Below are 57671 nucleotides of genomic sequence, written 5' to 3'. Positions count from 1 at the left end.
TGTTTGATGGCTAAGGAAAAATAACAATTGACATAAAGCCGTAAAAAAAGATATAATCAGGATTTGTTAAAACTTAGACCATAAGCAGCTTTACGCGCTGTAACTCATGCCAACAATACAGCAGCTAATACGAAATGAGCGCGAACAAGCGCGTCAGAAAACCAAGTCCCCTGCTCTGAAACAATGCCCCCAACGTCGGGGAGTTTGTACCAGAGTATACACGACCACACCAAAAAAGCCTAACTCAGCCCTACGCAAAGTAGCAAGAGTCAGACTTACTTCTGGATTTGAAGTCACAGCTTACATTCCAGGCATTGGTCACAACTTACAAGAACACTCAGTTGTGATGATTCGTGGCGGTCGGGTTAAGGATCTACCAGGCGTGAGATACCACATTATCCGTGGCACCCTAGATACAGCCGGAGTCAAAGACCGCAAGCAAGGCCGTTCCAAATATGGAACCAAGCGTCCTAAAGAAGCGAAAAAATAGGATTAGACGATTAATCGCATCCAATACGATTAATCGTCTACCTTAAAAACATTGAAGGGCAAAAGAAGAGCGGCATCTTTGTTCTAACAGTAGTTATGAAGGCTGCTAAAGTCTGTTTCAAAAAATCAAGCAAGCTACATCTACACTAAGCGAGCAAGTGTAGAAGTTCTGAGGAGAAAGCTGTAACTGACAGCGAGTCTCTCATCTGAACATTAAATTTTATAATCTTGTCGCCTTGAGTATTTAGTTGCAGGTAGCAAGTCAAACAATTTTAGATTTTAGACTTCGGCTCCTTTCGACTTCGCTCAAGGCAAGTTGCTCAGTCGAACGATTTGCGATTTTGGATTGGTCAAACCCACAAGGGAATTAGGCTTACAGACTTTTGATTTGTTCAGATCCTTGCGATCGGAATATATACCGAAAACTTTTAATCCAAAATCCAAAATCCAAAATTGGCAGTAAATAAGTCAGCCTTGCTGCAACGGTCGAAAAAAATAGAGGAAGTCTGAGGGTTGGGTTCTACCGCTTTTAGTTTCCAGTGTCTGATAGCATATAATTTCGTTGCCAATTCCGAATTAAAGGTGAAGTATGTCTCGTCGTGGTGTTATTCAAAGGCGCCCAGTTCCGTCTGACTCCGTATATAACAGTCGCCTTGTGAGCATGATTATCAGACGGATCATGCGTCATGGCAAAAAATCACTTGCCGCACGCATTGTTTATGATGCATTAAAAACTATTGAAGAACGCACTGGTGCTGGTGCCTTAGAAACCTTTGAAAGAGCAGTGCGAAATGCCACGCCTTTAGTAGAAGTAAAGGCTCGGCGAGTTGGTGGAGCAACCTACCAAGTACCAATGGAAGTGCGTACAGAACGGGGCACTACTTTAGCACTGCGTTGGTTAGTGCAATATTCTCGGTCTAGACCAGGCCGGACAATGGCCAGCAAACTGGCAAATGAGTTAATGGATGCTGCCAACGAAACTGGCAATGCCATTCGCAAACGCGAAGAAACGCACCGGATGGCGGAAGCTAACAAAGCATTCGCACACTATCGTTACTAAGTAAAAAAGCGATATATCGCCCTCCAGAAGCGGTATATCGTATGATTTACAAAAAGAAGACGGTTTTCCCTAAAAGTATAGAATCTTAACAAAGAGTAATATACAAGATATCATGAGGCAAAAACTATAGGAGGTAGCTGTGGCACGCACGATCCCGCTAGAGAAAGTACGCAACATTGGTATTGCGGCGCATATAGATGCGGGCAAAACAACAACAACAGAGAGAATATTATTTTACTCTGGGATAATTCATAAAATTGGCGAAGTTCACGAAGGAACTGCTGTCACAGACTGGATGGAGCAGGAGCGGGAGCGGGGAATTACCATTACTGCTGCTGCGATCAGTACCAGTTGGAAAGATCATCAAATTAACATTATCGATACTCCGGGTCACGTAGACTTCACAATTGAAGTTGAGCGTTCGATGCGCGTGTTGGATGGTGTAATCGCAGTATTTTGTTCTGTGGGTGGCGTGCAACCGCAGTCTGAGACAGTGTGGCGTCAAGCAGAACGCTACAAAGTTCCTCGGATAGCCTTTATTAACAAGATGGATCGCACCGGAGCGAACTTTTATAAAGTTCACGAGCAAATCCGCGATCGCCTGCGGGCGAATGCGATCGCCATTCAACTACCAATTGGTAGTGAAAACGACTTCCGAGGGATCGTTGACCTAGTACGGCAACGTGCGTATATTTACGCTAATGACCAAGGAACTGATATTCAGGAAACTGATATCCCAGAAGAACTACAAGCGCAGGTAGACGAATTCCGTACCAAGCTCATAGAAGCTGCGGCAGAAACCGATGATGCTCTGATGGCTAAGTACTTCGAGGGCGAAGAACTTACAGAACAGGAAGTTCGGACTGCCCTACGTAAAGGCACAATTGCGGGGACAATTGTACCAGTACTTTGTGGTTCGGCATTCAAAAACAAAGGCGTGCAATTGATGCTGGATGCCGTTGTTGATTACCTCCCAGCGCCAAGTGAAGTACCGCCAATTCAAGGCTTACTGCCCAATGGCGATACTGTTGAGCGGCGGGCTGATGACAACGAACCCCTAGCAGCTCTGGCATTCAAGATTATGGCTGACCCTTACGGTCGGCTGACATTTGTTCGCGTTTATTCTGGTGTCCTGAAGAAGGGCAGCTACGTTCTCAACGCTAGTAAGAATAAAAAAGAACGGATTTCTCGCTTAGTTCTCATGAAGGCAGACGATCGGCAAGATGTCGATGAACTGCGAGCGGGTGATTTGGGAGCAGCTCTGGGATTGAAAGACACCTTGACAGGTGACACGCTCTGTGATGATGGATCGCCAGTAATTCTGGAATCACTATTCATTCCCGAGCCTGTGATCTCGGTAGCGGTTGAACCCAAAACCAAAAACGACATGGACAAGCTGTCCAAGGCTCTGCAATCTCTCTCAGAAGAAGACCCCACCTTCCGTGTCCGCGTCGATCCGGAAACAAACCAAACCGTGATCGCGGGGATGGGAGAGCTACACCTAGAAATTCTAGTAGACCGGATGTTACGAGAATTCAAGGTGGAAGCGAATGTAGGTGCCCCACAAGTAGCTTACCGAGAAACAATTCGGAAAGCTGTAAATAAAGTTGAGGGCAAATTCATCCGCCAAAGTGGTGGTAAAGGTCAATACGGTCACGTTGTGATCAATTTGGAGCCTGGAGAACCCGGTAGTGGCTTTGAATTCGTTTCCAAAATTGCTGGTGGTACAGTACCTAAAGAGTACGTTGGCCCCGCAGAACAAGGAATGAAAGAAAGCTGCGAATCCGGTGTTCTAGCTGGATATCCGTTGATTGACGTTAAAGCGACGCTAATTGATGGGTCATACCACGATGTAGACTCTTCAGAAATGGCTTTCAAAATCGCTGGCTCAATGGCGATGAAAGAGGCTGTACTGAAAGCTTCACCTGTCATCTTAGAGCCTATGATGAAAGTTGAAGTTGAAGTTCCTGAAGACTATATGGGAAACGTCATTGGCGACCTCAACACCCGTCGAGGGCAGATTGAAAGCCAAAGCACCGAAAAGGGACTCGCTAAGGTAACATCCAAAGTTCCACTAGCGAGCATGTTTGGCTACGCCACTGATATCCGGTCAAAAACGCAAGGTCGGGGTACCTTCACGATGGAATTCAGCCACTACGAAGAGGTGCCTCGCAGCGTAGCTGAAACTATCATTGCAAAAAGCAAAGGGAACGCTTAGTTAAAATAAGGAAATGAGCATTCATGGCACGCGCAAAGTTTGAAAGGAATAAACCCCACATTAATATCGGTACAGTTGGCCACGTTGACCACGGTAAAACTACCTTGACAGCAGCCATCACCATGACCTTGGCAGCTATGGGTCAAGCTGTAGCTAAAGGCTACGACCAAATTGATAATGCCCCAGAAGAAAAGGCACGGGGTATTACCATCAATACCGCTCACGTAGAGTATGAAACTGCAAATAGACATTATGCTCACGTAGACTGTCCAGGACACGCTGACTATGTGAAGAACATGATCACCGGTGCTGCACAGATGGACGGAGGTATCCTCGTAGTTGCTGCTACCGATGGTCCTATGCCCCAAACCCGCGAACACATTCTGTTGGCAAAACAGGTTGGTGTTCCTAGTCTGGTTGTCTTCTTGAACAAAGAGGACTTGATGGATGACCCAGAACTCCTGGAACTAGTGGAACTAGAACTGAGAGAACTGTTAAGCAGCTATGATTTCCCTGGTGATGATATCCCTATTATCAAAGGCTCTGGTCTGCAAGCTCTGGAAGCAATGACCAAGAATCCCAAGACCCAACGCGGTGAAAATCCTTGGGTAGACAAAATCTATGAACTGATGGATGCTGTAGATTCTTACATCCCCACTCCTGAGCGGGATGTTGATAAACCTTTCCTGATGGCTGTAGAAGACGTGTTCTCAATCACAGGTCGTGGTACTGTCGCCACTGGTCGGATTGAACGGGGTGTAGTAAAAGTTGGCGATAACGTTGAACTAGTGGGTATCAGAGATACTCGCGCTACTACCGTAACTGGGATTGAAATGTTCAAGAAGAGTCTTGAGCAAGGTATGGCTGGAGATAACGCTGGCGTACTACTCCGGGGTATCCAGAAGGCTGATATTGAACGGGGTATGGTAATTGCCAAACCAGGTTCAATTAAACCTCATAATGAATTTGAAGGTGAAGTGTACGTCCTCACAGAAAAAGAAGGTGGTCGTAAGACTCCATTTTTCGCTGGCTATCGTCCCCAGTTCTACGTGCGGACAACCGATGTAACTGGTACTATCAAAGCCTACACTTCCGATGAAGGCAAAGAAGTAGAAATGGTCATGCCAGGCGATCGCATCAAGATGACAGTAGAATTGATCAACGCGATCGCGATTGAACAAGGAATGCGCTTCGCTATCCGCGAAGGTGGTCGCACCATCGGTGCTGGTGTCGTTTCCAAAATTATCAAGTAGCACCTTTTTGCTCATAACAAAGGAGCAGAGATGGTATTTATTTTGCCTCTCTGCTCCTTTCTCTTCCCTCTATAAATAAGGCAATAGGTTACAGGGGACAGGTAATAGTTTTCTGTAACCGATAACTTGCAACCTTTAACCTGTAAATACTCCCCTAATTACGCAGAACCTGGAAAATTAAAGATGGCAACTCTACAGCAGCAGAAGATTAGAATTCGCTTACAAGCCTTTGACAGGCGCTTATTAGATACATCTTGCGAGAAGATTGTAGACACAGCTAACCGCACCAACGCTACAGCTATAGGCCCAATTCCCTTACCAACAAAACGTCGGATCTATTGTGTGCTGCGATCGCCTCACGTAGATAAAGATTCACGGGAACACTTTGAAACCCGTACTCATCGCCGGATTATTGACATTTACCAGCCCTCTTCTAAGACTATTGATGCCCTGATGAAATTGGATCTACCATCGGGTGTAGATATTGAAGTCAAACTTTAATTTAGTCATTAGTCACTTGTACTGAGCGTAGTCGTTGGCGTAGCCTCTCGTAGAGAAGTATTGGTCATTTGTCATTAGCAAAGGACAAAGGACAAAAGACATTAGTATGAATATTTACACAGCCCTGAAGAAATATATCTCAGGGCTTTTATTTAGCTAGGAAACAAATGATAGAATGTAGATAAAGTACGGGAAAAGCAGAGAAAAAGAAAGAAATTTTAAAGATTAAGTTTATACCAAAGTAACAATGACATCATCTTCTAAAATTGCAGTTCGCGAACTACCTCTGTTCCCGTTACCCGAAGTAGTTCTGTTTCCTACTAGGCCATTACCCCTGCACATCTTTGAATTTCGCTACCGAATCATGATGAATACGATTTTGGAGAGCGATCGCAGGTTCGGTGTTTTGATGTTTGATCCAGTCAAAGGTACAATTGCAAACACTGGTTGCTGTGCCGAAATCATTCATCACCAACGACTGCCAGATGATCGGATCAAAATGATGACTTTAGGGCAGCAAAGATTTCGTGTATTAGAGTATGTTCGTGAAAAGCCATACCGCGTTGGCTTAGTTGAGTGGATTGAAGACCAACCACCGACTAAAGATTTGCGACCTTTATCAACTGAAGTAGAACAACTACTACGAGATGTTGTGCGTCTGTCAGCCAAATTAACCGAACAAAATATCGAATTGCCAGAAGATTTGCCTGATCTACCTACAGAATTATCTTATTGGGTAGCCAGTAACCTTTATGGTGTCGCCGCAGAGCAGCAATTATTATTAGAAATGCAAGATACTGTCACTCGTCTAGAGCGAGAAGCAGAAATTTTAACTTCTACTCGGAATCACTTGGCAGCTCGCGCTGTTCTCAAAGATACATTTAGTGAAAAGTGAGGAGTTAAGAGTTAGGAGTTAGAAGTTAGGAAGAAAAAACAAAAATAAAAGATCGACAACTTATAATTTATATTTCCTGGCTGATAATTTGTAAATCCTAAATGAGAACTCTTAACTGGTAACTCCTAACTTCTTAAGTAACGGTGCCGATCGGTAAAACATTGTAAGCGCCAAGAATTTTCAAAATTTCTGTGTGCATAGTTAATTCTGCTAAAGCAGATTGCATTTGTGCTTCCTTGGCATCCGCTTCTAAATCCATGAAAAACAAGTATTCGCCTAGTGATCGCTTCGTAGGACGAGATTCAATCCGGCTGAGGTTAATCCCTAGTTGAGCAAATATTTGCAAAGGTTTGACTAATGCTCCGGGTGTGTTGGCAGGCATACTAAAAGCCAGCGATGTGTGACTAGCAGGCGCTTTTGTTGCTTGGTATCCAGCGTCCACCTCACCCTGACTTACTACCCAAAAACGAGTAAAGTTTTCTGGATTGTCGTTGATACCACTAGCAAGTATCGGCAGGTTGTAGAGTTGAGCAGCTCTACTAGAAGCGATCGCTGCTGTTGTTGTCTCTTGCTCCAATCGCTGTAGTGCTTCGGTTGTGGAATTGCTGGGAATAATCTGTACAGTTGGGAGAAACCGCTCTAACCATCCCTGACATTGTGCCAAGGCTTGCGGGTGAGAATAAACAGTTTTAATTTTATCTAAATTAGATGCGCAAGAAATTAATGTATGGGCAATGGGTAATACCAAAGCCAACTGAATTCGCAAATTGTCCAACTGCCATAGTGTATCCATTGTTGTAGTCACACTTCCTTCAATAGAATTTTCTACTGGCACAACAGCCAAGTTAGCTTGACCATCAGCAACGGCGTGCAGTGATTGGGGGATGGTGGGATAGGGACATAACCTAGCTTCAACTCCCGTACTTCTAGTTAGCCAGTTGACATAAAAAACAGCTGCTTGCTCTGTGTAAGTGCCGGGAGGTCCTAAATGTGCGATCGATAAAGTCATGCTTTTATATCAAGTTGCGAGTTTAATGCAGAAACAGAGATTATGATATTTTGGTTTGGAAAATATATTCAATACCTACTCTACTAAACACTGTTATTTTTATAATTTATGCACTAAACGGATAGAACGAAATATGTATCCAAGAAAATAAGTGATGGAAAGGAGTCTTTTAGTAGATAGATTTTCTAGCAGTTTTTTGCTAAATCCCTATGAAGATTTAAGAGCAATTATATTGGTTTCTATCCCGGCAAATAAGCATATCATTGATTTTGTGTCAAGACTTAAATCCTAATCTATATTTCCTGAACTAAAGATAGAATGAGCGTACCAACTTTTTGCTAATGATGTATAGCTGATAAGCAATACATCATTTTTATAGTCAATAAATTTTGTACTTTTCTAATAATCAGAACTAAGTTGTTAAAAAATATTAAAATTAAGAAACAGATATTTTTATTAGCTCATGGCTACCCGGTTTACTGCCTCCCAATCGGTTGAAATCGCTGTTCCAGAGCAGCCTATTCCCATTCAGCACTACTTGCGTCAGCCTCAACGCCTAGTTAAGGCTTTGGTTGACAATAGTCGGATTCAGCAGCTTTCTGAAGAAGTATTTCGCTTGAAAATGCGTCCGCTGACTTTTATGTCACTGAGTATTCAACCTACTGTAGACATGAGAGTCTGGGCAGAATCAAATGGAATAATTTATTTGCGATCACTAAACTGTGAAATTTTAGGTTTCGAGTATATTAACCAGCGCTTTGCTCTCAATTTAAAAGGCTATTTGTCTCCCAAAGAGTTTAGCACTGGCACTCGCCTGCAAGGAAAAGCTGATTTAGAAGTGGTGGTGGATTTCCCACCGCCATTTTCCTTTACTCCTAAGCCGATTTTAGAAGCTACTGGCAATGGTTTGCTTAAAAGCGTACTGTTGTCAGTCAAGCAACGGTTATTGAATCAACTTTTGACGGATTATCGTTACTGGGTGATATCACAAACCAAAGACAGAGGACTTGACAGGGATACCACTGAATTCCCAATCCTGAATGCTGAGTAATTATTTTAACAAACAGAATTCAGGAGCCAGAATACCCTTTCAGGGAAGCAAGCTACAGAATTGAATTCTGTAATTAGTGGCACGACTGAATCCCCACTAATTCATTCTGAATTCTGTATTCTTCTTCAATCACTCAACATTCAGACTTTTGATTTGGCAAGGACGAAAAGACTGACGATGCAGAGGCGACGGCCCATATTGTTGCAAAGCCAGCAAATGTCGCTGGCTACCATAACCCTTGTTACACTCCAGGTTGTACATAGGGTATTTTAATGCTAGACGCATTATCAGATTGTCACGCCAAACCTTAGCAACAATACTAGCAGAGGCAATAGTGAGCGATCGCTCGTCTCCTTTAACTATTGTTTGTTGCGGCAATAACAAATCTTTGATTGACTGATTGCCGTCAATCAAGCAAAGTGCAGGCTGTACCTTTAACTTCAGTACAGCCCGCTTCATTGCTAACAGCGTCGCTTGCAAAATATTTATCTTGTCAATTTCGGCAGTAGAAGCAAACCCAATTTTCCAGTCTATAGCCAGCGCACAAATTTGCTGCGCTAGCTCGGTTCTCCGAGAACTAGACAACTTTTTACTGTCTTTGATTTTAGCTGCCATCAGTATAGGCAAAGCGCGATCTGGTAAGATCACTGCTGCCGCCACGACAGGACCAAATAGAGCACCTCGCCCTACTTCATCAACACCTGCAACTAACCCTGGAATCTCTGACAACAAGGTAGAAAACTCCAGCCAAGCGGATTGTTCCAAAGGCGTTGGCGATGTTTCTACCATAAAGCAAATTAATTATCCTCGATCGCTGAGGAACGGCGGCGGCGGCGGCGGCTGGCAGTGGCGCTGCTATTAGCTTCACTTTCATCTGCAATCTCGTTCGCGGCGGCGGCTTTCGCAGACAAGCGTCCCGAAGGATTCACAGTCAACTCCGATGGTTCAGTTGTTTCTTCAATCAAAGATTTTTGTTCTGGCTCAATAACTTTTGGTGTCGGTATTTTGCTGGCAGTTATTTCAGGCGTTGCCTTTTGGGCAATAGTGATTATTTCAGGTGTTGCTTTTTGGACAATAGTTGATTCTGAGGTTGATTCAATTGGGGTCGTTGGCTGTTGACCGGGCTGAATCACATTAATAATTACAGACTTGGTATTTTTCACCTCTTGCTCTAACTTCACCAACGGAGATATTCCCATTAAGGCAAATATATCCTGTTCTTGGAGGCTCATTTCTACAGTTCTAATCTCCGGTGGTTCTACCACTGGTTTAACTGGTTCTGCCTTGATAATTTTAGTGCGCTCTACTCTTTCACTCCAACCTGGTTTACCAAGGGTGGGTGAGGGAATTTCTGGTGCAACTCCTAGTTCTGGTTCTATATCCAGGTCTAAATCTGGCTCGTTAACAAAAGCCAGGGGATTAGGAACAATCCGAGCTTCATCTTTCCCGTTTAACCCATTGACACCAATTCGACTGCGGCGAGTGCGGGTACGGCGCTTATCATTCAGTTCTTGATAACTAGGATGATTGATCAAATTTAAGTTGCTCAATTCCGAGTCGCCGTCAAATGCTTCCCCAAATCCATCGTATGTTTCTCGTGGTTCAGGGGTGCGGGCAGATGGCTGACGTGGTTCTCGGTGAGGTAAGGATACAAAACGTTCGCGCTCTGGTGTCTCTGCCGGTATTGGCAATCGGTTTTCGATTTCTCCAGGCAGACGCACAGTATGTCCTAAACCGCCACAGGTGGGGCAAGTTTCACCAAACAATTCGTAAATATTTTGACCCTGACGTTTGCGGGTCAGTTCTACTAAACCCAGTTCGGTAAGTTGAGCAATCTGGGGACGAGCTTTGTCTGCTTTGAGTGCTTTATTAAAGTGTTCGAGAACTTGTAGCTGGTCACGTCTCGATTCCATATCGATAAAATCAACGACGATCACCCCGGCGATATTTCGCAGACGCAACTGACGAGCAATTTCTGTTGCGGCTTCGCAGTTTGTCCACAAAACTGTTTCTCTAGCTGTTGCCGATCGCGTGAAGGAACCTGAGTTAACATCGATTACGGTTAGTGCTTCCGTCGGCTCGATGATAATATAACCGCCAGAAGGTAGGTCTACCCTTGGTTTCAGGGCTTCTCTAATCGCAGCAGTGATGCGGAAGTATTCTAAAATTGGGGAGCGATCGCGATGATGATCAATCAACAATCCCTGCGGTGTTTGACCGCCACTCCAATTCTGCAAGTACTGTTTGACGCGCTTCAAACCAGTACTGGAATCCACAACAATCCGATTTACATCCGCGCCGTACATATCCCGCAATACGCGCTGAATGAAATCATCATCTCGGTTGAGCAGTGCTGGGGCACGGGTGGAATGCGCTTCCTGCTGGATCGCCTCCCATTGCTTTTGCAGCAATTCCAAATCTTCCATAATCGCTTCTTCGGGTTTGCCTTCTGCTTCTGTACGCACAAGCAAACCCATTCCCGCCGGCTTGACCAAAATCGCCAGCGCTCGCAAGCGGTTGCGCTCACTTTCACTTTTAATCCGTCGGGATAAATTTACGCCCCGACCGTAGGGCATCAGTACTACGTAGCGTCCTGGTAAGGTAATGTTACCCGTGAGCCTGGGACCTTTTGTCCCCGTTGGCTCTTTCATTACTTGCACCAAAACTTTCTGTTGTGGTGCTAGTAGCTCTGTAATTGCCGCTGCGGTACGCTTGAGCTTCAATGGCCCCAAGTCGGTAACGTGAATAAAACCGTTGCGCTCTGGGTCGCCAATATTGACAAAAGCTGCATCTATCCCAGGCAATACGTTTTCTACTACTCCTAAGTAGATATCACCTATTTGATGGTGCCCCGTAGCAACAACGAGTTCCTGTATTTGATCTTCAGAAAAAACCGCAGCAATTTGGTGCTGCTCCGCGATGATAATTTGTTTCGGCATTCAATTTCCTCAAAAATTGGCAGCACTTACAGGTTTGAGGTTTGTTGTATCAAGTCCGGTTAATTACTTAATAATTCAAAACTACTTGCGTCTCCGCGTCAGTTTTAATTACCAGTGTTTTCTCGGTTTGATATTATACTTTTGCTGCCCTCGCAACCCTCAAAAGGCGCTACTGATAATAAAAATCGCAAATTTGAGCTTCTAAGTTAAATAGCTATTGACGCTCTTAAGAGCGTTTCTACGGCTGATTATTCCAGAACTGCTGTATATCGTTTAAGCAATTAAATCAACCGTCCGTGGTTGATTTGTGATGCAATACCCTCAAATCTTGAGAGTTCTGATTTGAAAGTTCTAAATCCTGAGTGAGCATTTTAACTCAGGATGCTTTATTTGAGAGTAACCTACTGAATTCGTTAAGAAAAAGAAACTATTTCTATTTTCCATTCCCCGGATTTATCTTAGGGTTATACTCAGCTGCGCCAGTTGCTAACCTGCCTTGAGCCGCTCTAGCCTAAGACAAACAGTGCTTTACGCGTCTCATGAACGTCTACAACAAGTCGGCATAACCGACAGTAGTGCTTTAACTCTAAAAAAGTAATGCACTAGCTCTTGGGCACTACCTGAATTAGACATTCAGCAGTTGTTTAAAAGCATGGATTTAGAGAAGCTAACCGAGCCTGCTGTTAGTTACTGATTCACAAGGTAGCTATAGAGAGAGTGTGCATTCTTTAATCTGCCTTTTGTTTTTCTAGGATAAAATCCTAGAAGTTGCACTCTAATATCTTTGCTTTCGCCCCCTGAATACGAGGGTAGTGAACCAGCTAATTCAATGCAGCGCCAGAAAATTTCTCTTCACCCTATTCTAACGCAACCTTGCTAAAAATCAATTCCTGTGAGCTGCCATCTTAGGACAACTACTAGCAAGTTGTCCTACAAGGATTATACCCCTAAAATTAGCCGATTGCGGTGGATGTGTAGGAGTTGGAATTCTACACCAGCCACTGTCTCTAGCATAAACAGGATTTGTTCGGGACGCAACAGCAAACCGTCCTGACGATAGCTACCTAGATAACGGATTACAGATGACATAGATTCTGCAACGCAATTGTAGTTTTCTACTAATTCCAGTTCAAATAAGCGATCGCGCAGATTTATTAACTGGCTCTTGCCTGATTTAGTTATTTGCTCGTACCAAAGTTCCTCTTTTGCTTTGATTGTATCAATCCAGTTTTGCCATTGTATGGGTGTTGTTTCTGCAAGTGCTGCTACAGTAATTAAATACTCTGCGGTCTCTAGCAGTTGGGTAGCGGCACTAGCTTTTAAATCTATCTGCTCCACATTATATACAGGTATATCTGTGGGCATTTCACGAGCCAACTTTCTGAAGAAAGTATCAACTTCCACTGGCACAGTTAACTCAAAATCTGCAATTTCACCGCTGCTAGTAGCCCCTAAAGCCAAAGCAGTTGCTAAAGAAATGCGTGGCATTGGATGAAACCCACCAGTAAAGGCAATTGGTAAGCCTGCTCGTCGCACAACTCGGTCAAACAGACGAATTAAATCAAGATGGCTCATTAGAGCCATATTACCTTGTTTCCCAAACCAAACTCGCAGTCTTTGCGCCTTAGTTGTATTGGGGACAAATTCGCCAGCAAATTTTGGGATAGCAGGTGATTCAATCACCACGTTATGCCCAAAATCGGTGCCACAGACGCCACAATGAGAACAACCTTCAAAAGAGCAATCTGGTACAATTGCAGCTTTTAGAGCGCGTTGCAAGTCTTCTTGGAGCCACTTTTTGTCAATCCCTGTATCAATATGATCCCAAGGTAGGGGAATATCGAGGGAGTGGGGAGTACTGAGTGGGCTATTCTCCTCTGCTTCTTTGCCCTTTTGCGCCTCTACGTGAAACAAATTCCATTCGCCATTTTCTACTTGGCGGTATTTCCAATCTAAATCAGCTTGGGCGATCGCAGATCCCCAAGCGCTAAAAGCTCGATCTAAATTTTCATACCAGGAATCCATACCTGCACCCAATTCCCAGGCACGGCGGACTACTTTGCTCAAATTGCGATCGCCTCGTCCCACAAAATCTTCCATTGCCGAAATGCGGACATCGGTAAAATTTACCTTCACTGCCTTGATTCGGCGGAATTCTTGCCGTAACAGGTTTTGTTTTCGCTTAAATTCAGCGGTAGAAACTGAGTGCCACTGGAATGGTGTATGGGGCTTAGGCGTAAAGTTAGAAATCGTCAGGTTAAAGTTTAGGGGTTTTCTACCCTTACCTCGACATTCTCGCTGTAACCACCTTACCGTTTCGGCAATGCCCACAACATCAGCATCCGTCTCACCCGGCAAGCCAATCATAAAATACAACTTTATTTTATCCCAGCCTTGCTCCCAAGCGGTTTTTACTCCCCGCAACAATTCTTCATTCGTCAAACCCTTATTTACGATGTCTCGCATCCGCTGAGTACCAGCTTCTGGAGCAAATGTTAGTCCACCTTGGCGCGTACCTCCAAGGATGTTGGCAATATTCTCATCAAATCTGTCTACCCGTTGGCTTGGTAGAGTCAGAGAAATATTTTCATTTTTTAAGCGATTTTTGATTTCCATCCCCACTGCTGGTAGGGACAAATAATCAGAACAACTCAGAGATAGTAGAGAAAACTCATTGTAACCAGTTGCCCGCATTCCCTGTTCAATTGCTTCTACAACCTTATCGGGTTCTACATCCCGTGCTGGTCGAGTCAGCATTCCTGGTTGACAGAAGCGACAGCCACGAGTGCAACCACGTCGAATCTCAATGGTTAAACGGTCATGCACCGTTTCTACATAAGGAACTAAACCAATGGAATATGCTGGTATGGGAGTTGCCACCCTTCGCAGAATTCGCTTCGGCACATCTTGGCGACAAGGATGAACTGAGCCATCCTTTGCCATGTCGTAAAACTGAGGCACATATACGCCTGGTATCTGTGCCAAATCAAGTAACAGATGTTCTCGACTTAATCCTGCTTGTTTGCCTTCTTCCAATACCAAACCAATTTCTGGCAGTAGTTCCTCTCCATCTCCAAGGGCGATAAAGTCGAAAAAGTCAGCATAAGGCTCAGGATTTGATGTCGCTGTTTGCCCACCAGCGAAAATCAACGGAAAGGATGACTGGGTATCGGTAGATTCACTACCCCCCTGCCCCTCGGTCACTGAGCGTAGCCGAAGTGCTGCTTCTCTGCTCCCCTGCCTCTCTCGCCACGTCAAAGGAATTCCAGCCAAATCCAACATTTCGAGGATATTAGTTGCACCCAGTTCGTAACTGAGGCTAAAGCCTAAAATGTCAAATTCTGTGAGCGATCGCTTTGACTCTACTGCAAACAATGGCGTATTAGTCTCGCGTAGTTTGGCTGCCAGGTCTTTTCCTGGGAGGTAGGCGCGATCGCACAATTGACGCGGTTGAGCATTCAAGACGTTATAAAGGATGATGTGCCCTAAATTAGATGCACCTACTTCATATACTTCTGGGTAGGTTAAAACCCAGCGTATTGCTGCCGTATCCCAAGGTTTGTGTACCGCTAACAGTTCGTTACCCAGGTAACGTGCTGGTTTTAAAATATCCGACGTTATTAATTTTTCAACTGCAACAACCACTGTGCTATCTTCTAGCTACCTTAATTACAGCTACCTAAACCCAACATTAGCATTGAATTAGGTCTTCTAACAGATTTTATCGTTGCAACTTACAACTCCTTTACATAAAGTCCACTTATTATTGCCCGAACCTTTGTGTTTTTACATAAAGTTATATTTGGGTCAATTTGGCTTCAGCGTCTAATATTTCAAATACCCGATCGAGTTGCGTCAGTTCAAAAATCATTCTAATTTGTGGGGCAACAGCGCTAAGTTGGCAACTTCTTCCTAAAGTAAGAGCCAGCTTGTGTGTAGATAACAATGCCATCAACCCCGCGCTGTCTAACGATTCTACTGCTGCGAGGTCTACTACCAAGGTGGAAATACCATTTTGCGCCAACGCTGTAGCCATATCTCGTTCAAATTCCAAGGCGTTTGCAGCATTTAAGCACCCTTGAGGGCGAATAACTGCAATTTTGGGATAGTTAAGCACTGCCTGCATAGTTACATCCTATTAAGAATTTTGAAGCGTCAAGCTAAGGATTATTTGAACATAAACTCTATTTTGTTGCATCGACCATACGTCTGAGCTCTCTTTGCTGAATCTTTATTGCTTTAGCATGTCTGTTTAAAGATTGTTATAATTCCAGGTTAAAATGTGTTTATATATACTTTTTTTTTATGTCACTTCAAAAACAATCAATTATAGACGGCCATAGAGCAGACAAATTATCAGTAACTATGCTGAAAAACCTTGCTTAGTCTATAACTAAAGCTAATTTAGCCAAGTCTTAACGTTAGGTTAAATCTCCCACTTTAGCGTTGCTGATGGCATACGGCAAAGTCATAGTGAATTATCTATCTAACTAATTAAATTGTGATATATATCACTACTAAGTTAGTATTTGGATCACTCTTTATACTGAGGCTGATCTGGGATGATTAGTGTCATATTACTGTTGGGTTATTACTTATGAGAACTCAGTACGCTATTCGTAAATTGGTAGAAAAAGCTCTTGACATTAAAAAACTAACTCCTGAGATAGAGAATGAAATCAACTCAGAACTGACGGAACTAGGTTACATTTCTGATGTTGATTACGAAGCCCTAGAATTATTAATGGCAGAGATGGATGCTGGACGAATCCAGTTGGTTCCTAGCCTAGGATTTTAAAATAATTCATAATGACCCTTTCTACGAACGCGAACAGCGTGTCGCAGACAGAAGTTGTGTGTAGCTTGCTTCTCTGTAAGGTTACAATGACTCCCTAACGTAATTCGTAATTAAATTTAGGAGGGGGATACAAGAGCGATATGATTGCTAGTCTTTTTCTATGAGGTTGATTATTTAAATACTTAAGGTGGCGTAAACTGTGCTGGTGAAGCTCTACATTATGCATTCATCGAAAATCGCCATACAGTTCGCTAAACGCCTAAAAAAAATTCCTCCCAATCTGTTTGCTGAAATTGCCCACAAGCGGAATGAACTCGTTGCTAAGGGAGTTGATATCATCAATATGGCTACTGGCGATCCAGATAAACTTACTTCTAGTCATATCCTTCAGGTGATGCATAAGGCGATTGACGACGCTGCTAACCAAAATTATCCACCTTACTAAGGGACAAAAAATTTCTGGTGTGAAGGATGTAGCAATCGAATTTCACAGTCTTCAACGTATGAAAAATTTTGGGAATTAGGGACTGGGGACTGGGAAGACAAAGGGGACAAGGAAGACAAGGAAGAATTATTCAAGAAGTCTCTATGTTGTCTATTTCCAATGCCCCATCCTAATCCCCAATCTCCAACCCCTCTTGATATGCTTGCCAAAGTTGGTGAATAAACTGATTCAGTTGCTGCTTTGCGACTGAATCAGGTTCAGTTTTTGGTTCTTTCGCTAAAAGTTGACTCAAGAAGGTAATTACTTCTGTGTCTAATGCTGGGCGAAATAAATTTGCAGGCCAAAGTAAGTCAGATGCATCTCGCAAATCAGTAATTAGGGGTGATTCTTCTACGAAAGTAACCATTAATAAAGGACGCACCCAGCATAACTGGCGGGAAACTACAAATTGAATGACTTCTGCATACAGGTTCCTGTCACCATACTCTAGAGACACAATTTGTCCCGTTTGAAGAAAATCTAGGCTCATGTCCATCTTGGGCAAGGGCAAGGATTATTTTGCTTGCAACTTCTTTAATCTTAAAAGTGAAAATGCGCTACGTTAAGGAAAGCTTCTGTAAGATTAGGGTAGCACTCTTATGGCAGCCATGTCTTAGACATCTGTCTCACAAGTGGCTACGCAAAATTAATACAACCAATCCCTGGCAGCAAAGAGTTTTCCTAGCATAGTATCTGAGCAGAAATACTATAGAATAGGTAAACGACTGTTAAGCGATCGCAAAACAGAGACTTTGTTGTAGTGAAGTAACGAGAAAAGAGCAAAGAGCCGTGTCAGTTGAAACCATTCAAAAGCCTTCCACAACCCGCAAGCTCGCGCCTCGGTATCGCGTTTTGCTCCATAACGACGACTACAACTCGATGGAGCATGTTGTGCAGTCACTAATCGCTACTGTACCAAGCCTTACCCAACCCCAAGCTGTTAGCATCATGATGGAAGCCCATACTAACGGGCTAGCTTTAGTCATTACTTGCGCCCTGGAACACGCTGAGTTTTATTGCGAAACATTGATAAGTCACGGTTTAAGTAGCACGATTGAACCTGATGAATAGTCAAATAATTCGTAATTCGTAATACTTCGGCTACGCTCAGTACAAGTTCGTAATTCGTAAGTAACAAGGGTATAGCAGCCCACACTGAATTAAAAATTTAGTGGAAAGTTCAGAGCTAAAACTGATTGTAATTACGGATTATTTTGACTTGTTTAGTATGAACAAAAACTTTGTCCGTTTAGCTGAACGCCCTGCCCCTATTAGGCTGGGTGCTTTTATTTTGACCTTACTGTTGCTATGGTTGCCATTTGCTACACCAATATACTTACTAGTGCATGATTCAAACTTAGAAAGTATATTGACATTGGTATTGTTATATGCAATATTTATTTTTCTCCTGAGACTATGGGGTAAATATGTCTACCAGCAACCCCAAATTCTGCGGCATTATGGTTTAGAATTCACGCGGCACAATGGTGTAGATTTACTGCGTGGCTTGGCTCTGGGGATAATTAATATTCTGACACTTTTTGGGGTAGAAAGTTTGTTGGGTTGGTTGGTGTGGCAACAACCGAAAGTTTTTTTGCTGAAAGTTATTTTAGAGGGTTCACTTGTTGGCTTGGGCATCGGATTTGCTGAGGAATTGTTATTCCGAGGCTGGTTGCTAGATGAATTACAACGAAATTACAGCCCGCGTGTGGCACTGTGGACAGATGCAACTGCGTTTGCTACATTGCACTTTATTAAACCCTTAGAGGCAATTATTCATACACTGCCGCAATTTCCAGCTTTAGTACTGCTGGGGTTAACGCAAGTATGGGGAAAGCGTTGGCGGAGGGGACGCTTGGGTTTTCCAATTGGTTTGCATAGTGGTTTAGTTTGGGGTTACTACATTATTAATGTGGGTAAATTAGTGAAATATTCTGGTCAGGTTCCTGATTGGGTAACTGGTGTGAATAATAATCCCCTGCAAGGAGTGATGGGGGTGTTGTTAATGAGTGTACTAGCTTTGGGGATACGAGGGCGAACAGTAAAACATTAAAGATGGGTAATGAACTTGTAGAAAAATAAAATATCGGCTAAAAAGAAACTACATTAATATTCCATTTAGGCAAAGTGTCAGAGTGTAGCCAAAAGGCTTTTAGAGATTCAACATCAAATAAAGGTTTAGGGTTAAAAATAATGGATTGTAGTCGTCTGGAATATATCAAAAATGTAAATGATGATCGTGATATTTGGGCGTATAAAATCTATCCTGTTGGAGCTTACTTTCAGTTAAACTTTAAAGAGGGTAAAGGTGTAGATAATCATGCCTTTAACTTACCAAAAGGATCTTTTATCATCCTTTCTCAAAAACTACCTGAGTACGAGCGATTCTTGACACACGTAGTTGAACTGGTTAATGAGGGAAGTGAAGATAAACCTCAATGGGGAATAGATACATGGGGTATTTTCCGATGGGTTAAGGTTCATTGGATTGCTGATTTCGACAATCCCAACCGTATTCCTCTTGATCAAAAGGAAATGAGAGCCGAGTGGGGTCGGTTTGATACTAAAGCTAAATTGTTGTCTAGTGAAAACTTGATGAAGCAGTGGGGCAGTATCGATGCATTAAGAGGGCACTTAGGAGAAGTTTTTAATTAAACGATCGCCATAATTCACTTTGCGCGATCGCACCTACGCCACATTTTTGACTGAGATAATTCCTTCACCACACCACTGAATCAGTAGCCATCTGTCAGAATCTTTATCCAGTGCTGGCTTGAGACGGAAATTAAAAACCTCTTGCCATACCTCTACTCCATACTGAGATATAAAATCTGCCTCCAGTTCTTGAAACTGTTCTCATTGCCGAATTGCGATCGCCCTCAACATGGGAATGATCGCGGTGATTGAGACTTGTGCAGCGACGGGTGTCATTCTGGGTAATCCTCAAAAATACAAATAATCGGCATAGGTGGTTTTTTGGTGCAATGTTTACGCAAGCGTCTCAACCACTGTCCCCACCACACAAGCTTTATTCAAATTAACACCGCTCAAATTTGCACCTTCTAACTCTGCACAAAGCAAATTAGCTCCTGTCAAATTTGCGCCCGCCAAATTCGCCCCTCGCAAATCAGCCTCTTCAAGATTTGCTTCACTCAACAAAGCCCCTTGCAAATCGGCGCGACTCAAGTCTGCACCTTTGAGATTTGCCCCTGTCAGGTTTGCACCGCGCAAGTCAGCGCCGCGCAAATCAACGCCTTGTAAGTTCACATTCATTAAATTGGCACCACTCAAGAAAGCACCCACCAATGACACATCACTGAGTCTTGCTCCCATCAAGTTAGCTCCACGCAAATTGCTACCCCGCAAGTCAGCGCCCGTTAAGTCTGCTTGCATCAGGTTGGCTCCCATCAGGTTCGCCCGCAAGTCAGTTGCTTGGAGGTTGGCTCCCATCAAATTTGCCCCCTCCAAATGTCCACCTTCGAGCTTAGAACCAGCAAAATTAGCACCTACAAGGGTAGCGCCAGCAAGATTAATCCGGCTTAAATCCAGTCGGGAGAGTTCCTCGTCTTCTAAATTTGCGCCTGGAAGTTGTTTGAGTTTTCCTAATTTAATGGCTTCAATATTCATGTAAAGTAACTACCAATCTCTTCACTGATCTTGCTGTGGCTATCCCATTGGGAATCAAGTATCCAGATGCCGGCGCTGAATTTGGGTGTCATCAAGGGTAAGTCGAGTCCCTGTTGTAAACCCATAACTAACAAAGCTAGGGTATTTACGAGTTTAGGGTCAAAGCGAGTAGATTCTTGCTGTTTGCACTCATCTAAAGCTTGAGTAAATATCTGTTCCCGGCTTTGATTTGACGATTTTCGCTGATTGACTCGCCACTGAAAGTCTGCCAATAATGCCAAAATTCTCGACTCTAGGGGAATTTCATCTCCAGCTAAACCTGCTGGTTCTCCTACGCCACTCCACCACTCGGTTTGGTGAGTGATAATTTGGGCAACTGCTCGCAGTCGTGGCATGGTTCGCAATACTTGCGCCCCTGGTATTAAAGGACAACTGGGGGCATCTTCTTGATAGCGTGTTGGTATATTACCAGAATTCAGGACACTTTCGGCATTTTGTAATGGATCTATGCGATGTAACAAAGCCGCTAGCCGCAATCTCTTAATCTGCCATGCGGGAAGATCCAAAAGCTGGGCGATCGCTTCAGCAAGTACTACTACTTCCGCAGCTGCCATTGGATTGTTGACATCTGCCATATCCATCAGTTGTGCCATTCGCAAAAAGGCTTGGATTTCGTTAGAAACCAAGTTGCGATCTAGGGTTTGTTTCTGAAGGGCTGTAGGGATGGATAAATTCTCTTGCCCAGTCTGGAGATAATCTACTACACGGGAGACAACTGCACCTAAATTTTGGGATCTATCCATTGACGGTACAATTTGCTGCTTATCGCTTGTGAGTTTTTCCGCCAATTCTGGGTTGTATTTTTTGATGTGAGCGATCGCAATTTCTGCTGTCTTTTGTACTAACTCTGGCTCAAATGTCCACAACCCATAAAATTTACGCTCTAAATCTGATGTCGGTACTCCAGCACTGCCATAATCAGCCTCTGATAATTCTTGACAAATTACCATTGCTGTGTATTTGGGTGATAAAATAATTAAGTGCCACTCTTGCGCCACTGGATCGCCTACATCTAATGCCACTAAGTCTACATTGGGTAGCTGGCTGGTAGGATGTTCAGCAAAGCCAGATTCAGCGGCAGCCATGATGGCAATTTGGCAACTACATTGGGCGATGTCTGCATATCGCTCGGCTTCTTGTAGATACCATTTACCTTGTTGGAAGGCTGTGATGACTAAGGGCGTACCGTCATCAGTTAAGATATGGTCTTCTAAAGCGTGGCACAGGGCAACCAGGGTATTTTTGTAGTAAACACCGAATCGAATTGGCCTGGTGGTGTGGCGATGGGCTGTTTCTAATTTTTGGAGTATTGAGCCTTCTAACATGGAGTTAATTTAAACGTACCACAAAGAGCGTTGATTAACAAAGAGTTTGAAATTAGTGCTTATAACTATATTATTTTACTGTTTAAGCTATGAATTATGCTATCTCGGAAAATTATAATATCTAATACCACGGTTCAGCTAACCTGCCAAGAGTGATCAAAGTGGCTTTTTGTGCTGATGTTAAAGGATAAGCCTTTGTTTTGTAAGGATATTCCCGCTAATATATCTTGTTTCTATAGACGATTCATTTCTCAGTTTTAATAGAAGTTGCCCTAAACAGCTTTCAATATTTTTGGCAGAACCGAAGCTAGCGAGTAATTTTTCAATTATTGGTTGCAATATCAGGAAATTTTGGCGATCTCAGATATAATTTTTAGCAGTTGCTTTTATCCAAGCATGACTTTGAAATAATTCCATTTTTTCGTCAGTAATTTCTTGGCAAATACGCTCAACTAATTTAGCGATAATGTACTCCATAACGACAGGCTGTTGAGTAAACTCAGCGGCATTTTTTTCAATCAATGACCGACGTTGCAAAGATACGATCGCCTGTATGATTTCACAATGCGGGACGTTGGCAATCAAATCATCTTGCAATTTCATCAAATTTATTGGCTCTCTATTAATAGCCAGCCAATACATAATTTCTTGTTCTAATTTGCTCAATCGATAAAATTGTTTATCTAATAAATCGCAGATATCATCAAAAATGAATGTAACTTTCTTTAAAAATCGCAAAAATTCAGAAATATTACTATCAAAAAAATCTCTAATTGCCGCAGCTACAATCTTTAATGCCAAGGGATTTCCGCCATAATGGTAAATTAAAACTTGCCATTCGTCCTGCGAACCAATAAAAGACCCTTTAGTAAAGAAAATTGCTCTTCCTGCATCTGTGGGTAAACCAGTTAATTGCAAGCAGCGAACGGGTATTTCACCTTCTAATTTTGCTAATCCTTTGGGTTTTTCGCGAGAAGTCAAAATTAAACAACTTTTGTGAGATGTTTCTGCAATACATCGCAATAGCTGACCATAACCAGAATATCCTTCTCTATAGTTACCTGTACGATCGCCACTTTTAAGTACTGCCTCAGCATTATCCAGTACTAACAAACAGCGATGTAAACGTAAGTAATATATTAGCCGTAATACTTTACCATCTAAGTTCCTTGGCAAGTCTATTTCCTGCTGTTCTGAGAGAAACTGAATCATTTCTGTCAATATTTCTTCCACTACAGGAGCATTACGGAGACTTCGCCAAATTATATACTCAAATTCATGCTGAAATTGCTGTCCCAGTTTGGCAGCAAGAGCAGTTTTACCTATACCACCCATACCTAAAATTACTACCAAACGGCAGTTTTCATGTATAGTCCACTGCTCTAAAAGATGCACTTCTTGAGTACGACCATAGAAAATAGATACATCTGGTGCTTCACCCCAATCTTGGTGTATATTTCGCTCAACAATCTCATTCCAGTTGAGTTGAAGAACTAAGCAGTAAGCTTTAAAAGCTCCGGTATTAATGGGTAGTTTTCCTGCTAAAAAGCGTTTCCAAGTTCCTTGAGAAATCCCTTCAGCAAAAAAACCTTCTTCTTGCCAATCTGTACCTAAAATTTTACTTGCTTCCTCAAGCCATCTCGGATCGTCAATTGTCCAACCCTTTTCTTTTCTTTTTTGTTTAATTCTAGCTAAACCATGTTGAGAAGCTTTGAGAGTAGACATGGCTATTGCAAAAGTCAAGTTTTGCGGCATTCCACATATTAATTATCACCTGTTTATTTACCATTTACACAAAAAGTTGATATTTAAGATCACTCTCGCTGATCCAAAACCGAACTGGTGGAATTTAAGCAAAGTAAGCCATCTTAGAAAGGTAGAAAGTCAAGTTGGTGAATGTAGTTATAGACGATCGGCTACAAAGAGCGATTGCACGTATAAGACGCAAAAGCGCAAACACGGGTAAAACATAACCCCGTGAAGCAAGTTTTTCTGATTTAAAACTTAGCTTAAGTAAGTTGGCGCAAATAAAGCTAACTGGTGAAGGCTTTCATTGGTAGGGTTTCAGGTGTATTTACTTTTCGTAATATAGTTCTGTTTCTCACCACCGACTTATTTAGTCTTTCTATTCAATCAAATGAAGTTGTTGATTTACAACGGAGAATTAAAACATGAAATTTTCAATTAAGTCCATTCCTTTTGTTATAGCCACAGCCTTAGCTGTCTCTACCTCCGCAGCCTATTCTGAAACTCCAAATGATTTTGTGTCCCAAAGCAGTTCACCATATCCAAAAAACCTTTGTAGCACTCCTTATTTCTGCCTTCCATTCCCTTCTAAGAACCGCTATACTGTATGCAAACGTTATGCTATTCAGGGTCAGTATGGGCCTCTAATTTTCTATCGCTGCATTTACTATGTGCCCGCAACTCGCAAGTAATAGGTGAATAATTTTTCATCCTTTCAGCTGTTGACATAGTTTGGTAGTAATACAAAACTATGGAAAGTTAGCTTCCTACGATATTACCGCAAACCAAACAAAGAGTTATACTTGGTCGTGGAACACTTCTTAACCTAGCGACTTTCGTTTGGCAGTTCGATATGCCAAGCCTTACGATGAATTCGATTTTATGATGGATAAATCGAGGGTAGGGAATACGAAAAAATAGATTTACTCCGTTCCTCGTTCCCAGGTTTCACCTGGGAACGAGAAAGACAAAATGGCGGGCTTTCTGGCCCACCCCACAAGAGTTTATGAAACTCCAGCCAACTGTTTTTCTTTGCTTTGTATTGGCGCGGAAAGTGCTGCTTCTAAGTCAGCACAACCCAGCTTTTCTTCTAAGATTTTCATGACTTCGCGCCCGAAGTCGTTGGGGTTTTGTTGCCAAGCTTGCAAGCAGACTTCGCCAAAGAATGAACCAAGGGGTTCGGGATTCCAGAGAAGTTTTTTGGCTGTCCACGGCATCAAGCTCATTGGATCGTATCCTGGTTTGAGGATGCCTTCTTTGAAAGCGTATTCTTCTAAATGGGTATGGGGTTGTAGTCCAATGAAGAAAATGGCGGGTTCGACTTTATCAGCACCAAAAATCCGTTCTAGTTCGCGGTGGTAAGCGATGGTTTGACGGATGGTTTCGGGACGTTCGTCAATCACGTTAAAGGAGTAATTGACGGAAACTACGTCGTTGAAACCAGCAGCTTTTAAGTCACGGCAGTTTTGCAAGACGGTTCGCAAGTTATACCCCATCCGCATTTTCCGCACAAGTTCTTGAGAACCACTGGTAATCCCTATTTCAAAGTAGTTCATCCCGGTTTTCGCCATCAAGTCACACAACTCTGGTGTCAAATTGTCGGCTCTGATATATGCTGCCCAGTGGATATCTGTCATACCAGAATCGACGATTTTTTGCAAGAGTTCTACGGCATCGGCAATAAATTTTTTTGCGGGGATGAATTGGGCATCAGTAAACCAGAAATTGCGAATGCCGCGATCGTATAATTGGCGCATCTCAGCAACGACTTCATCTGCTGGGTTGATGCGTACTTGTTTGCCTTCAACGACGGTGTAGACGCAATAACAACAGTTGTGAGGACAACCACGCTTAGTTTGTACACCTATATAAAAGTCTTGCTCTTGCAGGTAAAAGTTAAATTCCGGCCAGATGCTTTCGATATAGTCATAGTTACAAGCTGTTTTTTCTATTGGGGTGGGTTGTTCGTGAATTAGCCGTTTTCGTGGTTGAGTTTCTCCGGCAACGTAACAGCGTTCATCTCGAAAATCTCTGCCACTTAAAAGTTTTTCCAGCAGAGTTTCGCCTTCACCCACAGAAATAATTGTTCCTTGGGGTAAGCTTTTACCCAATTGTTCGTAAAATACACTGACTGCACCGCCACCGACAACTACACGAGCATCAGAATTATATTTTTGGGCACGGTTTAAACCGCGTTTGATTAAGCCCTGGTTTCGCCATAACTCTACATAATAAGCGATGAAGATTCGCAAACCGCCCAATCCGCCGCGTAGTTTCAGTAGAGGATTTTTGGCGTAGTAAAATTCAAAGGCGTTTTGCAGCGGGTTGCCACCACGTCCGCCAACTGGGGCATAAATTTGAATATCCCGCCAAGAGAATACTAGTAGTGTCGGTTTAAATTCATCAATACAGCGATCCAGAGCCGAACTGTAATCTAAAGGTGGCACTGTTCCTAAATCAAAGATGCGCTGTTCAATATTAGGAAACTGCTTATGGACATGATCGCTCAGGTAGACAACCCCAATAGGAAAGATGGGGTTACAAGGAAGGCGAACGTAAAGAATTCGATTTTCCATCATCTGTGTTTTAACTTCCATCTTGCCAATCTGTGGAGAAAGCGAGAGAAACATCTAGTCTTACAGTGTGTGCTTGTTTTATTTGGTTTTATTTATCACAATCGTGCTTGACATTTCAGCCGATTATCGGTATCTAAAACCTGCTGTTAAAAACCGCGGAAAACGCTAAAGTTGCTGTGCATAAAATATACATAGAATCTATAGAGAGGTTTATGAAGACATTTTTCATATAGCTTTACCATAACATCGAGTTTATTCATTAAGTGATGATCCCAGGCGATTAATTCTGGGGTAGATGAAACAGCAAAACTCACTTCCTCGCTATGCTAAAAGTAAGGGGATCGTTGTTATGTCAATTCCTTAACAATCTGCTTTAAGATAATTGAAGCTTTTATACCAGGAAAAAATATCAAAAACTTTTATTCATAGTGTATAATTCCGAAAAAGGTGTGAATAATTACAAAATTTTCATAACTAAAAATATATCTTTAGACAGAAATAATCTACAAATACTCAGTTGGTATTCGCAGTTACAACAACTGGGGATCAGTGGGTGCTAGGCTTGGCTAGTGTAATGTAAAATTGTGGCGTAAAGCTCCTCAGCAGTTATGGCTCAAATATTAGATCCTCTACCACCTGAGCAATCGGGAAAAATTCTCTGCTGCTACATTAATGCCACGAGCAAAATACAGGTAGCTCGCATCTCCAATATTCCCAACTGGTACTTTGAAAGGGTTGTTTTCCCTGGACAACGTTTAGTTTTTGAAGCTCCGCGAAAAGGTCAAGTGGAGATTCATACAGGGATGATGGCAAGTGCAATTTTATCCGATAAGATTCCGTGCGATCGCCTGATGCTCGAAGAACCCAATACTAATGAGTTTGATACAGACTCATCAGATGAAAAAGACCCTTTTAGTACCAAATTAATGGTGCAGCAAATTAATACAAAAATCGGAGATACTACAAAACCCTTGCAAATCCTTGGTTTAGCCTCGGTTGATTAAAAAAAACAATTTTATCTAAATTTAAGGGTTGCTAATTCAGCAGCCCTTTTTGTTTATTATTTATTGGGCATGGGGCATGGGGCATTGGGCATTGGGTATTAATTATTCTCCCCATCTCCCTCATCTCATCTACAATCAATCTTATGAATCTGCCTTCATTTCTTTGGTTGTGGAAAATAGCCGCCTGGTCTATGGGGTTGTCCCTGCTGGCATATCTGATGTTAGCAGTCACCGGTGTTTGGATGTTTCGGGCGAGAACTTCGCAGCAATTTCCTTTTATCACGCCATTTATGGGCGGTAATAAAGGGGTGCGATCGCTCCACTATACAATGGGCATTAGCATGGTAAGTTTAGTGCTACTGTTGCTAGCGATCGGTATTGTTGGCACTTTAGGGCACTTTGGCTCTTTAGGTCACTCATCACACTTAATCGCTGGGTTGATAGTGGTAGCACTAGTTTTACTGTCTGCTTTCAGTGCCACCCAAATTAGTGCCAGACGACCTTGGGCTAGACCCTTACACATCGGCGTAAATATTATTTTGTTTCTAGGATTTGCCTGGGTATCCCTTACTGGTTGGATTGTAGTACAAAAGTATTTACCCTAAAAAATTGCGAATTACGAACTTGTACTGAGCGTAGCCGAAGTATTACGAATTACGAATTATTAAATTGGCATACCTTATTTCCAACACTCCAGCTAAGACATAGACCTACTCTACAATGAAGAAAAGCATTGTAATTGAGCCGTGACAGCAAACTCAGCCAATATCTCACCTTCTGTTTTTCGTTTGTCTCCTTTGATTCGGATAACGTTGCTGAGTCTATACATAGCACTCACAGTTCCATTACCTTTTTTATCGCAGGTAACAGCTGCACCCGTACCTCCAGAATTATTGTGGATAGGGATTGGCATCGGCTTAGTTGCCTTATATGCGGTATTGACAGAACAAGTAATAGTAGATGACGAGGGAATTCAGGTTACTTACCCCGCCTGGGTGCCTCGTTTTTTTCGTAAAGGCTGGTCTTTACCTTGGTCACAAGTCAAAGAGATAAAACCCCGCAGCACTGGACAAGGAGGGCTAGTTTATTACTTCCTCAGCCAGGATGGGAAAGCTTATTTACTACCGATGCGTGTAGCTGGATTTGCCCGTTTGGTGCAAATTGTCCAAGCAAAGACGAGCATTGACACCACAGATGTTCGCCCTTTAGCGCAGCCCTGGATGTACCTGATTTTACTGGGATGCACACTGCTGCTACTATTAGTCGATGGCTGGGCGATCGCTACAGCATTAACTACTGCACAATTAACTTAAAATTGGGAATTGGGCATTGATTTCTCCCTAGTCCCCACTCCCCACTCCCCTTGAATACAGCAAAAGCCACACTCAGGCTAGAGCAAGTTAATCTGTTTACAAAGCTGAAAACCCAACTTCCTGGCAATCAGCAGGGATACCCCATATTGCAGGATATTTCCTTAGAGGTATTCCAGAGCGAATGCATTGCAATTGTAGGCCCAGTAGGTGCTGGCAAAACTTCGTTATTAAGCCTCATCAACCGCCTAATTGAACCCACGAGTGGTAAACTCTATCTGGAAAATCAAGAATATCGCCAAATTCCTGTCATCCAGCTACGGCAGATGCTTGTACTTGTATTGCAAGAATCAAAGCTGTTGGGGATGACAGTTGGGCAATCCTTGGCTTATCCTTTAGTTTTGCGTGGTTTGCCCAAACAGACAATTCAGCAACGAGTCAATCACTGGACAGACCAACTGCACATTCCCAATGAATGGTTAGAGCGAACAGAGGTGCAACTTTCTTCAGGACAACGACAACTAGTAGCGATCGCTCGTGCCTTAGTCATCCAGCCTAAAATATTATTATTAGATGAGCCAACCTCTGCCCTCGATCCTGGTACGGCTTCTCATCTAATGCAAGTCTTAACCCAGTTGAGTCAAACTCATCAAACCACGATTCTGATGGTGAATCACCAACTGGAACTAGCCCAGATGTTTTGCTCTCGGTTATTACACCTGCAACAAGGTCATTTATTCGCAAATCAAACAGCCTCAGAGATAGACTGGATTGAATTACGAAAAAGTCTGATTCAAGCAGCAGCTCAAGACGATTTTGGATTTTAAATTTTGGATGAGACAGGAATCAGGAATCGTTTTCTTACTCCCCCTCACCCTACTACCTAATTCACACTTGACTACTAGTAAGTGTTGAACGTTGATTATTAAATCTCTCTCTAGCTAACTTTGTTGTCTGTGACTGTGAAATATTGGTATTCAAAATTTCCATGTTAAAACGGTATCCAACATTGCGGATAGTTTGAATCAAATTGGGTTGCCGAGGATCGAGTTCAACCTTTTTCCGCAGCGATAAAACATGAGTATCAATGGTACGAGGGTTATCAATAGCATCCGGCCAAGCACGACGCAGCAATTCCGATCTACTTAGAGGTACTCCCCCAGCTTGTGCTAAAACGTACAGCAAACTGAATTCCTGGGGCGTTAAGTCAATAAACTCCCCTTGGAAGCGGACACGACGCTGAACTAGATCGATTTGCAAAGTGCCATAATCCAAATAAGCAGGTGCAGTAGGTGTGCGCTTCCGGCGAATCAGTGCCTCTACCCGTGCCAAAAACTCTTGCATTCCAAAAGGTTTGCTCAAGTAATCATCTGCACCCGCCTTTAAACCTGCGACTATATCAGCTTCACTATTACGGGCAGATAGCATTAAGATTAGAGGCTGCTGCTGACGATGCAACCAACGACAAAACTCAATGCCATCACCATCAGGCAGGTCTGCATCTAAAACTACCAGTGTTGGTTGATGGCTTAAAAATACTTCCCTTGCTTGATAAATACTGGCAGCTTGATGCACGCGGTATTCCAGTTGTTGCAAGTGCCAACCCAACAACGACCTCAGATGGGGATTCCCCTCAATGATTTCTATACAAACCGAACCCACGGTGGCAAGACCCCTTAGCGTCGATGACTTTCAAATTAACAAGCCCGTCTCTAAGGTTTTGTAGCCTTTGTTACTTCAATTGCGATTAACTTTACATTTCCTAATAAAATAAGTGGCAATATCTTTAATTTATGCCTTGCCAATAGGCAATTAGAAATATTATTAAATTTTTATTAAATTTCTCGAAAGCGTTGTTAGACTTATAAAAAGTTCTTTTAACTTAACATTTTGCTTTGAGATGGGTGTAATGTGGCAAATATCTATAATCCAACCAGCTAACAACAACAACAACAGCTTTTCAACCTGATTAAACCTGATGGCAAAAGTGGATTTTTTCGCAAAAATTTAGTACTCCCATCCAGGAATATAACATCAATACAATTGGGCTGTGATTGTGAAAATCAAAAAAATAACTTAGCAGCTAACTAGAATCGATGTTTTCTGGAATAAGATTAAAGTAGCTTGTAGCTGCTATGAGGGTAATACCCAAAGTAGATGTGTTGACTTTGAGTTTATGCCAAAGTGAAATTACACTTCACTTTTTAGCGTGAATCATTTACAATTCTCATTCCAAAGAGATTAATACAGCAGTTATGCTCCAAGACACACAAACCATCCGCTATTACCAAAGACTCACCGATGCCTTCATCGAGTTATGGAATCGCGGTTATCGCACGGATGATATGCGGATGTATTTGGATGGATATCTAGCCGCACTGCGACACAGCAATGTCATTGAACCTTATCTGATTCATCGCCTAGAAGAGGAAGCCAGCCGCTTCTTGTACGATGGCTCAAACTTTGCAGTGCCACAACCACAGCCACAGCCCGATTACTACTAATTACCAGGTAAATGGTAATTGATAGTAACCGTTAATTACCGCAGATAATTATAGCATATTATCTGTATTGGTCAACGGGTTGTCGTGGTGTGAAATTTTGGAGATAGATATTGTATTGATTAAACGCATCCCCTCAGCCCTATATTGGCAAAGCCAATTAGACTGAGGGGATTGTTGTTTAGCAATAAAATCAAGTCCAACAAAGAGTATTTTTGTCAGAAACCGATTAAAAAACCCTTGAAAGGGGAAAGAAATAGTATATCTCCTTTCAAGGATATTAAAAATGGCACATTGCCTTGATAGCAAAGCGCAAATTCAGCAACATACCCTTTAGTTTGGGTAAAAAGAGCTTAAGAAGCTAATGCTACTTCTACCTTTTCCTGCAATTCACCTTTCTGGTACAGTTCAATCAAAATATCAGAACCGCCAAGGAATTCACCATTGATATACACTTGGGGGATTGTGGGCCAACTAGAGTATTCTTTAATACCTTGACGAATTTCAGGATCTGATAGAACGTCAACCGTCTCAAAGGGAACTCCCAAGGTATTGAGAATCTGCACAACGTTGTTGGAGAAACCACATTGGGGCATTAACTTGTTTCCCTTCATGAAAACTAAAATCTTGTTTTCTTGTAGCAAGCTATCAATCTTGTCTTTGAGTTCTGGTGTCATGGTATTTATGTTTCCTATGTTGCATTAATAGAGTGAGGAGTGAGGAGTGAAGAGTGAGGAGTTAAAAATTCATAATTCATAACTCTTAACTTCTAACTTCTAACTCCTAACTTTAGGAACTTGCTGTTGCTTGCCAAGCTTCGGGAGTGTATGTTTTCACCGCCAAAGCATGAATTGCTTCAGTTGACATAGCTTGACCCAACGCACCATAAACTAACTGGTGCTGTTGCACTAGTCCTTTACCTGCAAAGTGCGATGAAACTACTGTCACCTGATAGTGGTCGCCGCCACCAGTCAAGTCTTGCACCTGAACCTGTGCGTCTGGCAGTCCCGCCTTGATCATTTCCTCAACCTGTTGCGGACTAATCATCGCCATTCCTGAAAAAACTTACTTTTCTATTATTAACAGATATAGAGCAAATAGCCTGTGCCAACTTCAGGCTTTGGCAAGGCTGTAGATAAAGGCGCCTCTGAGGTGTATTACTTGAGAACGCTCAGGTTTTGGTTACGGTAGATAGCTCTATCCTAGCACTGGGGCGTTCCCAAGCAACTGGTTAAAGAAATGTGGGTAGGGAAAAACAGGCAACAAAAATTTAATTTATTTTTTTGGGGATGAAGAGGATGAATTACCACCTTCTCTGGGATAAGGAGAATCAACAAAACCCAACTCAAACAACTGTTTATAGGCTTTCTTGCCTAAATCCCGTGTCGGGTTTTGACTCTTAATTATTTGAACTAACAACGGTACAGCTAATTCTGGCTGATTTTGTGCCCGATGTACCAATGCTAGCTGAAAGGTGGCTTCATCTCGCTTTTGGGCTGTTAATAGAGCTTTTTGACGCTGAGAATCAGAAACTCTGTTGTCAATTCCCGAAAAGCTAGAATTTAACTCTTGATAAAAATTAGATAGCTGATTATAAACTTGACGCGCTTCTTGCAGTTTCTTGGCAGCTAAGGGGTAGTTCTGAGCAGAAACGGCTTGTTCTGCATCTTTTACTAAGCGATCGCCACCTGCAATGCTCAAAAGGCTGTTACTTTGGGTTATGGGGCGGAGGTTATTAGGATCGTTGGGGTCAATGGGTTGTGGTTGGCTGGTAGTGCCTGGTGACTGTGATACCTGAGCATTCACAGGTGATAGCAGGCTGAGGACTGCTATAACTGATAAAACAGTACGGTGCATCAAGGTAACAGCGACAGCAGTGTTCATGGGATCAATTAGTGCGACAACTATATAAAAGAGCTAGGGAAACTTCGGGTATCTTAACTCTGTTTTGGTCTTGGACAAAGCAAAGTTACATCCTAAGTATCTCTGATTTAGACTAAAAATCAGTTTAATAGAGTTCCCATTACCCCTGTATAGTAACTAACTTAAATAGTTGTGATTAGCGATACCCACAGTGGACTGGGTTAACGCGTTAATTCTCTATAGCTCATCAATCAATTAAATAGTTTGCAGACAACTCTGAGCTATTTACTCAAAAAAATGCCAATTTGGCTGAATATCGCGTAGATAGAGAGTAATCTATATATGTATACATCCTCAAAGGTTACAAAATATCACTAATTCTTTTGTCACTTATTCAGGATGAGTGTAGCAGTTAGCAGTTAGTGTCAAACCTTGAAAACGTGCAGTTTCTTAATCATGCACGATTAATGGTCAATGCTTAAGAGCTAGTCTTGGAACTCTTGATGTTTAACAAGATCAAGAATTAGTAATTTCTGCAAATGCGTGATTAGTAACTTTTGTTTCTTGATGGCTTAATTGTTGTAGTGCCTTTGCTAAATCAGTTGTGATGCTTTTTGCATCTTGTTTTATACAGCCACTCATGTAATCCGTCACTTTGATTGGGGAGCCAATGTCAATACTCACATCTGTACCCCAATTTGGATAAGGTTGGCTGTAATTAATGCCTATGGGTATAATTTTCACTCCCAGCCCGGAATGACTAGATTCAGCACTCAAAGCAAGACGAGCAATTCCTGGCTTCAACTGGTGAACTTGACCATCACGAAAAATGTTACCTTCTGGAAAGATTACCAGAGTTTTTTGCTGCTGAAGTAGTTCTACCCCATGTCGCAGTGTGCGGATTGACGGATGCTTAGAATTTACAGGAAATCCCCCTAAACGTCGAACAAACCAGCCTTGCAAACCTTGGCATTCGTCAATAGTGACCATAAATCGCAAGTCTTGCTTTCTCAGACAAGCAGTAGCGTAGGGTACAAGCAAGGCATCCCAACGCGCTCGATGTGTAGGCGCAAGGATCACAGGCCCAGTTGTGGGGATATTTTTTTGTCCGGTTATTCTAATTTGTCCAAAGAATAATGGTAATAGGCAGTGACGCCCTAATAAATATGCCAGGGGACTTAACCAAGGAGAAACCCTTGAGGTAGTGCTATCTACCTGAGGATTTGCTGGGGTGTGCTGGCAGGTATCGGATGAAGAGTAAAATTCCATCATGACGGATGCAGCTGATTGACAGGTAAAAATTTAACGAAAGGCCTGATTAGTTACACCGTAGATTCTCTTGTGTGACTTGTGTCGTACTAGATGGACAGTTTTACCTCTGTCCGTTAGTTTACTCTACGCCGCCTAGTAGCAAACCAAGTCTGTAATTGCTGACGACAAGCTGACTCTAGTATGCCTCCGATTACTTGGAGACGGTGATTAGAAGCAGCACTATCGGGGATGTTAATAACTGTACGAATTGCGCCAGTTTTGGTATCGTCTACTCCATATACCAGTAGTCCTAGTCGCGATTGGACGATCGCACCTGCACACATCGGGCAAGGTTCGAGAGTTACATAAAGAGTGCATTCATTAAGATGCCAATTTTGTAAAGTTGTTGCCGCTGTCTTGATAGCAAGAATTTCTGCATGAGCGGTAGGGTCTTTGTCGCGCTCTTTTCTGTTTTCTCCTTGTGCTAGCAATTTGCCTGTTGAATCAATGATAACAGCACCTACAGGGATTTCACCTGCATCGCCTGCTGTTTTTGCTAATTCTAGGGCGTAACTCATCCATTGTTGATGTATAAGATATTTCGTATACTTAGTTAACATATTCTTATCAATTCGATATTCCTTGCCCTAAAGGTGGGCAAACTTGCAGCGCATTTTGCTCGCATTTTGTCAAGCTAGTAATTAAAAGTTTGTAGTAAGCACTAAAGTGCTTAGAAAATTAAGGACTTTAGTCCTTACTACGAACTTGCTTACCGAGCAATTTAAAATCCAAAATTGCCCAACATTGCATCACCAAAGAAATTGTTGGGGGCTAATTTGATTTTTAAATAGTGGCTTGGGCTAAAAGGGGATCGAGTTGGCTTTGTGTATCTAGCTGATATAGGTCATCGCAGCCGCCAATGTGCTGGTTATTGATAAAAATTTGTGGTACTGTACGGCGGCCGTTGGCGCGTTCTGCCATTTTCGCTCTGGCTGCTTCGTCGCCGTCGATTTTGTATTCAGTGAAATTTACACCTTTCCACCACAGCAGCATTTTGGCTCGAATGCAGTAAGGACAAGTTTGCCAGGTGTAAAGTTCGACGTTGGCTTTGACTCGCTCTGGATGGCGGTTTAAAAGAGGATTAAGAAAGTCCAGCATATTTTTTTAAGCAAGGTTTTAACTATGTCTCTAGCCTAGAACATTGCTTACCGCATCGGCGCTGGAACCCACTTTTGGAAACCCTCTAAATGGTTCCAGTAAGCTAAATATCCAGTCAATGCCCAAATTAGAGCGGCTACTATCAGCACTGCTACGCCAATTAGCCGCCAAGTTCGGTTGGTTTTCCAATAGAGAGTTGGCGCGGCAAAAATACCACCTAACCCAGTTAAAATAAAGCCTATTCCCGATAAAAGCGGTTGCTTGGTCAAATTCAAGTTGATGATACGGATACCGACTACGATCGCAACTGCACCAGCAAAGAAGCCGTAAATTGCTATTGTCAACAAATCCCAACCTTGAGCAAGGGCGATCGCAGCTGCCACAAACAAGATTCCAAATAAAACACTTGTCTCACCGAAGGCAATGTTAAAGCTACCCATTACTGGCCAGGTAAAGCTCATGTGTAAACCAGTTGTGAGTGCGATCGCGCCCGTAATTCCAAAACCGGGAATCCACGGTCTTTGATTAGAATTATCTATACCACGGTACACATAGTCAGCCAAGATAAATAATCCAGCTACCATGTTGATTAACATGAGGGTGATGTAGTCGATAAACACGATTAACCTCTTAATTTAACAAGCTCTTTACTCTACGTTTCATTTTTCAGTTTTTGGTGAATTCACCAGCTTTTTTATTTATTATTTTATACCTAAAGATAGATACTGAAGAAAAGCAATGTTCTAGATATACACTGCTACCCATTTGTGCCAATTTTTAACTTAGTTACGTGTGAACAAGTTTTATACTGGAGTAATTATGAGTAAAAAATTAGGATGTGTTAACTGGCACTTTTCTAACGAGTTAGCAGTAAAACTTAACTTTCTTCCACGTGTATCCGCCCTTTGGTAGACTTGAAAACTGAAATAGGCAGATGAAACGACGCAAATTCAAGCAGCTGAGAGGGCAAACTCTGTGGAAAATACACTTGGTTTAGAGATTATTGAAGTAGTAGAGCAAGCCGCGATCGCATCCGCAAAGTGGATGGGTAAAGGCGAAAAAAATATCGCTGACCAGGTAGCTGTGGAAGCTATGCGGGAGCGGATGAATAAAATCTATATGCGTGGTCGCATTGTGATTGGGGAAGGCGAACGCGACGACGCGCCCATGTTATACATCGGGGAAGAAGTTGGTATCTGTACCCAACCAAATGCCAGTAGTTTATGTAACCCTGACGAATTAATTGAAATTGATATCGCCGTTGACCCCTGTGAAGGTACGAACTTGGTAGCTTATGGACAACCTGGTTCGATGGCTGTGTTGGCAATTTCTGAGAAGGGTGGATTATTTGCTGCTCCTGACTTTTACATGAAGAAGTTAGCAGCACCTCCCGCAGCTAAGGGCAAGGTAGACATCAACAAGTCAGCAACAGAAAACCTCAAGATTCTCGCTGAGTGTCTAGATCGCTCGATTGAAGAACTTGTGATCGTGGTCATGAAGCGCGAACGCCACAACGATTTAATTAAAGAAATTCGTGAGGCTGGAGCGAGAGTCGCCCTAATTTCAGACGGAGATGTGGGTGCAGCTATCAGCTGCGGTTTTGCTGGAACTAACATCCACGCGCTGATGGGTATTGGTGCGGCTCCTGAAGGTGTAATCTCGGCAGCAGCAATGCGTGCTTTGGGTGGACACTTCCAAGGTCAACTGATTTACGATCCCGCAATCGTAAAAACAGGTCTGATTGGAGAAAGCAGAGAAGCCAATATCGACCGCTTAAAGTCTATGAATATCAATGACCCCGATAAGGTCTATGATGCTCATGAACTGGCATCTGGTGAAACTGTTCTGTTCGCTGCTTGCGGTATTACCAGTGGTAATCTCATGGAAGGTGTACGTTTCTTTAGCGGCGGAGCTAGAACTCAAAGCTTGGTAATTTCTAACCAATCGAAAACTGCTCGATTTGTTGATACAATTCACATGCTAGGTGAACCCAAGACTCTCCAACTGAACTAAGTTTTAGGGAATGGGGAATGTAAAAGTAGGTGTAAAACATTTGGAAAAAAATATTTTGATAAAACATAAAAATATTCATCCAAATGCTTCGTCCTTACACTAGTTAGTAGTTAGTATTTAGTGATTAGTTGTTATTTATTGGTTGAAAAAAACTATCAACCAATAAATAATAATTCCCCATTCCCTATTCTCACTCAATGCCCGATTGCCAACTACCAATTAGTAACTACGATTTAGCAAATGAATATAGCAGTGGTGGGGTTAAGCCATAAAACAGCCCCAGTAGAAGTCCGGGAAAAACTGAGCATTCCAGAACCACAAATTGAAAGTGCGATCGCTCAACTGGCCAGCTATCCTCATATTGATGAAGTTGCAATTCTTAGCACTTGTAACCGCCTGGAAATTTACATTGTCACCAGTGAAGCAGACCAAGGTATTCGGGAAATAACACAGTTTCTTGCGGAATATAGTAAATTGCCCGTGATTTCTCTGCGACAACACTTATTTATGCTGCTGCATGATGATGCCGTGATGCACGTTATGCGGGTAGCAGGTGGTTTAGATAGTCTGGTACTCGGAGAAGGTCAAATTCTGGCTCAGGTGAAGACTACTCACAAACTGGGACAGCAATATAGTGGTATAAAAACCATTTTGAATCGATTATTTAAACAAGCGTTAACAGCTGGTAAGCGGGTTCGTACTGAAACTAGTATTGGTACTGGCGCTGTCTCTATCAGTTCGGCTGCTGTGGAGTTAGCACAAATTAAAGTGGCAAATTTAGCTGCTTGCAGAGTAGTAATTCTGGGTGCTGGTAAAATGTCGCGGCTGCTGGTGCAACACCTAATTTCTAAAGGTGCTGTGGAAATTAGTATTGTAAATCGCTCTCGCGATCGCGCCCTAGAATTAACAAAGCAATTCCCTCAGCAACCGATCAATATTCATCCGCTATCGGAAATGATGAGCGTAATTGCCGATAGTGATTTGGTGTTTACAAGTACTTCAGCAACAGAGCCAATACTTGACCGTGCCAAATTGGAAATGGTTTTAGAAGTTCAGCGCTCTTTAATGTTATTTGATATTTCTGTGCCGCGTAATGTTCATGCGGATGTAAATGAATTGGAAAATGTGCAAGCGTTTAATGTCGATGATTTGAAGGCAGTAGTAGCGCAAAACTACGAAAGCCGTCGCAAGATTGCACAAGAAGCCGAGAAACTTTTAGAGGAAGAAGTGGAAGCCTTTGATATTTGGTGGCGCAGTTTAGAAACTGTTACCACTATTAGCTGTCTGCGAAATAAAGTCGAAACCATCCGCGAACAAGAGTTAGAAAAAGCTTTATCGAGATTGGGTTCGGAATTTGCTGAAAAACATCAAGAGGTGATTGAAGCATTAACACGGGGAATTGTCAATAAAATTTTACATGACCCGATGGTACAATTGCGATCGCAGCAAGATGTTGAAGCCAGACGGCGCTGTATGCAAACTCTGCAAATGCTGTTCAACCTCGATGCAGAGGAACAATTTAGTTAAATTAAACAATAAGTTAGATCCCCGACTTCTTAAAGAAGTCGGGGATCTGAGCTTTTAAATTAGATATACTTCTAATTAGATAGACATCTAATTAGAAGTTAGTTATGCAACCAGAGCAATTTAACATCTTACTGCGCTTTTTCAAGGCATTAGCGGATGATAGCCGATTGAAGATTGTAGGTATTTTGGCGAATCAGGAATGCAGCGTTGAAGAATTGGCGGCGCTACTGCAACTCAAGGAACCGACGGTATCTCATCATTTGGCGAAACTTAAAGAGCTAAATTTGGTGACAATGCGCCCAGAGGGTAATAGCCGTCTATACCAGTTGGATAGCGAGGCTTTACAAAGCATTAGTAAGGAAATTTTCACACCTGAGAAAATAGCATCTTTAATTGAAGATGTGGATACTGAAGCTTGGGAAAGCAAAGTGTTGAAAAACTATTTCGAGGACAATCGCCTCAAAGAAATTCCTGCTAGTCGGAAAAAGCGTCTAGTTATTCTTAAGTGGTTAGCAAACCAGTTTGATGTCGGAGTCAATTACCCTGAACGTTTGGTAAATGATATTCTCAAACGCTACCATGTTGACTGCGCCACCCTGCGACGAGAGTTAATTGCTTGCCAGTTAATGCAGCGAGAAAATGGGATTTATTGGCGTATAAAATAGATATATAGCAACGGACAACTTGAACATGAATCTGCAATTTTATCACTGCAAACGGTTGATTTTCAAATTGAATTGCGCGACCTTTATGAACAAGTCAATTTTGCAGAAAATAACGAAGATTAAAATAATTCGTAATTCGTAATTCGTAAGAACTCTCAACAATGTTAAAAAAAGAAATTTTATAGAACTATTGTCAAAAATCACCTATCGAATCGGGATTGTAATTACAAACTCTGCACCCTGTTCCGGTAATGAAATGCACCGTAACGAACCACCATGTTTTTCAGTAATAATCTGGTAGCTAATTGATAATCCCATACCAGTACCTTTACCAACAGGTTTTGTGGTGAAAAAGGGGTCAAATAGATGTGACTGGATTGCTTCTGGAATCCCTGTGCCATTATCAGCAATTTGAACAACGACATTTTCATTCACCTGGGCTGAAGAAATCCGAATTATTGGTTCTGGACAAATCCCATTTTGAAAAGCCTCTTCTAAAGCATCAATCGCATTTGCCAAGATGTTCATAAATACCTGATTTAATTGTCCTGCAAAGCACTGAATTTTAGGTATTTCACCATAGTCTTTAATCACTGTGATTTGAGGGCGATGGCTTTGGGATTTGAGACGATATTGTAAAATTAACAGGGTACTGTCAATCCCTTCATGGATATCAGCGGTTTTAAACTCGGCCTCATCTAAACGAGAGAAGATTCTTAAACTAAGGACAATTTCCCGGATGCGACTGGCTCCAATCTTCATAGAAGTCAACATTTTAGGCAAATCTTCTGTTAAATATTCAATATCAGCTTCTTCTTTAGCATTTTGAATTTCTGGTTCTGGGTAGGGGTAATATTTTTGATAAAGTTGAAGTAACCACAATAACTGTTGAGTATAATCATCAGTGTGCTTGAGATTGCCATAGATGAAATTAACTGGATTGTTGATTTCATGAGCAATACCAGCAACCAACTGTCCTAAAGAAGACATTTTTTCTTTCTGGATTAATTGGGACTGAGTAAGCCTAAGTTCTTGTAAAGTTTGCTTGAGAACAATATTTTTTTGTCGCAGTGCTTGTGTTCGTTCTTCTATTTTATCTTCTAGTGTTTGGCTATAAACTTCTAGCTTTTGATTCGCTTCATATTGTTCTGCTAGCAGTACCTTTACCTGTTGAATTAACTGGTTAAAAGAAATGGCTAAGATTCCAACCTCGTCTTCAGTTGTTACGGGAGCTTGGAGATCAAAATTAGATTCTTGAGTAACTCGTTGTGCCACATGTGTGACAGCTTTAAGTGGACGAGTAATTGTTCGCGAAATTAAAAACCCAGTAATTGCTAAAATACCGCTTCCCAACAAAAATAATAATCCTAAATGTTGCCATAATTTATATTGAGCAACCTCTAACAATGATATGGAATACAACACTGTAGTTGTTAAAGACTGACTTGCTCCTGTAAATACGATACTTTTGGCTAAATAGTTTTTGTTATCAATAGTAATTCGCCTAGCGGGCAAATCAGGAAGAGGAAATTGCCAAGTTCCGCTTTTGGATGCCAACAAGGTTGCCGCAACTACACGATTTTGTCTCTGGACAATCAGATGTTTAGAGGAACCCGCAGCAATTTGTTGCAGTAGAGTATCGTCTACTAAGTTACCAATGATGATTCCTCCCAAGAGTCCTGCTGATGATTTGATTCCATTTGTTACTACTTGTAGAACTTGTTGCTTGCCTTCTACATCTACCAAATCGACTAAATGCGCTCCTCTACTAGCAGTGCTAGTAACTATTTTGTCTAGAAACTTGGCTTGACTTAACGAGTTATTCCGTAAATCTATGAGGACATTGCCCTGAGTATCGATTACCTTAATCCAATCCAATTTCAAAATAGACTTCAGTGGTAATAATATCTGCAAAAGCAACCCTTGATTACGCTGTTTAACAGCCTGATTCAGCATATCTCGATTAGCAATTAGCTCGATTTCAGTTTCTAGTGTTTGCTGTTCATGCTGAAAATCCTGATAAACTCGTTCGCTAAAACTACCAATTTGTTGGCTAAAGTTCTGATTCAAACTATCCGTAAACCACTGTCCTAACACGACTAAGCCCAACATAAAGACGCTAAGACAAACTGCAAGCAGCGGTAGAACAATTTTTTGGCTGAGTCTCAGCCCCCTGAAAAATCTCTGCATGGGATATTCAATTTATTTTGCAGTAACAAAGCCATTATTTTGTAGTAGTTTTTCACCTTCTTTGCTAAAGATAAAATCAATAAAACCCTGAGTAGTTGCTGAAGGTGATTTTTCCCAAAGAATACCTATGTTACGCACCATTTGATATTTACCAGTGGCAAAGTTTTGTGCTTTAGGAGCAACACCATTGAGACTGAGATGATTAACAGGTAATTTATTGATGAGGGAAGATGCCAAAGAAAAAGCACCGAGGGAATTAGGAGTGATTTGTAAGGTTTCGATCAGTTCTCCCTCTTTATTCAAAATCACGGCTTTAGCTGTAGTCTTTTCTTCTCCCAAATAATATTTTCGTAATAACTTTTTTGCTGACTCGTCTTCGGGTCTATCCAAGAGTACAATGTCTGCGTTAGCACCGCCTAATTCTCGCCAATTGGTGATGTCACCTTTGTAAATGGATTTTAATTGCTTGGTTGATAAGTTAGTAACACCTTTAACACTGTTATGGGTGGCGACAACTAACAAATCTTGTGCAAGTTCACGATATTGAATTTTCCCGTTATTTTCTTCTGGTTTGAGTTTATGACTGCTACCAGCGATATCAATAATATCGTTTTTTAGGGCTGCGATCGCACCTTCGGATTGGCTATTGGGGATAAACTCAACTTTGACAGTTTTATTTTGGGATTGATAAGCTTGTGCTAAAAGTTTTAAAACCGTTGCTGTTGAACTGGAACCACCAATTTTGATAATTTTTTGAGTTTGAGAATCGGCTTGGTTAGTAACTTGATTAGTATTGGTTAAATCAGTTGGTTTGACTGAGTTACAACCGCACATACCAAAAAAGATGATGCCGACAATCGTTAACTGAGCAATCTTTTTCATAAGTGAGTCTTTAAATTCCAAAATCCGATATCTGTCCTAAACTTTCATAACTTAATATTCCCGAATACTTATAAAATGTAACGGGTAAATGCAATAATTCATGATAAATAAAATCCCCTCTTTATTTGATAAGTCGGGGATATGTGACTTTCATTAGCAAATATATTTTTTACTTCACAAAATTATTTTCCTAAATAAGCTTATAAAACTTTTGGAGGTCATGCCATCTTGACGCTTCCAAGTGATAATGCTGTTCAGTTGCTACTAAATTCACTAAATTTGTGTTTCTCCCTCGGTAAAAATAGGAGGCCACAATTCAGTAACAGGCAATTCCCAACCAGGAAAAAGTTCTGGTATGGTTAAAATATCGCCATTTTCTAAAACTATAGGTTCGCCTGTAGAGCGATAAATTGTAACTGTCTCTTCATCAGGATCAATGACAATGCCGACGATCGCTCCTAATTCTATAAATTTCAGAATTTTGGCTGCTATAAGTTTAATTTTATCGCTCTGAGATTTAATTTCTACCACCAAGTCAGGGACAAGTTCTCCAAAGTAACGAGGACTTTGGAGAAGTCGGGAAGCTCGAACAAAGGAAACATCAGGCGCTTTGAGGTTTGTATCTGGCATGATGAAACCGCCAGCAGAATCAAATACTCTTCCCCAGCGACGAGGATTTATCCAAGCAAAGAGAAAGGCAATGAGACGACTACTGATTTCGCTGGATACAATATCTGACGGGCCCATTATTGAAATTTTCCCATTGTCGAGTTCCAGCTGGTAATCTAAACCTGCTTCGGTAAAAGCTGTTTGAACTTGCTCTAAATCTCTGATTGTCATCATTGACATAAAAAGCTTTTTCTACTGAGATATACAACACGATTTTAACAAGAGCCAAATTTCCGAAGATTTGACACTGTATGGAACTTTCTCTCAAACCGTTCCCTACCAGCGAATCAGAGCAAGAATAAAAGCCTCTCCCACACAGGGAGAGTTTTGGAGGAGAAAGCTAATCGCACTTTATTTTCCCAAATACGCCTCTAGAACTTTGGGATTAGTTTGAATCTCCGCTGGTGTACCATCAGCCAAATTCTGCCCTTCAGCAAGTACCCAAACACGATCGCACAAGGACATAACAACATCCATATTGTGTTCGATAATCAGAAAGGTCATCCCGTCTTGGCGATTCCAAGTGATAATGCGATCGCAAATATCATCAATCAATCTCGGATTCACCCCGGCTGCTGGTTCATCCAACAAAATTAACTTGGGATTAGTCATCAGCGCCCGTCCCATTTCCAGCAGTTTCCGTTGTCCACCAGACAAGCAACCAGCATAATCGTGTGCTTTTTTTGCCAAGCCCACTGATTCTAATAAAAACATTGCCCGCTCTTGCAGTTGCTTTTCTTCCTTAGCGACAACGTGCGGTTGCAACTGCACCTGCCAAAAATTTTCACCCGTTTGTTTTTGCGCCGCCAGCAGCATATTTTCTAACACCGACAACCGCGAGAGAGTTCGTGCAACCTGAAAGGTGCGGATTACACCCTGCTGGGCGATTTGATATGGTTGCAAATTGTGAATCGGTTCGCCGTCAAAAATCACTCGTCCCTTATCTGGGCGAATGAAGTTTGAGAGTAAGTTAAATAAAGTAGTTTTACCAGCACCATTGGGGCCAATCAAGCCCGTAATGCTGCCTTTAGCAACTTCGATTCTGGCTTCATTAACTGCTTTGACACCACCAAAGCTTTTAGAAAGTCCCGTGGCTGCCAAAAGGGGAAGTGGGGATGAATAGTTATTTACCAAGGGTGAGTTCCTCTTTTTTCCCTAAGATACCTTGAGGACGCCAAATCATCAGTACCATCAAAATTAATCCGATTACCATGATGCGAAATGCACCCAAACGTGCTTCATCAAGGGGAACGATTCTGGGTAAGACTTCTCGCGTCAGCGCATCGTAAGCAAAGAAAATTACTGCACCTACAATTGTGCCGACATTATTTCCAGAACCGCCTAAAATCACCATAATCCAAGTGTCAAAGGTGATCTGCGGTTGAAAATTATCGGGGTAAATGGCGCTGAGTTGCCAAGCAAAGAAAGCACCAGCGATACCTGCGATCGCACCGCCTAACATTAATGATTGTAATTTATACCAAAAGACATTTTTTCCCAGCGCTTTAGGAATTTCCTCATCTTCACGGATAGCTTTGAGAATTCTACCCCAAGGCGATCGCACCAAAATTTCTAAGCGCCAGTATACAAATGCTAAAACCAACAGCAACACCAGCATTAAACCCGCTTTTGGGTTGTAATTATACAGTCCAATCACCCCGGAAATATAAATCGCTGCCGCCAAAACTGCTAACACAATTCCCACAGCCAAGCGGGATATAAATTCTTGTTTGCTAGTTGTCCTTTTGCCCAAATCAGTAGTCCGAGATATTTGGGTAGTACGAATCCATCGCCACAATGTAAAAAAAGTTATGGCAGCTAGCAGCGTTAACAACCCAATCATCACTAATCTGACAAACAAATTCGGCTCTGTGGATAGGGGTATGGGATAACTTTGGACACCAAACGCCCCAGAAATCCAAGTATCACCCACAGGTAATTCCTGATTATTCACCACCAAACGAATTAATTCGCCCGTACCAATGGTGACAATTCCTAGATAATCTTCTCGTAAGCGGAGAGTCACAAAACCAATTATCAAACCCAATAAGGCTGCGACAATTGCCCCAGCCAGTGCCGATACAAGTAGGGGTACGCCTTTTAAGCTTAACAATACCGTTGTATACGCTCCCAGAGTCATGAAAGCAATATGACCAAAGTTAATTAATCCCGTAAAGCCCCACTGTAAATTCAGTCCTAATGCGAATAGAGCAAAAAGTGCTGTAGAAATTGCTAAGAAAATGAGATAGTCAAGCATATTGAATTATTTGGTCATTTGTCATTGGTCATTCTGCTCCCCTGCTCCCCCGCCCCTCTGCCCCCCTGCCCTCCTCGCCGGGCGAATAAATTTTAGCGTAGCTTGAGCGTAGCTAATTTTATGGGAATACTATTTATTGTTGGTGTTTGGTGGTAGGGAATAATTGACGTATGAATTTGCTGCGACTTAGAATGCATCACTTAATCGAGCAATTAGGCGATGACGATTTGCAAGACATTTGGAATGTTCTTGAAGCTTTACATTATGACTTTTATATGCTCAAAGCGATACAAAAAGTCAAGCGATCGCAGCAACCGTGGGATATCTTAACCCATGAAGAAGCGGTAAGACTGTTGATGTTTTTCTGATTCAGCAGCGCTTTTGAGCTAGTGCCAGTGGCCCCTCAAGTTTTGGTGAAGGTAACGCCCAGTGAGTCTGGAAATGCGCTATGCCAGGTCTTTTTTACTAGACCTGAAAAATTTAGAACCTGCCGCCTACGAGCGGGTGCATGATTTTGTCTTTATTGAGTTAGCCCAAAAGTGGCAACTGACTGATTTAAAAGAACTGCGGCAGCTTGATAGTGAAGGCATTTTTCACCGCTTCACCCTCGATAATTACCTGATTGGTATAGAAATTAGGGGTGAAATTGTGAAATTTCTGCGTGTCATCCCTATGCCAGATGTTTAAAGTGAAGAGTCAATCAATTTTGGATTTTGGAATTGCGGATTTTGGATTTGTTCCACCCACGTTCGCTTTCTTGGCACGTTCGCGGTAGCGTCTGGTAAAGAAGTGCGGGGCATCAACCGAAATAATTTTTAATCTAAAACTTGTACTGAGCGGAGTCGAAGTATCTAAAATTTAAAATCTAAAATTGGCACGGTCAAAGGAACACTGAAAACTGTAAACTGTATAAGGCTAGGCAGGGATCGCTATAACCTTACATTAAACTGGTTTTTGAGAAAACACTTTATTTGAGATTTCCCTATGGATGCTAGGGCACTTTGGCAACGATACCAAAACTGGTTATATTTCCACGAGGGATTGGGACTGTACTTAGACATCAGTCGAATGCGGTTCGATGATGCCTTCGTGGATTCGTTGCGGCCGAAGTTTGAGAAGGCGTTTGCGGATATGGCTCAACTGGAGAAGGGTGCGATCGCAAATCCCGACGAGAACCGCATGGTTGGACATTACTGGCTGCGAAATCCTGATTTAGCGCCAGCTCCAGAACTTACACAAGAAATAGTCCAAACCTTAGAACTAATCGAAGCCTTTGCGGAAAAAGTCCAAACAGGTGCTATTCATCCTCCCAGAGCAAGCCGCTTCACGGATATTATCTCCATTGGTATTGGTGGTTCCGCTCTCGGCCCCCAATTTGTCGCGGAAGCTCTCGCTCCTGATTTCCCACCCCTGAAACTTCACTTTATCGATAACAACGATCCCGCAGGTATCGATCGCGTTATCAATCATCTCCGAAATAGCCTCGCCAGCACTTTGGTTTTGGTAATCTCCAAATCTGGAGGAACACCAGAACCTCGCAACGGCATGATTGAAGTTAAAAAAGCATACGCCGGACACAATTTGGAATTTGCTCAATATGCGGTAGCAATTACCAGCGTTGATAGCAACCTCGATAAGCTGGCCAAAGAAGAAGGTTGGCTGGCCAGATTTCCGATGTATGACTGGGTAGGAGGACGCACCTCAGAAATGTCTGCTGTGGGGCTAGTACCAGCCGCATTACAAGGGATTGATGTTCGCGCTATGCTAGATGGCGCAAAAGAGATGGATGACGCTACCCGCGTCCCAGATGTAAAAAATAACCCAGCAGCCTTGCTTGCTTTGTCTTGGTACTTTGCAGGTAATGGAAAGGGCGAAAAAGATATGGTTGTTCTACCTTACAAGGACAGCTTATTTTTATTCAGTCGCTATTTGCAACAGCTGGTGATGGAATCCTTGGGCAAGGAAAAAGACTTAGACGGCAACGTTGTCCATCAAGGTATAGCCGTTTATGGTAACAAAGGCTCAACAGATCAACACGCTTATGTCCAGCAGTTACGCGAGGGTGTAGCGAATTTCTTTGCTACCTTCATCGAAGTGTTGGAAGATCGTCAAGGCCCATCCACTGAAATAGATCCAGGAGTTACATCAGGCGATTATCTTTCCGGTTTTCTCCAAGGAACCCGACAAGCGCTTTATGAAAATCACCGCGATTCGATTACAGTCACGATTCCCCAAGTTAATCCCCGAACTGTAGGGGCATTAATTGCTTTGTACGAACGTGCTGTTGGTTTATATGCTAGTTTGGTCAACGTCAACGCGTACCATCAACCAGGAGTAGAAGCTGGCAAAAAAGCTGCCGCCTCCATTCTCGATTTACAAACACGAGTAGTAGCAGTGCTACAAAAAGAAAAAACTCCCCTTACTCTTGACGAACTCGCCGAGAAGGCAGGCGCATCAGACCAAGTTGAGGCAATTTACAAGATTTTGCGTCACATCCATGCCAATCAGCGGGGTGTAGTTTTACAAGGCGATCTTCAGAAACCCGGTAGTTTGACTGTTTCTGCTAGCTGATAGCTCTAGTCTAATTATCACATTTTGTCCAGAATTGTTGTCTCAACAATTTTTTATTGTGAAGCATCCTAAATAGAAGATATATCTTCTGTCTAGGATGCTTCACTGTATAGTTCGTAATTCGTAATTCGTAATTAAGTTTTATCACTCAATACCGTTTCGTCTAAGTATTGCTTTTTTCTCTTCCTTTACCTAATTACGACTTATTTTAATTATGAATTGCCATCAGGCGTTGATTAAAGTAACTCTTGGGTAAGAAACAGCGATCGGGTAAAAAAGGATTGTTGAGATTTTGACATAAGAAAGTACTGGGTTTATCTCGATGACAAAATGGTGGCACAATTCCCCAGTGTTCTGCTAGCCAAATCCAGTATCCTATTTCAATTCTGCCGTAGCTTGAGACCGGGAGAATCTCTCCAACACTGTTGTTAATAGATACTAAATCTGAAGATGATTTGATTTCAATTAACAACCAAGCTAACTCATCTACAGAAAAGTAATAGCCGTTTTCGGCAGCGGTATCAACAAACTGCTGTGGATCTTTAGCTATTAGCAATTCTTCTTTGAGAGATGGCGTTTTTTGTGCAAAATCAAAAAGATCCCAAATCTGTCTTCTCGTAACTAGAAACCAGGCGAGTTCTTCTGCGGTCAAATTGTAACCGTTTTCTGTTGCTAACTTTAGAAACGGCTCAAGGCTATCGGTTTCTGCTAGTTGACTTTTTAACTGGAAAGTTTGCTCTACTAATGACAAGAAATCAATAATTTTTTGCCATGTAACTTTGTCAAAGTTTTTGTTAACTTTTATTTTTTCTTTCCAATAAATGTATTTATCTTCTTTAAGAAAGAAATTCCAAATTTGATAATACATGGGTCATTTTGCCTAAGCTTTAAACTTGGTAGAGGTTTGTGATTAATGAACACCAGTGTAGTAAGTATAATGTGTTTCTTCGACAGTACTAAACTTTTATATCATGTAAATGAAGTTACACAGTGGCTAAGTATGAATTTTCTGTAAAGTTTGTCACTACAAATAACATTTACTGAGGGAAAGATGAAAGATTGCGATGCCTTGGCGTGGGCTACATCTAAGATTTTTATTGCTTCTCATAAAATAAAATTAAGTCAATAGATAGTATTAATTATTCATGAAGTAATTAATTGTAAAGCAATCTGTACTTTAGTTATTTTGAAACGAACCGCAAAGTATGCAAAGAGCGCGAAGAGAAGAAAAGAGATATATTTTACTACATTTAGTTAATAGGTAAATCGCGGAGAAAGTAAAAGCGATCGCTCTTCCAATCACTACCTTTAATTCGTCCTAAATAGCCTGTTAAAGGTGAGGAAAGTTCTATCAGAATTTCGTGCATTTCTGGTGTTTTGATTGGCTGTGGCGGATGTGAGCCAAAATACGCACCATGTAGAGATTCAACACCAGCAGATTCTATACCTGAGTTTTCTAAATAGTTTTTAACAAGCTGAACAATGTGCGATCGCAACCTTATAGATTGTTCAACTTTATCAATATAAGTATTAATTTTATCTTCAGCTAAACCAAAAGGAGCTTGTTGCAAACACTCTTTTAGTTCTAATAAGTTGATAGAGTTTTTGTAGTGTGCTTGCAGTTCAACTAATTTTTGTAGTGTTTCAGGGCTAATAACATTCATTTGATTTTCGGTAGCTGTTCTTGATGCGTAAAAATTTAATTCTCCGGCGGCTACAATTAATTTAATAGAATTGTCATACTGAAATTTACCAAGATGGTTCATACCTATTTTTAGTAACTGTGCAGGTGTACCATCAGGAACTTTCTCAGTTTTAGTTGCTTTGCACTCTCCTACTATTGGATAAGGTTGTTCAGCGTAAAAATCCATGCCTCCTGCGCCACCCATTGCATCTGGATTCAAACCTGAACCTGTAAAGCCTAATTTTAGTAATCCTCTACGAACCAATTTTTCAAATGTATGTCCGTCGCTAGAGTTTCCAACTTCAGCAATTTTATGAATCCAAGGTAAGTCTAAATCTAATGAATTGGTTGGTTTATCGCTACTCCAACCCAAAAATACTTTGATATCGTCGTCTAATTGTTTCGCTGCTGGTTGGCTAATGCTTAGGGATGCGATCGCACTCTGCAATTCTTCCAATTCAGGATGCAGCGGTGGCTGTCGATTTTCTAACTGATGCTTGCGTTGGGCGAAGGTGCGATCGTTTAATACTGGATTGGCTTCAGAAATAGTTAAAGGCTCATTTAAATAAATAAACTGGCTATTTGCCTTGATAGAGAATGTAATTAGTTTCGGCAACTGATAAACGCGCAAGTATAACAAAAAAATATTATGTCGTTGCCTTAATATTTCTTTTAAGGCTTCTGTAGTCCAAATTGTTAGCGGTGATAAAGCAGATAATGATTCAGTATTATGCAAAGGTTCACACTTTTCACACCTTACCCAAGCTTTAATTGATATAGTTTCAACACTTACTTGGGCAAGAGCAGTTTTGGCATTAGCCAAGAAATTTGTCTGATAGTACTGCTCAACTGGTAACACATTAATTGAAGAATCCATTGAATAAAGCGCAAATTGACGCTCTGGAACGATATAATTTTTGGACATCGCCATAATCGTTCGTCCTTGAATTAATGCCTCAACATCTGGCGCAGGCAAGCAAATAGCAGTATTAATTACAGCAAAATTATTCATGGCTAAAAAATCCAAATATTGCCGCTAAAGAAACCGAGTCCACCTATGCGGACTTAATTTCTTTAGCCTGAAACTTCTAGCTTTAGTGACATTTGTTACAACAATATACACCTATTTTAAGTATCTTCATCAATAGCATCTTCAGGAATTTGTCCAGATGGATCGCTGAGAATTTCATGGATGAGATTATTGTCGATTACTATCCGATTTTGTAGAGCAAAATCAATTATTTGTGCTTCAGATAATTCATAATCATGTCGGGATTTAATCACAGAATTAATTGCTAAAAGAGGCTTAATTTCTTCACCTTTTAACAATACCCACTCACCACCTAGATGAGGTGACAAAAGCATATCTAAATACTGTTTTGCTTTAGTACCACTACTAATCTTTTTAGAACGAATTAAGCAACCACGAGTTAAATCAAATTCTTTATATTCGATTAAGCGTTTTAATGCAGCCTGTAGGAACCTACCACTTACTCCTTGAAGAACTGATACTCCAATTTTTACAACATTGCCATTTTCCTGACCAACAATTTTAAAATTAATATATCCTTGGTCTACGCTACGAGCTTTAATATTTGCAATCTCTGTAATTTGGACATTTTCTAAAATTTGTCCAACTAAGGTGGAAAAGCTGAATCGCAGAGCATTAGCGAGTTTGGTTTGATCCTCGATGTCATCTTGTATCTTACTTTCAACGGCTGCAAGTTCTTTCTTGTAAGCAGATTCTACTGGATGTAGTGGTGGCGTCAACTCAGTAGTCCAGTTTTCCTTACACCACTGTAAAACTTTTCTTACCATTGGTCTTTCTTTTCCCAGTTCTTTCAGCTTCCCCTCGTCAAAAGGATAAACTGAATGAGGTGATGTTACTCCTTGTCGATCGTAAAAGTCTTTCAACCACTGGGAAACTAAGACAATAACATCTTCCGATTTAAGATAAGTTAATTCAATGGTCTTTTGAGCAATCCGATCTGTAACTGATTCAGCTTCTTTTAAGGCTCTTATTTGATCAGTCCAGGTTTGAGGAAACATCGCCGTTATAAAAACACCCCGTTTAATCTTGTCGTATAAGTCTTTGGCTAAAATAGCAGTAACTTGTGATGCTGTGAATCCTGCATCATTACACATTAGGATACTTTCCAATTCGTCAAAACAAATGACTATTGGTTTGTAATCACTAATTAAGTCCAGAATTTGACGAACTGTGCTGAAGGCTTGCGCTTCTCTATCCTGGGCACTGGAGTTTGCTAGACCTAGTGCATCAGCTTTTGACTGTGGTAATTCTTGACCTGCAAGCCAGTTTATAGCGTAACGCTCCTCAGATGGATTAGAGGAGAGTGTCCATAAAATTGCAGCGATAATGTCAGGATTCTCAATATCATGCTTAATTCCCAAGACTCTATCCGTCCAATGCTCCACTACTTTGGAATTTACTTTTAAGACTTCAGAAAAGTGACGAACCATCTCATCAGGTGTGAAGTTTTTGTTGTAAGCTTCATTGAAAACAGCAGTTGCTAATTCCCGCCACTGGCTCATCCCTTGACTCCCGATTTGTTTGAGGCTATTTGCTACATTTCGTAAGAATTCCCCTTTAATTCGATTTAAATCGTTAATCTCGCTCGTATAGACAAATAAAGCACTACCATCAGTTTGAAGTTGGCGGCGAATTCGACTAATAAGATGGCTTTTGCCTAGTCCTCTTTCAGCCTTGATGGTAATGCCTATAACTGGTTGTTGTTTGGTGCGAACTATCTCAATGGCATCAAAAATAGCATCTGAGGCATGAGCATTTAAGGACGGAACATCAGGAAAACCTGTTACCCAAATATCTTGACTTCTAACTACTAAAGGTCTGTCAAATGGGTTGTGATTTTTGATAGCATCGATTAGGCCGTTGTCGTTAGACATGGATCTAAAGTGAGGTGAATTTTGGATTTTGGATACTAGATTTTTGATTGCTCACTATTTGCATCTGCACGACATCTAAACTGGCGTTTCAGTGGGTGTGAAAAGCAACCTAAGAATAGGTTTATGAGTTTAAATGCTTGGCGTAGCAGCGTAACCCACTTATTGGGGTTGTTATGGAGTCTTCCAGTTTGTCTGGATCGCTGTCTGACAGGCTACCGCCTTGGAGTTGCAAAATGTCCTTTTCTTGCATTTCCAGTAGCCACTCATTAAAATCTTCACGACTAACCCGATCGCCTATTTCTCTCCTGATGCGATAAATTGGCACCAGATCATCTAGGTTGTAGTTTTGGTTAAGCTTGTCGTAGACTTCTAACGCCACTGACTTAAACTCGTCGTAAGAAGCGATTCCTTTGGAAAGCTTCGCTAACGCCCCGTTACCATTAACTGGTACATCTGCACCAACTACCGCAACATCAATCTTACTAATCCACTTCACCAAAGCATTCGCCGCCCAAGTACCGACAATTGTCCCTTCAAACTTAAAATCGCCAGTTCTCAAACCCTCACCCAACGCCTCTAAACCCTTGCCAGATGTCAGAGAATATCCTTTTTTGGAAATTGCGATCGCACCCTGCTTCTGTAATTCCTCGAATATGCCCTGATAATCTGCTACCTTCTGGCTTTTGGATACAATTCGCTTAGTGAGTTGACCCTTCTTAACTTCTTGCTGCACTCCTCCCAAATCCCACAAAGCCAAAAGAAGACGAGTACTAGTATTTTTTGATGTCATATTGAGTGTATTTTTTGAGAAAAAGCATCATAGTAACTGTATCTTTCTAAGTTATTTATGCAGAAAAAATAACCGAGAAATTGCTGAAGATTTCGGCGTTTTAGCTAAATAGACTCATCAAAAATCAACAATATATTTCCTTGGGATGAATGCAGTTTCTCTCAAAGGCGGGATGGAATGCTTGAGAAAATCGACGATCATGACAGAGAAAGGCTGTAGCTGTGCAGTTGTAAATTAAGTGGTATATGTTTTTTCAATTCCCAGCGAAATAACAAGAATTCCAACTTTGTTTTTGCAACAGCAAGGCTTTTAGCAAATACAGGTGAGAACGAAATCCAATGAACACAATATATAAAGAACGTAAAATAGTTTCGCGTCTATTTGCAGTGCTGCTTTCGGCATTGTTAATGGTGCCCTTGCTGAGTAGCTGCGGAGGCGGTTCCCAAAAGGCTAATGTTCCACCACCAGTAGATGACACCATTGGTAGAACAGTGAGCGATCGCACAAACCAAACCGAAGTTAAGAAAGGATTGGGTACGGGGCAAAAAGTGGCACTTTTGGCGGGAGCTGCGGCACTTTACTATATGTACAACCAGCATAAAAATGCTCCCCAAGAAGGAGCGCAAGGTAAATACTATCTATCCAAGAACGGGCGTGTATATTACCGTGATGCTGAACATCGCGCTCACTGGGTAACGCCACCATCAGAAGGAATTCGAGTACCAGAATCTGAAGCACAAAAGTATCGGGAATTCCAAGGTTATAACCGGAGTGCTACAGGTCGCGATCTAACTGGTATAACTTCATCCGCAGCTCCAGCACTCTAGATCGGCGAAGCGTGTGTATAAAGCGGGTTTCCTGGAGGATAACGCCGATCGCGCCCGTCGGAAACACGAACTTAAATCAGGAGACAGATTATGGTAAATGAATTTTTCCGAAAGGCGAAAGACTTACTTTTGGGATCGAACAGCGATCAAGCCGATCAAGATGCCGAATTCCGCAATCGCAATGTACGTCCAGCCAGCGAAGATCCCTACGGCGATCCCGCAGACCCGGCATCTTACAGCAATGTTCGCCCAGCTAGCGAAGACCCTTACGGCGACCCCGCAGATATCTCGTCTTACGGCAATGTTCGCCCAGCTAGCGAAGACCCTTACGGCGACCCCGCAGACACAGGGGAGTTTGGTGATGTCCGTCCAGCCAGCGAAGACCCCTACGGCGACCCCGCAGATCAGGATTCTCGCCGCTAACGCGAAACCAATCTGGTGATATTGGTTTTTATAGGGTGATGAATTTTGGAATAACAAATAAAGCAGTGGGATTTGAACCTACTGCTTTTTATTTTGGCTACTATTTATACGAATTACGAACTTGTACTGAGCTTGTCCTGAGTTTCGACTACGCTCAACTACCGCGTAGTCGTAAAGCCTGCGGCATAGCTACGCTTCGGGCGCACCCTCTCGTAGAGAAAGGCGTAGCCGAAGTATTACGAATTACGAATTATTTCTTGCGATCGCTCAATATTTTGACGCACAGATCGAGCCGAAGTATGCAAGCCCTCTCTTTCTTCATCAGTCAGCGTCAATTCCAAAACACTCTCAATTCCACCGCATCCCAACCGACAGGGAACACCAATTACAACATCTTCTAAACCGTATTCACCTTGCAGATACGTCGCCACAGGAAGCAACCGCGACTGATTTAATAAAATCGATTCTACCATCACACTAGTAGCCGACGCCGGAGCAAAAAAAGCACCACCCGTCTGCATCAATTCCACAATTTCTGCGCCACCGTTGCGAGTTCTTTCTACCAAGCGTTCAATTGTGGCTGCATCCAGCAATTCAGTGATAGGAATGCCGTTAACGGTAGCATAACGAGACAAGGGAACCATTAAATCGCCGTGGCTACCCAATACCATCGCTTTGACATCGGCAGGTAAAACGCCTAATTCTAGGGCAATGAAGGTTTCAAAACGGGCAGAATCTAACACACCAGCCATACCCATAATGCGATCGCGTGGTAAACCTGTTGCTTGCCAAGCTAAATAAGTCATCACATCCAACGGGTTGGTGACGATAATAAAAATAGCATTGGGAGAATGAGCGATCGCATTTTTTGCCGCTTCCACCACAATTTTGGCATTGGTTTTCAGCAAATCATCCCGACTCATCCCTGGTTTGCGGGGAAGTCCGGCGGTAATCACCACGATTTGGGAACCAGATGTATCAGCATAATTATTTGTGCCGATAATCTGGCGATTATGTATTTCAATTCCCCTGGCTTCCATCAAATCCAGCGCCAAACCTTGAGGCATTCCCGCAATAATATCTAGTAAAACGACATCTGCCAGGTTTTTCTCTGCAACACGTTGAGCTAAAGTACTACCAACCCTACCCGCACCCACGATGGTGACACGGGGTAAATTACAGACAATTGAGGAGTTAGGGGAAGAAGACATAAATATTAAGATGCGATTTTTCTCAGCAAGAATTCAGGAGTCAGAATAAATGCTGAATTCTGAATTCTGACTCCTGAATTCTTTTTACTTATTTAAACTCTTCGAGTTGATCCACACGTAACCAAATATTAGGTGTTGGCACTTTCCCAAACTTAATCAGGGCGTAATCACCTTTGACATCGACAATTTCGCCCTTGGTTTCAAACAAATAAGGAGGAAAGCGAGTATCACTGGCTTTAGCCTCCAGACTGTTTTCTAGTTTCTCGCGCACAGCGCGAACCATATCTCCTTTTTTGACTGCCATGAGTTCCTCTCTCAAATTTGTAACGTCTTTCACCTGCATTTTAAAAGAGTTCCGAGTTAGAAGTGAAAACTCTTAATGCTGTACAGAAGCGATTGGTCACGTCTGTACTCCTAACTCCTAACTCCTAACTCCCCGCAAAGTTTGACACTGGGAGCAAAAATGACTAGATCGCCCAGCTAACCTGATCCGTTGAATTGATGTACCACAAACTCGACAGGGTTCCCCAGCGCGGTTATAAACCCAGGCTACACCACCATAATTGCCGTTAGTACCTTTAACATTTAAGAAATTACTAAATGTCGTACCACCAGCCTCAATACTGGTTTCTAACACTTGAATGATGGCGGTTCGCAAAAGTTCAATTTGCTTTAGCTGCAAATCTATACACAAGGTTTCAGGTAAAATCCCACTCTTAAATAATGCTTCATCAGCATAGATGTTACCTAATCCCGCCACCACCGATTGATCCAGTAGCGCAGTCTTTATTGGACGGCGGCGGTTGTGGAGTTTGTTTGCTAGATACTCGACAGTGAATTCGGCTGAAAATGGATCTGCTGCCAGTTTTGCCAAACCAGTCATAATACTTTCAACAGCAACACCAGGCGGAACCCACCATATTTTACCGAAGGTTCGCTGGTCAACAAAGCGCAATTCCTGCCGATCCCCAAAGAATAATCTAACCCGCGTGTGCTTGTGTAATGCTTCATCTCTATCCAGCCATAATAGTTGACCGGTCATTCGCAGATGAACTCCTAGCCAGCCGGAAGACGAAGAGAGTTCGGCGAGGAGATATTTACCGCGACGATGCCAAGTAGCAATCGCATTATTTTTAATTCCATTAACAAACTCACCAACAGAAAACGGGTAGGCGATGGTGCGATCAAGCAACACATCTCCACCCGTGATTTCTTGATTGAGGGTCAATTGATTTAGACCCTTTCGGACTGTTTCAACTTCAGGCAGTTCAGGCATTTAAGCTGAGTTAAGCAGGCAATTGTGATTTATTTGAGGGTTCGAGCTAGAAGAGATGGGGTAGTAACTTACATAGCCGTAGATGGCTCGTATTACTACCCAAAAGAAACCGTAAATACCCGCAGGGCGGCTCTCTTAGATTAGGGTAGGCTAGGACAAAGAATGGATGAACTGAAATTTTCAGACTTCATACTTCAGACTTAAGACTACCCTTCATCATCGCATCAAACAACCCCCTTGTAGCTTTGCTGCTATTTTTTCGGTGCTTTAGCCTTTGGTGCTTCAACCTCGACTAATTCATCCTGGGCAAAGTTGTTGGTATTGATACCAGAGTAATTGACCTTTTCAAAGCGGACAATTACAGGGTATTTGATGCCGCTTTGGTCGATGGAAGCCACAGTTCCTAGATCCTGAAACCAGTAGGATTCAGGGCGGAGAATACGTACTTTAGAACCACGTTGAACCATGATTATTTTCCCTTTTAGTTATCAATCGCCAATCTAGAGGGCTAATTGATTTCACTCTACAACCTCAAGGTCGCAGCAAGAGTCTTTGTTAAGTTATTTGTCTGAATTGGGGAGTGGGCATTGGATTAGGGGAGAGGTTACAGGTAGAAAGCTGATAGGGAATAATCTGTAACCTG

Annotated in this window: 55 protein-coding genes and 1 pseudogene; 25 read left to right on the top strand and 31 right to left on the bottom strand. The window is 42.0% G+C overall.

All coding sequences use genetic code 11. The features are described 5' to 3' along the window. Positions 1-106 precede the first annotated feature (106 nt). From rpsL to RMX69_RS03540, 6 genes are all read left to right on the top strand, one after another. Positions 107-490 (top strand): 30S ribosomal protein S12, encoded by a 384-nt coding sequence (gene rpsL / locus RMX69_RS03565; protein WP_012410236.1) that lies wholly within the window; start codon positions 107-109, stop codon positions 488-490. A 588-nt stretch (positions 491-1078) separates the two neighbouring features. Continuing rightward, positions 1079-1549: a 30S ribosomal protein S7 gene (gene rpsG, locus RMX69_RS03560; protein WP_069070112.1), complete on the top strand. Its 471-nt coding sequence runs from the start codon at positions 1079-1081 to the stop codon at positions 1547-1549. A 139-nt stretch (positions 1550-1688) separates the two neighbouring features. Next, positions 1689-3767, top strand: a complete 2079-nt coding sequence (gene fusA / locus RMX69_RS03555; RefSeq protein WP_289795328.1) for an elongation factor G — start codon at positions 1689-1691, stop codon at positions 3765-3767. A gap of 23 nt (positions 3768-3790) precedes the next feature. Beyond that, on the top strand, positions 3791-5020 hold the full coding sequence (tuf, locus tag RMX69_RS03550) for an elongation factor Tu (RefSeq protein ID WP_069070114.1): 1230 nt from the start codon (positions 3791-3793) through the stop codon (positions 5018-5020). 183 nt (positions 5021-5203) lie between these two features. Beyond that, positions 5204-5521 (top strand): 30S ribosomal protein S10, encoded by a 318-nt coding sequence (rpsJ, locus tag RMX69_RS03545; RefSeq protein WP_008232935.1) that lies wholly within the window; start codon positions 5204-5206, stop codon positions 5519-5521. A 247-nt stretch (positions 5522-5768) separates the two neighbouring features. After that, complete coding sequence (locus RMX69_RS03540) at positions 5769-6416, top strand: LON peptidase substrate-binding domain-containing protein (RefSeq protein WP_094349488.1); 648 nt, start codon at positions 5769-5771, stop codon at positions 6414-6416. A gap of 133 nt (positions 6417-6549) precedes the next feature. Here the strand turns inward: RMX69_RS03540 and pheA are convergent, their stop codons facing one another. Beyond that, complete coding sequence (gene pheA / locus RMX69_RS03535; protein ID WP_289795327.1) at positions 6550-7425, bottom strand: prephenate dehydratase; 876 nt, start codon at positions 7423-7425, stop codon at positions 6550-6552. 463 nt (positions 7426-7888) lie between these two features. Here pheA and RMX69_RS03530 point away from each other — a divergent pair, with 463 nt between their 5' ends. Further along, complete coding sequence (locus tag RMX69_RS03530; protein WP_289795326.1) at positions 7889-8476, top strand: DUF1997 domain-containing protein; 588 nt, start codon at positions 7889-7891, stop codon at positions 8474-8476. 129 nt (positions 8477-8605) lie between these two features. Here RMX69_RS03530 and RMX69_RS03525 read toward each other — a convergent pair whose 3' ends face one another. The 4 genes from RMX69_RS03525 to RMX69_RS03510 all read right to left on the bottom strand — a co-directional run bounded on the left by RMX69_RS03525 (position 8606) and on the right by RMX69_RS03510 (position 15541). Beyond that, on the bottom strand, positions 8606-9265 hold the full coding sequence (locus RMX69_RS03525; RefSeq protein WP_322636530.1) for a ribonuclease HII: 660 nt from the start codon (positions 9263-9265) through the stop codon (positions 8606-8608). 8 nt (positions 9266-9273) lie between these two features. Then, the gene (locus RMX69_RS03520) at positions 9274-11415 is read right to left on the bottom strand and encodes an Rne/Rng family ribonuclease (protein ID WP_289795324.1); all 2142 of its coding nucleotides are present in this window, start codon (positions 11413-11415) and stop codon (positions 9274-9276) included. Positions 11416-12354: 939 nt separating this feature from the next. Beyond that, complete coding sequence (locus RMX69_RS03515) at positions 12355-15060, bottom strand: TIGR03936 family radical SAM-associated protein (protein WP_322636529.1); 2706 nt, start codon at positions 15058-15060, stop codon at positions 12355-12357. A 151-nt stretch (positions 15061-15211) separates the two neighbouring features. Continuing rightward, entirely contained in the window at positions 15212-15541 is a 330-nt protein-coding gene (locus RMX69_RS03510; RefSeq protein ID WP_289795322.1) for an STAS domain-containing protein, read from the bottom strand. A 471-nt stretch (positions 15542-16012) separates the two neighbouring features. Between RMX69_RS03510 and RMX69_RS03505 the strand changes: the two genes are divergently transcribed. Beyond that, positions 16013-16213: a hypothetical protein gene (locus RMX69_RS03505; protein ID WP_094349495.1), complete on the top strand. Its 201-nt coding sequence runs from the start codon at positions 16013-16015 to the stop codon at positions 16211-16213. Positions 16214-16454: 241 nt separating this feature from the next. Then, positions 16455-16655: pseudogene (locus tag RMX69_RS03500) on the top strand (LL-diaminopimelate aminotransferase); the annotation flags it as partial. A 172-nt stretch (positions 16656-16827) separates the two neighbouring features. On the opposite strand, the gene RMX69_RS03495 reads toward RMX69_RS03500, so the two are convergent. Further along, positions 16828-17193, bottom strand: a complete 366-nt coding sequence (locus RMX69_RS03495) for a hypothetical protein (RefSeq protein ID WP_289795321.1) — start codon at positions 17191-17193, stop codon at positions 16828-16830. 293 nt (positions 17194-17486) lie between these two features. On the opposite strand from RMX69_RS03495, the gene clpS reads away from it, so the two are divergent. The 3 genes from clpS (at position 17487) to RMX69_RS03480 (ending at position 19352) form a co-directional block, all read left to right on the top strand. Further along, positions 17487-17768, top strand: coding sequence for an ATP-dependent Clp protease adapter ClpS (clpS, locus tag RMX69_RS03490; RefSeq protein WP_012410249.1), 282 nt, complete (start codon positions 17487-17489; stop codon positions 17766-17768). A gap of 157 nt (positions 17769-17925) precedes the next feature. Beyond that, a complete protein-coding gene (locus tag RMX69_RS03485; RefSeq protein ID WP_322636528.1) occupies positions 17926-18750 on the top strand; it encodes a type II CAAX endopeptidase family protein in 825 nt (274 codons plus the stop codon). A 74-nt stretch (positions 18751-18824) separates the two neighbouring features. Beyond that, a complete protein-coding gene (locus tag RMX69_RS03480) occupies positions 18825-19352 on the top strand; it encodes a hypothetical protein (protein WP_322636527.1) in 528 nt (175 codons plus the stop codon). A gap of 333 nt (positions 19353-19685) precedes the next feature. Here RMX69_RS03480 and RMX69_RS03475 read toward each other — a convergent pair whose 3' ends face one another. From RMX69_RS03475 to RMX69_RS03460, 4 genes are all read right to left on the bottom strand, one after another. Continuing rightward, positions 19686-20324, bottom strand: coding sequence for a pentapeptide repeat-containing protein (locus RMX69_RS03475; protein ID WP_289795318.1), 639 nt, complete (start codon positions 20322-20324; stop codon positions 19686-19688). Then, a complete protein-coding gene (locus tag RMX69_RS03470; protein ID WP_322636526.1) occupies positions 20321-21709 on the bottom strand; it encodes a DICT sensory domain-containing protein in 1389 nt (462 codons plus the stop codon). Before RMX69_RS03470 ends, RMX69_RS03475 begins: the two co-directional genes overlap by 4 nt. A 360-nt stretch (positions 21710-22069) precedes the next feature. Beyond that, positions 22070-23464, bottom strand: coding sequence for a helix-turn-helix domain-containing protein (locus tag RMX69_RS03465; RefSeq protein WP_322636525.1), 1395 nt, complete (start codon positions 23462-23464; stop codon positions 22070-22072). 995 nt (positions 23465-24459) lie between these two features. After that, on the bottom strand, positions 24460-26052 hold the full coding sequence (locus RMX69_RS03460; protein WP_322636524.1) for a photosystem II high light acclimation radical SAM protein: 1593 nt from the start codon (positions 26050-26052) through the stop codon (positions 24460-24462). 587 nt (positions 26053-26639) lie between these two features. On the opposite strand from RMX69_RS03460, the gene RMX69_RS03455 reads away from it, so the two are divergent. The 4 genes from RMX69_RS03455 (at position 26640) to RMX69_RS03440 (ending at position 29172) form a co-directional block, all read left to right on the top strand. Next, a complete protein-coding gene (locus tag RMX69_RS03455; protein ID WP_289795314.1) occupies positions 26640-27035 on the top strand; it encodes a DUF1830 domain-containing protein in 396 nt (131 codons plus the stop codon). Positions 27036-27178: 143 nt separating this feature from the next. Next, complete coding sequence (locus RMX69_RS03450; RefSeq protein ID WP_322636523.1) at positions 27179-27640, top strand: DUF4079 domain-containing protein; 462 nt, start codon at positions 27179-27181, stop codon at positions 27638-27640. A 141-nt stretch (positions 27641-27781) separates the two neighbouring features. Then, positions 27782-28348, top strand: coding sequence for a hypothetical protein (locus tag RMX69_RS03445; RefSeq protein WP_322636522.1), 567 nt, complete (start codon positions 27782-27784; stop codon positions 28346-28348). A 50-nt stretch (positions 28349-28398) separates the two neighbouring features. Further along, positions 28399-29172 (top strand): ABC transporter ATP-binding protein, encoded by a 774-nt coding sequence (locus tag RMX69_RS03440; RefSeq protein ID WP_322636521.1) that lies wholly within the window; start codon positions 28399-28401, stop codon positions 29170-29172. A 61-nt stretch (positions 29173-29233) separates the two neighbouring features. On the opposite strand, the gene RMX69_RS03435 is transcribed toward RMX69_RS03440, so the two are convergent. Then, positions 29234-30007, bottom strand: a complete 774-nt coding sequence (locus RMX69_RS03435; protein ID WP_094349507.1) for a response regulator transcription factor — start codon at positions 30005-30007, stop codon at positions 29234-29236. A 593-nt stretch (positions 30008-30600) separates the two neighbouring features. Here RMX69_RS03435 and RMX69_RS03430 point away from each other — a divergent pair. Further along, positions 30601-30849: a DUF6761 family protein gene (locus tag RMX69_RS03430; protein ID WP_194042008.1), complete on the top strand. Its 249-nt coding sequence runs from the start codon at positions 30601-30603 to the stop codon at positions 30847-30849. A 350-nt stretch (positions 30850-31199) separates the two neighbouring features. Here the strand turns inward: RMX69_RS03430 and grxD are convergent, their stop codons facing one another. From grxD to RMX69_RS03395, 7 genes are all read right to left on the bottom strand, one after another. Then, positions 31200-31523, bottom strand: coding sequence for a Grx4 family monothiol glutaredoxin (grxD, locus tag RMX69_RS03425; RefSeq protein WP_094349509.1), 324 nt, complete (start codon positions 31521-31523; stop codon positions 31200-31202). Between the two features lie 112 nt (positions 31524-31635). Then, positions 31636-31893, bottom strand: a complete 258-nt coding sequence (locus RMX69_RS03420) for a BolA family protein (protein ID WP_289795312.1) — start codon at positions 31891-31893, stop codon at positions 31636-31638. A gap of 228 nt (positions 31894-32121) precedes the next feature. Then, on the bottom strand, positions 32122-32730 hold the full coding sequence (locus RMX69_RS03415) for a hypothetical protein (protein ID WP_289795311.1): 609 nt from the start codon (positions 32728-32730) through the stop codon (positions 32122-32124). A gap of 495 nt (positions 32731-33225) precedes the next feature. Next, positions 33226-33981, bottom strand: coding sequence for a 1-acyl-sn-glycerol-3-phosphate acyltransferase (locus tag RMX69_RS03410; RefSeq protein WP_322636520.1), 756 nt, complete (start codon positions 33979-33981; stop codon positions 33226-33228). Between the two features lie 113 nt (positions 33982-34094). Further along, the gene (gene tadA, locus RMX69_RS03405) at positions 34095-34580 is read right to left on the bottom strand and encodes a tRNA adenosine(34) deaminase TadA (RefSeq protein WP_322636519.1); all 486 of its coding nucleotides are present in this window, start codon (positions 34578-34580) and stop codon (positions 34095-34097) included. Between the two features lie 223 nt (positions 34581-34803). Next, positions 34804-35118: a glutaredoxin 3 gene (gene grxC, locus RMX69_RS03400; RefSeq protein ID WP_322636518.1), complete on the bottom strand. Its 315-nt coding sequence runs from the start codon at positions 35116-35118 to the stop codon at positions 34804-34806. Positions 35119-35165: 47 nt separating this feature from the next. After that, positions 35166-35738 carry a DUF981 domain-containing protein gene (locus RMX69_RS03395; RefSeq protein WP_322636517.1) on the bottom strand — a complete coding sequence of 191 codons (573 nt, stop codon included), beginning with the start codon at positions 35736-35738 and terminating at the stop codon, positions 35166-35168. 355 nt (positions 35739-36093) lie between these two features. Between RMX69_RS03395 and glpX the strand changes: the two genes are divergently transcribed. From glpX to RMX69_RS03380, 3 genes are all read left to right on the top strand, one after another. Beyond that, entirely contained in the window at positions 36094-37131 is a 1038-nt protein-coding gene (gene glpX / locus RMX69_RS03390) for a class II fructose-bisphosphatase (protein WP_322636516.1), read from the top strand. Positions 37132-37371: 240 nt separating this feature from the next. Continuing rightward, on the top strand, positions 37372-38658 hold the full coding sequence (locus RMX69_RS03385; RefSeq protein WP_322636515.1) for a glutamyl-tRNA reductase: 1287 nt from the start codon (positions 37372-37374) through the stop codon (positions 38656-38658). A 104-nt stretch (positions 38659-38762) separates the two neighbouring features. Continuing rightward, positions 38763-39323, top strand: a complete 561-nt coding sequence (locus RMX69_RS03380) for a metalloregulator ArsR/SmtB family transcription factor (protein ID WP_289795304.1) — start codon at positions 38763-38765, stop codon at positions 39321-39323. Between the two features lie 204 nt (positions 39324-39527). Here the strand turns inward: RMX69_RS03380 and RMX69_RS03375 are convergent, their stop codons facing one another. The 5 genes from RMX69_RS03375 to RMX69_RS03355 all read right to left on the bottom strand — a co-directional run bounded on the left by RMX69_RS03375 (position 39528) and on the right by RMX69_RS03355 (position 45321). Further along, entirely contained in the window at positions 39528-41435 is a 1908-nt protein-coding gene (locus RMX69_RS03375; RefSeq protein WP_289795302.1) for an ATP-binding protein, read from the bottom strand. Positions 41436-41525: 90 nt separating this feature from the next. Continuing rightward, positions 41526-42395, bottom strand: a complete 870-nt coding sequence (locus RMX69_RS03370; RefSeq protein ID WP_289795301.1) for a substrate-binding domain-containing protein — start codon at positions 42393-42395, stop codon at positions 41526-41528. A gap of 273 nt (positions 42396-42668) precedes the next feature. Then, on the bottom strand, positions 42669-43244 hold the full coding sequence (locus tag RMX69_RS03365; protein WP_322636514.1) for a Uma2 family endonuclease: 576 nt from the start codon (positions 43242-43244) through the stop codon (positions 42669-42671). A gap of 171 nt (positions 43245-43415) precedes the next feature. After that, on the bottom strand, positions 43416-44198 hold the full coding sequence (locus RMX69_RS03360; RefSeq protein ID WP_289795299.1) for an ABC transporter ATP-binding protein: 783 nt from the start codon (positions 44196-44198) through the stop codon (positions 43416-43418). Further along, entirely contained in the window at positions 44188-45321 is a 1134-nt protein-coding gene (locus RMX69_RS03355) for a branched-chain amino acid ABC transporter permease (RefSeq protein ID WP_289795298.1), read from the bottom strand. Before RMX69_RS03355 ends, RMX69_RS03360 begins: the two co-directional genes overlap by 11 nt. A 170-nt stretch (positions 45322-45491) precedes the next feature. On the opposite strand from RMX69_RS03355, the gene RMX69_RS03350 reads away from it, so the two are divergent. The 3 genes from RMX69_RS03350 (at position 45492) to RMX69_RS03340 (ending at position 47892) form a co-directional block, all read left to right on the top strand. Continuing rightward, entirely contained in the window at positions 45492-45689 is a 198-nt protein-coding gene (locus RMX69_RS03350) for a hypothetical protein (protein WP_104907481.1), read from the top strand. A gap of 61 nt (positions 45690-45750) precedes the next feature. Then, entirely contained in the window at positions 45751-46008 is a 258-nt protein-coding gene (locus RMX69_RS03345) for a cytotoxic translational repressor of toxin-antitoxin stability system (RefSeq protein WP_099102182.1), read from the top strand. A 297-nt stretch (positions 46009-46305) separates the two neighbouring features. Beyond that, positions 46306-47892 carry a glucose-6-phosphate isomerase gene (locus tag RMX69_RS03340; protein WP_289795297.1) on the top strand — a complete coding sequence of 529 codons (1587 nt, stop codon included), beginning with the start codon at positions 46306-46308 and terminating at the stop codon, positions 47890-47892. A gap of 208 nt (positions 47893-48100) precedes the next feature. Here RMX69_RS03340 and RMX69_RS03335 read toward each other — a convergent pair whose 3' ends face one another. The 4 genes from RMX69_RS03335 to RMX69_RS03320 all read right to left on the bottom strand — a co-directional run bounded on the left by RMX69_RS03335 (position 48101) and on the right by RMX69_RS03320 (position 53291). Continuing rightward, on the bottom strand, positions 48101-48760 hold the full coding sequence (locus tag RMX69_RS03335) for a Nif11-like leader peptide family natural product precursor (RefSeq protein ID WP_322636513.1): 660 nt from the start codon (positions 48758-48760) through the stop codon (positions 48101-48103). A gap of 382 nt (positions 48761-49142) precedes the next feature. Continuing rightward, positions 49143-50588: a DUF1802 family protein gene (locus RMX69_RS03330; protein WP_322636512.1), complete on the bottom strand. Its 1446-nt coding sequence runs from the start codon at positions 50586-50588 to the stop codon at positions 49143-49145. A 116-nt stretch (positions 50589-50704) separates the two neighbouring features. Then, positions 50705-52501 (bottom strand): hypothetical protein, encoded by a 1797-nt coding sequence (locus RMX69_RS03325; protein ID WP_322636511.1) that lies wholly within the window; start codon positions 52499-52501, stop codon positions 50705-50707. 121 nt (positions 52502-52622) lie between these two features. After that, a complete protein-coding gene (locus RMX69_RS03320) occupies positions 52623-53291 on the bottom strand; it encodes a hypothetical protein (RefSeq protein WP_322636510.1) in 669 nt (222 codons plus the stop codon). A 338-nt stretch (positions 53292-53629) separates the two neighbouring features. Between RMX69_RS03320 and RMX69_RS03315 the strand changes: the two genes are divergently transcribed. After that, the gene (locus tag RMX69_RS03315) at positions 53630-54118 is read left to right on the top strand and encodes a hypothetical protein (protein ID WP_289795292.1); all 489 of its coding nucleotides are present in this window, start codon (positions 53630-53632) and stop codon (positions 54116-54118) included. A gap of 90 nt (positions 54119-54208) precedes the next feature. Further along, entirely contained in the window at positions 54209-54541 is a 333-nt protein-coding gene (locus tag RMX69_RS03310; protein ID WP_322636509.1) for a translation initiation factor, read from the top strand. 236 nt (positions 54542-54777) lie between these two features. Here RMX69_RS03310 and mdh read toward each other — a convergent pair whose 3' ends face one another. The 4 genes from mdh to RMX69_RS03290 all read right to left on the bottom strand — a co-directional run bounded on the left by mdh (position 54778) and on the right by RMX69_RS03290 (position 57495). Beyond that, a complete protein-coding gene (gene mdh / locus RMX69_RS03305; RefSeq protein ID WP_322636508.1) occupies positions 54778-55752 on the bottom strand; it encodes a malate dehydrogenase in 975 nt (324 codons plus the stop codon). Positions 55753-55840: 88 nt separating this feature from the next. Further along, the gene (locus tag RMX69_RS03300; protein WP_322636507.1) at positions 55841-56056 is read right to left on the bottom strand and encodes an NAD(P)H-quinone oxidoreductase subunit O; all 216 of its coding nucleotides are present in this window, start codon (positions 56054-56056) and stop codon (positions 55841-55843) included. A gap of 117 nt (positions 56057-56173) precedes the next feature. Continuing rightward, a complete protein-coding gene (locus RMX69_RS03295) occupies positions 56174-57028 on the bottom strand; it encodes a DNA-formamidopyrimidine glycosylase (RefSeq protein ID WP_289795288.1) in 855 nt (284 codons plus the stop codon). Positions 57029-57279: 251 nt separating this feature from the next. After that, on the bottom strand, positions 57280-57495 hold the full coding sequence (locus tag RMX69_RS03290) for a photosystem I reaction center subunit IV (protein WP_094349537.1): 216 nt from the start codon (positions 57493-57495) through the stop codon (positions 57280-57282). Positions 57496-57671: the final 176 nt, after the last annotated feature.

It is taken from the genome of Nostoc sp. EspVER01 (assembly GCF_034530635.1).
Taxonomy (GTDB): domain Bacteria; phylum Cyanobacteriota; class Cyanobacteriia; order Cyanobacteriales; family Nostocaceae; genus Nostoc.
Note: the sequence above shows the minus strand (reverse complement) of the source record. Positions and strands in the feature narration are given on the sequence as shown.

Excerpts from the sequence above, each read along its gene's own strand:
- rpsL (WP_012410236.1), top strand. The coding sequence starts at position 107 with ATGCCAACAATACAGCAGCTAATACGAAATGAGCGCGAACAAGCGCGT.
- rpsG (WP_069070112.1), top strand. The coding sequence starts at position 1,079 with ATGTCTCGTCGTGGTGTTATTCAAAGGCGCCCAGTTCCGTCTGACTCC.
- tuf (WP_069070114.1), top strand. The coding sequence starts at position 3,791 with ATGGCACGCGCAAAGTTTGAAAGGAATAAACCCCACATTAATATCGGT.
- rpsJ (WP_008232935.1), top strand. The coding sequence starts at position 5,204 with ATGGCAACTCTACAGCAGCAGAAGATTAGAATTCGCTTACAAGCCTTT.
- RMX69_RS03540 (WP_094349488.1), top strand. The coding sequence starts at position 5,769 with ATGACATCATCTTCTAAAATTGCAGTTCGCGAACTACCTCTGTTCCCG.
- pheA (WP_289795327.1), bottom strand. The coding sequence starts at position 7,425 with ATGACTTTATCGATCGCACATTTAGGACCTCCCGGCACTTACACAGAG.
- RMX69_RS03530 (WP_289795326.1), top strand. The coding sequence starts at position 7,889 with ATGGCTACCCGGTTTACTGCCTCCCAATCGGTTGAAATCGCTGTTCCA.
- RMX69_RS03525 (WP_322636530.1), bottom strand. The coding sequence starts at position 9,265 with ATGGTAGAAACATCGCCAACGCCTTTGGAACAATCCGCTTGGCTGGAG.
- RMX69_RS03520 (WP_289795324.1), bottom strand. The coding sequence starts at position 11,415 with ATGCCGAAACAAATTATCATCGCGGAGCAGCACCAAATTGCTGCGGTT.
- RMX69_RS03510 (WP_289795322.1), bottom strand. The coding sequence starts at position 15,541 with ATGCAGGCAGTGCTTAACTATCCCAAAATTGCAGTTATTCGCCCTCAA.
- RMX69_RS03505 (WP_094349495.1), top strand. The coding sequence starts at position 16,013 with ATGAGAACTCAGTACGCTATTCGTAAATTGGTAGAAAAAGCTCTTGAC.
- RMX69_RS03495 (WP_289795321.1), bottom strand. The coding sequence starts at position 17,193 with ATGGACATGAGCCTAGATTTTCTTCAAACGGGACAAATTGTGTCTCTA.
- RMX69_RS03485 (WP_322636528.1), top strand. The coding sequence starts at position 17,926 with ATGAACAAAAACTTTGTCCGTTTAGCTGAACGCCCTGCCCCTATTAGG.
- RMX69_RS03475 (WP_289795318.1), bottom strand. The coding sequence starts at position 20,324 with ATGAATATTGAAGCCATTAAATTAGGAAAACTCAAACAACTTCCAGGC.
- RMX69_RS03470 (WP_322636526.1), bottom strand. The coding sequence starts at position 21,709 with ATGTTAGAAGGCTCAATACTCCAAAAATTAGAAACAGCCCATCGCCAC.
- RMX69_RS03465 (WP_322636525.1), bottom strand. The coding sequence starts at position 23,464 with ATGCCGCAAAACTTGACTTTTGCAATAGCCATGTCTACTCTCAAAGCT.
- RMX69_RS03460 (WP_322636524.1), bottom strand. The coding sequence starts at position 26,052 with ATGGAAGTTAAAACACAGATGATGGAAAATCGAATTCTTTACGTTCGC.
- RMX69_RS03455 (WP_289795314.1), top strand. The coding sequence starts at position 26,640 with ATGGCTCAAATATTAGATCCTCTACCACCTGAGCAATCGGGAAAAATT.
- RMX69_RS03450 (WP_322636523.1), top strand. The coding sequence starts at position 27,179 with ATGAATCTGCCTTCATTTCTTTGGTTGTGGAAAATAGCCGCCTGGTCT.
- RMX69_RS03430 (WP_194042008.1), top strand. The coding sequence starts at position 30,601 with ATGCTCCAAGACACACAAACCATCCGCTATTACCAAAGACTCACCGAT.
- grxD (WP_094349509.1), bottom strand. The coding sequence starts at position 31,523 with ATGACACCAGAACTCAAAGACAAGATTGATAGCTTGCTACAAGAAAAC.
- RMX69_RS03420 (WP_289795312.1), bottom strand. The coding sequence starts at position 31,893 with ATGATTAGTCCGCAACAGGTTGAGGAAATGATCAAGGCGGGACTGCCA.
- RMX69_RS03415 (WP_289795311.1), bottom strand. The coding sequence starts at position 32,730 with ATGAACACTGCTGTCGCTGTTACCTTGATGCACCGTACTGTTTTATCA.
- RMX69_RS03410 (WP_322636520.1), bottom strand. The coding sequence starts at position 33,981 with ATGATGGAATTTTACTCTTCATCCGATACCTGCCAGCACACCCCAGCA.
- tadA (WP_322636519.1), bottom strand. The coding sequence starts at position 34,580 with ATGTTAACTAAGTATACGAAATATCTTATACATCAACAATGGATGAGT.
- grxC (WP_322636518.1), bottom strand. The coding sequence starts at position 35,118 with ATGCTGGACTTTCTTAATCCTCTTTTAAACCGCCATCCAGAGCGAGTC.
- RMX69_RS03385 (WP_322636515.1), top strand. The coding sequence starts at position 37,372 with ATGAATATAGCAGTGGTGGGGTTAAGCCATAAAACAGCCCCAGTAGAA.
- RMX69_RS03380 (WP_289795304.1), top strand. The coding sequence starts at position 38,763 with ATGCAACCAGAGCAATTTAACATCTTACTGCGCTTTTTCAAGGCATTA.
- RMX69_RS03375 (WP_289795302.1), bottom strand. The coding sequence starts at position 41,435 with ATGTTGGGCTTAGTCGTGTTAGGACAGTGGTTTACGGATAGTTTGAAT.
- RMX69_RS03370 (WP_289795301.1), bottom strand. The coding sequence starts at position 42,395 with ATGAAAAAGATTGCTCAGTTAACGATTGTCGGCATCATCTTTTTTGGT.
- RMX69_RS03365 (WP_322636514.1), bottom strand. The coding sequence starts at position 43,244 with ATGTCAATGATGACAATCAGAGATTTAGAGCAAGTTCAAACAGCTTTT.
- RMX69_RS03355 (WP_289795298.1), bottom strand. The coding sequence starts at position 45,321 with ATGCTTGACTATCTCATTTTCTTAGCAATTTCTACAGCACTTTTTGCT.
- RMX69_RS03350 (WP_104907481.1), top strand. The coding sequence starts at position 45,492 with ATGAATTTGCTGCGACTTAGAATGCATCACTTAATCGAGCAATTAGGC.
- RMX69_RS03340 (WP_289795297.1), top strand. The coding sequence starts at position 46,306 with ATGGATGCTAGGGCACTTTGGCAACGATACCAAAACTGGTTATATTTC.
- RMX69_RS03335 (WP_322636513.1), bottom strand. The coding sequence starts at position 48,760 with ATGTATTATCAAATTTGGAATTTCTTTCTTAAAGAAGATAAATACATT.
- RMX69_RS03330 (WP_322636512.1), bottom strand. The coding sequence starts at position 50,588 with ATGAATAATTTTGCTGTAATTAATACTGCTATTTGCTTGCCTGCGCCA.
- RMX69_RS03325 (WP_322636511.1), bottom strand. The coding sequence starts at position 52,501 with ATGTCTAACGACAACGGCCTAATCGATGCTATCAAAAATCACAACCCA.
- RMX69_RS03320 (WP_322636510.1), bottom strand. The coding sequence starts at position 53,291 with ATGACATCAAAAAATACTAGTACTCGTCTTCTTTTGGCTTTGTGGGAT.
- RMX69_RS03315 (WP_289795292.1), top strand. The coding sequence starts at position 53,630 with ATGAACACAATATATAAAGAACGTAAAATAGTTTCGCGTCTATTTGCA.
- RMX69_RS03310 (WP_322636509.1), top strand. The coding sequence starts at position 54,209 with ATGGTAAATGAATTTTTCCGAAAGGCGAAAGACTTACTTTTGGGATCG.
- mdh (WP_322636508.1), bottom strand. The coding sequence starts at position 55,752 with ATGTCTTCTTCCCCTAACTCCTCAATTGTCTGTAATTTACCCCGTGTC.
- RMX69_RS03300 (WP_322636507.1), bottom strand. The coding sequence starts at position 56,056 with ATGGCAGTCAAAAAAGGAGATATGGTTCGCGCTGTGCGCGAGAAACTA.
- RMX69_RS03295 (WP_289795288.1), bottom strand. The coding sequence starts at position 57,028 with ATGCCTGAACTGCCTGAAGTTGAAACAGTCCGAAAGGGTCTAAATCAA.
- RMX69_RS03290 (WP_094349537.1), bottom strand. The coding sequence starts at position 57,495 with ATGGTTCAACGTGGTTCTAAAGTACGTATTCTCCGCCCTGAATCCTAC.